The 45,433-nt window shown below is 45.0% G+C and carries 41 protein-coding genes and 1 tRNA gene (1 of these 42 cut by a window edge); 19 read left to right on the top strand and 23 right to left on the bottom strand.

Annotated elements, in window-relative coordinates; all coding sequences use genetic code 11:
* Window positions 1–158: 50S ribosome-binding protein YggL (locus tag R8N28_RS16300; protein WP_318080727.1), on the bottom strand; the 158-nt coding region annotated here is incomplete at its 3' end.
* Window positions 159–424: 266 nt separating this feature from the next.
* Between R8N28_RS16300 and R8N28_RS16295 the strand changes: the two genes are divergently transcribed.
* Entirely contained in the window at window positions 425–2,461 is a 2,037-nt protein-coding gene (locus R8N28_RS16295; RefSeq protein ID WP_065275100.1) for a PhoX family protein, read from the top strand.
* An 84-nt stretch (window positions 2,462–2,545) separates the two neighbouring features.
* Here R8N28_RS16295 and R8N28_RS16290 read toward each other — a convergent pair whose 3' ends face one another.
* Complete coding sequence (locus tag R8N28_RS16290) at window positions 2,546–3,937, bottom strand: glycoside hydrolase family 1 protein (RefSeq protein ID WP_065275101.1); 1,392 nt, start codon at window positions 3,935–3,937, stop codon at window positions 2,546–2,548.
* A gap of 147 nt (window positions 3,938–4,084) precedes the next feature.
* Window positions 4,085–6,145 (bottom strand): sensor histidine kinase, encoded by a 2,061-nt coding sequence (locus tag R8N28_RS16285; RefSeq protein WP_065275102.1) that lies wholly within the window; start codon window positions 6,143–6,145, stop codon window positions 4,085–4,087.
* A gap of 178 nt (window positions 6,146–6,323) precedes the next feature.
* Between R8N28_RS16285 and R8N28_RS16280 the strand changes: the two genes are divergently transcribed.
* Window positions 6,324–7,673 carry a sigma-54-dependent transcriptional regulator gene (locus R8N28_RS16280; protein ID WP_065275103.1) on the top strand — a complete coding sequence of 450 codons (1,350 nt, stop codon included), beginning with the start codon at window positions 6,324–6,326 and terminating at the stop codon, window positions 7,671–7,673.
* Window positions 7,674–7,716: 43 nt separating this feature from the next.
* On the opposite strand, the gene R8N28_RS16275 is transcribed toward R8N28_RS16280, so the two are convergent.
* Both R8N28_RS16275 and brnQ read right to left on the bottom strand, forming a co-directional pair.
* The gene (locus R8N28_RS16275) at window positions 7,717–8,925 is read right to left on the bottom strand and encodes a GGDEF domain-containing protein (protein ID WP_065275104.1); all 1,209 of its coding nucleotides are present in this window, start codon (window positions 8,923–8,925) and stop codon (window positions 7,717–7,719) included.
* Window positions 8,926–9,028: 103 nt separating this feature from the next.
* Window positions 9,029–10,339, bottom strand: a complete 1,311-nt coding sequence (brnQ, locus tag R8N28_RS16270; RefSeq protein WP_065275105.1) for a branched-chain amino acid transport system II carrier protein — start codon at window positions 10,337–10,339, stop codon at window positions 9,029–9,031.
* An 836-nt stretch (window positions 10,340–11,175) separates the two neighbouring features.
* Between brnQ and R8N28_RS16265 the strand changes: the two genes are divergently transcribed.
* The 5 genes from R8N28_RS16265 (at window position 11,176) to R8N28_RS16245 (ending at window position 17,002) form a co-directional block, all read left to right on the top strand.
* Window positions 11,176–12,186 (top strand): TAXI family TRAP transporter solute-binding subunit, encoded by a 1,011-nt coding sequence (locus R8N28_RS16265; RefSeq protein ID WP_017635521.1) that lies wholly within the window; start codon window positions 11,176–11,178, stop codon window positions 12,184–12,186.
* An 88-nt stretch (window positions 12,187–12,274) separates the two neighbouring features.
* Window positions 12,275–14,398 carry a TRAP transporter permease gene (locus R8N28_RS16260; RefSeq protein WP_009705104.1) on the top strand — a complete coding sequence of 708 codons (2,124 nt, stop codon included), beginning with the start codon at window positions 12,275–12,277 and terminating at the stop codon, window positions 14,396–14,398.
* An 8-nt stretch (window positions 14,399–14,406) separates the two neighbouring features.
* Entirely contained in the window at window positions 14,407–15,639 is a 1,233-nt protein-coding gene (gene lhgO, locus R8N28_RS16255; protein WP_053307131.1) for an L-2-hydroxyglutarate oxidase, read from the top strand.
* A gap of 195 nt (window positions 15,640–15,834) precedes the next feature.
* Window positions 15,835–16,530, top strand: coding sequence for a glycoside hydrolase family 19 protein (locus R8N28_RS16250; RefSeq protein WP_053307132.1), 696 nt, complete (start codon window positions 15,835–15,837; stop codon window positions 16,528–16,530).
* Window positions 16,475–17,002 (top strand): hypothetical protein, encoded by a 528-nt coding sequence (locus R8N28_RS16245; RefSeq protein ID WP_231970768.1) that lies wholly within the window; start codon window positions 16,475–16,477, stop codon window positions 17,000–17,002. Before R8N28_RS16250 ends, R8N28_RS16245 begins: the two co-directional genes overlap by 56 nt.
* 42 nt (window positions 17,003–17,044) lie before the next feature.
* Here the strand turns inward: R8N28_RS16245 and R8N28_RS16240 are convergent, their stop codons facing one another.
* The 3 genes from R8N28_RS16240 to R8N28_RS16230 form a co-directional block, all read right to left on the bottom strand.
* Window positions 17,045–17,437 (bottom strand): hypothetical protein, encoded by a 393-nt coding sequence (locus R8N28_RS16240; RefSeq protein WP_054728604.1) that lies wholly within the window; start codon window positions 17,435–17,437, stop codon window positions 17,045–17,047.
* Window positions 17,438–17,611: 174 nt separating this feature from the next.
* Entirely contained in the window at window positions 17,612–18,610 is a 999-nt protein-coding gene (cydB, locus tag R8N28_RS16235; protein WP_065275106.1) for a cytochrome d ubiquinol oxidase subunit II, read from the bottom strand.
* Window positions 18,611–18,620: 10 nt separating this feature from the next.
* Window positions 18,621–20,009 carry a cytochrome ubiquinol oxidase subunit I gene (locus R8N28_RS16230; RefSeq protein ID WP_017635517.1) on the bottom strand — a complete coding sequence of 463 codons (1,389 nt, stop codon included), beginning with the start codon at window positions 20,007–20,009 and terminating at the stop codon, window positions 18,621–18,623.
* A 159-nt stretch (window positions 20,010–20,168) separates the two neighbouring features.
* Here R8N28_RS16230 and R8N28_RS16225 point away from each other — a divergent pair, with 159 nt between their 5' ends.
* Both R8N28_RS16225 and R8N28_RS16220 read left to right on the top strand, forming a co-directional pair.
* Window positions 20,169–21,413: an NADH:ubiquinone reductase (Na(+)-transporting) subunit B gene (locus R8N28_RS16225; protein ID WP_065275107.1), complete on the top strand. Its 1,245-nt coding sequence runs from the start codon at window positions 20,169–20,171 to the stop codon at window positions 21,411–21,413.
* Window positions 21,414–21,711: 298 nt separating this feature from the next.
* Window positions 21,712–23,112: a tryptophanase gene (locus R8N28_RS16220; protein WP_005384172.1), complete on the top strand. Its 1,401-nt coding sequence runs from the start codon at window positions 21,712–21,714 to the stop codon at window positions 23,110–23,112.
* Between the two features lie 78 nt (window positions 23,113–23,190).
* Here the strand turns inward: R8N28_RS16220 and R8N28_RS16215 are convergent, their stop codons facing one another.
* Both R8N28_RS16215 and R8N28_RS16210 read right to left on the bottom strand, forming a co-directional pair.
* Window positions 23,191–23,802: a DUF2913 family protein gene (locus R8N28_RS16215; RefSeq protein ID WP_017819727.1), complete on the bottom strand. Its 612-nt coding sequence runs from the start codon at window positions 23,800–23,802 to the stop codon at window positions 23,191–23,193.
* A 32-nt stretch (window positions 23,803–23,834) separates the two neighbouring features.
* A tRNA-Leu gene (locus R8N28_RS16210) sits at window positions 23,835–23,918 on the bottom strand.
* 561 nt (window positions 23,919–24,479) lie between these two features.
* Here R8N28_RS16210 and R8N28_RS16205 point away from each other — a divergent pair.
* Window positions 24,480–25,688, top strand: coding sequence for a NupC/NupG family nucleoside CNT transporter (locus R8N28_RS16205; protein ID WP_017635515.1), 1,209 nt, complete (start codon window positions 24,480–24,482; stop codon window positions 25,686–25,688).
* A 54-nt stretch (window positions 25,689–25,742) separates the two neighbouring features.
* Here the strand turns inward: R8N28_RS16205 and R8N28_RS16200 are convergent, their stop codons facing one another.
* Both R8N28_RS16200 and R8N28_RS16195 read right to left on the bottom strand, forming a co-directional pair.
* Window positions 25,743–26,831, bottom strand: a complete 1,089-nt coding sequence (locus R8N28_RS16200) for a DUF3541 domain-containing protein (protein ID WP_005384167.1) — start codon at window positions 26,829–26,831, stop codon at window positions 25,743–25,745.
* Between the two features lie 69 nt (window positions 26,832–26,900).
* Complete coding sequence (locus R8N28_RS16195; protein ID WP_065275108.1) at window positions 26,901–27,506, bottom strand: alpha-ketoglutarate-dependent dioxygenase AlkB family protein; 606 nt, start codon at window positions 27,504–27,506, stop codon at window positions 26,901–26,903.
* A gap of 132 nt (window positions 27,507–27,638) precedes the next feature.
* On the opposite strand from R8N28_RS16195, the gene R8N28_RS16190 reads away from it, so the two are divergent.
* Window positions 27,639–28,994, top strand: a complete 1,356-nt coding sequence (locus R8N28_RS16190) for a diguanylate cyclase (protein ID WP_054865439.1) — start codon at window positions 27,639–27,641, stop codon at window positions 28,992–28,994.
* Between the two features lie 387 nt (window positions 28,995–29,381).
* Here R8N28_RS16190 and R8N28_RS16185 read toward each other — a convergent pair whose 3' ends face one another.
* Complete coding sequence (locus tag R8N28_RS16185; protein ID WP_082240177.1) at window positions 29,382–30,938, bottom strand: DUF3612 domain-containing protein; 1,557 nt, start codon at window positions 30,936–30,938, stop codon at window positions 29,382–29,384.
* A gap of 174 nt (window positions 30,939–31,112) precedes the next feature.
* Here R8N28_RS16185 and R8N28_RS16180 point away from each other — a divergent pair, with 174 nt between their 5' ends.
* Window positions 31,113–31,691, top strand: a complete 579-nt coding sequence (locus R8N28_RS16180; protein ID WP_064354490.1) for a malate synthase — start codon at window positions 31,113–31,115, stop codon at window positions 31,689–31,691.
* A gap of 90 nt (window positions 31,692–31,781) precedes the next feature.
* Here R8N28_RS16180 and R8N28_RS16175 read toward each other — a convergent pair whose 3' ends face one another.
* On the bottom strand, window positions 31,782–32,795 hold the full coding sequence (locus tag R8N28_RS16175; protein WP_047102820.1) for a GGDEF domain-containing protein: 1,014 nt from the start codon (window positions 32,793–32,795) through the stop codon (window positions 31,782–31,784).
* A gap of 349 nt (window positions 32,796–33,144) precedes the next feature.
* Between R8N28_RS16175 and R8N28_RS16170 the strand changes: the two genes are divergently transcribed.
* Genes R8N28_RS16170 through R8N28_RS16160 form a run of 3 tightly spaced genes read left to right on the top strand, consistent with a single transcriptional unit; the run spans window position 33,145 to window position 36,748 of the window.
* Entirely contained in the window at window positions 33,145–34,497 is a 1,353-nt protein-coding gene (locus R8N28_RS16170; protein ID WP_064376704.1) for a DASH family cryptochrome, read from the top strand.
* Complete coding sequence (locus tag R8N28_RS16165; RefSeq protein WP_065275109.1) at window positions 34,497–36,041, top strand: cryptochrome/photolyase family protein; 1,545 nt, start codon at window positions 34,497–34,499, stop codon at window positions 36,039–36,041. Before R8N28_RS16170 ends, R8N28_RS16165 begins: the two co-directional genes overlap by 1 nt.
* Entirely contained in the window at window positions 36,041–36,748 is a 708-nt protein-coding gene (locus R8N28_RS16160) for an SDR family oxidoreductase (RefSeq protein WP_017819732.1), read from the top strand. Before R8N28_RS16165 ends, R8N28_RS16160 begins: the two co-directional genes overlap by 1 nt.
* Window positions 36,749–36,809: 61 nt before the next feature.
* On the opposite strand, the gene R8N28_RS16155 is transcribed toward R8N28_RS16160, so the two are convergent.
* Together R8N28_RS16155 and msrB are read right to left on the bottom strand one after the other, a co-directional pair.
* Window positions 36,810–36,956 (bottom strand): DUF2256 domain-containing protein, encoded by a 147-nt coding sequence (locus R8N28_RS16155; protein ID WP_005374142.1) that lies wholly within the window; start codon window positions 36,954–36,956, stop codon window positions 36,810–36,812.
* 33 nt (window positions 36,957–36,989) lie between these two features.
* Window positions 36,990–38,132, bottom strand: a complete 1,143-nt coding sequence (msrB, locus tag R8N28_RS16150; RefSeq protein ID WP_005374134.1) for a peptide-methionine (R)-S-oxide reductase MsrB — start codon at window positions 38,130–38,132, stop codon at window positions 36,990–36,992.
* Window positions 38,133–38,334: 202 nt separating this feature from the next.
* On the opposite strand from msrB, the gene R8N28_RS16145 reads away from it, so the two are divergent.
* Both R8N28_RS16145 and R8N28_RS16140 read left to right on the top strand, forming a co-directional pair.
* Window positions 38,335–38,733, top strand: a complete 399-nt coding sequence (locus tag R8N28_RS16145; protein WP_005374132.1) for an OsmC family protein — start codon at window positions 38,335–38,337, stop codon at window positions 38,731–38,733.
* Window positions 38,734–38,862: 129 nt separating this feature from the next.
* Window positions 38,863–39,414, top strand: a complete 552-nt coding sequence (locus R8N28_RS16140) for a sugar O-acetyltransferase (protein WP_065275110.1) — start codon at window positions 38,863–38,865, stop codon at window positions 39,412–39,414.
* 90 nt (window positions 39,415–39,504) lie between these two features.
* Here the strand turns inward: R8N28_RS16140 and R8N28_RS16135 are convergent, their stop codons facing one another.
* From R8N28_RS16135 to R8N28_RS16110, 6 genes are all read right to left on the bottom strand, one after another.
* A complete protein-coding gene (locus R8N28_RS16135; protein WP_005374128.1) occupies window positions 39,505–39,885 on the bottom strand; it encodes a hypothetical protein in 381 nt (126 codons plus the stop codon).
* On the bottom strand, window positions 39,873–40,067 hold the full coding sequence (locus R8N28_RS16130; protein ID WP_225455344.1) for a hypothetical protein: 195 nt from the start codon (window positions 40,065–40,067) through the stop codon (window positions 39,873–39,875). Before R8N28_RS16130 ends, R8N28_RS16135 begins: the two co-directional genes overlap by 13 nt.
* Window positions 40,068–41,254: 1,187 nt before the next feature.
* A complete protein-coding gene (locus R8N28_RS16125) occupies window positions 41,255–41,437 on the bottom strand; it encodes a hypothetical protein (RefSeq protein WP_021035913.1) in 183 nt (60 codons plus the stop codon).
* A gap of 164 nt (window positions 41,438–41,601) precedes the next feature.
* A complete protein-coding gene (locus tag R8N28_RS16120) occupies window positions 41,602–42,288 on the bottom strand; it encodes a helix-turn-helix transcriptional regulator (protein WP_005497912.1) in 687 nt (228 codons plus the stop codon).
* Window positions 42,289–42,335: 47 nt separating this feature from the next.
* On the bottom strand, window positions 42,336–42,650 hold the full coding sequence (locus tag R8N28_RS16115; RefSeq protein ID WP_029795225.1) for a hypothetical protein: 315 nt from the start codon (window positions 42,648–42,650) through the stop codon (window positions 42,336–42,338).
* A 115-nt stretch (window positions 42,651–42,765) separates the two neighbouring features.
* On the bottom strand, window positions 42,766–43,689 hold the full coding sequence (locus R8N28_RS16110) for a LysR family transcriptional regulator (protein ID WP_005384329.1): 924 nt from the start codon (window positions 43,687–43,689) through the stop codon (window positions 42,766–42,768).
* A gap of 138 nt (window positions 43,690–43,827) precedes the next feature.
* Here R8N28_RS16110 and yjjG point away from each other — a divergent pair, with 138 nt between their 5' ends.
* A complete protein-coding gene (gene yjjG, locus R8N28_RS16105) occupies window positions 43,828–44,502 on the top strand; it encodes a pyrimidine 5'-nucleotidase (RefSeq protein WP_005374109.1) in 675 nt (224 codons plus the stop codon).
* A 51-nt stretch (window positions 44,503–44,553) separates the two neighbouring features.
* Window positions 44,554–45,093: an NUDIX domain-containing protein gene (locus R8N28_RS16100; protein WP_005374107.1), complete on the top strand. Its 540-nt coding sequence runs from the start codon at window positions 44,554–44,556 to the stop codon at window positions 45,091–45,093.
* Between the two features lie 79 nt (window positions 45,094–45,172).
* On the opposite strand, the gene R8N28_RS16095 is transcribed toward R8N28_RS16100, so the two are convergent.
* On the bottom strand, window positions 45,173–45,433 hold the 3' portion of the coding sequence (locus tag R8N28_RS16095; RefSeq protein WP_065275112.1) for a hypothetical protein. The gene runs 174 nt beyond the window's last position; 261 of the gene's 435 nt are visible here — the last part of the coding sequence; its start codon lies beyond the right edge, outside the window — the gene reads right to left on this strand; it ends in the stop codon at window positions 45,173–45,175.

Genomic DNA, 45,433 nt, shown 5'->3' with positions numbered 1-45,433 from the left:
TCAATGTAGTCGATAAAGTCATCAACGAATGCATCGTAACGGTCGAAGTCGTTAATGTCTGTTTCACAGCTGATCTCGAAACCTAGGATTGCGAACTCACCTAAGAACAGCTTTTTACGGATACGACGGCTCTTGTTATCGATCTTGTCTAATTTCATGATTATCTCTCGTAGATGATTTGATTTCGTACACCTTATACCTTCTATCATACTTTAGCCCAAGTAAAATCAGAATGAAGCGATACAGTTGGTGATTATGTGACCAGAATTTAATTGCTTCGTTAGCTGTGTTGGTTGGTTTGCAGTATTGTTGAAACACAAGTTTCATATGTTTTAAGCACTTTTGTCATTTTTCTTATCCAAACTTCTTGCCGTTCAACTAATCACTTATTTATTAATTAAACTATAAGATCGGGAAAGTAAAAATGAGCAAGGAAACCTTTGACGCGACGCGTTATAACCAAAGTGAAAACAAACCATTTGAAGAAGTATTAGAAGCGAGCCTATCTCGACGCAGCATTCTGAAAGGTGGTTTAGGTATCAGTGCGATGACAGCGTTTGGTGCTTTCGGATTGGCTGGTTGTAACTCGTCTGACTCAGGGAGTACAGTAAGCAGTGGTTCGGGCGCATCTAAAGCCGTTCTTAACTTTGAATCTATCCCTGGCTCACTCACTGACGCAGTTTCAATTCCACAAGGCTACACCGCACAAGTACTAGTACCTTGGGGAACACCACTTAATGCGCAAGGCAGCGCATGGCAAAATGATGGTACCAACACCAGTACCGATCAGTTAAATGCGCTAGGCATGCACCATGACGGCATGCATTTTTTCCCATTGAACGATAGCACTACAGATGGCTTGCTATGTATTAACCACGAGTACATCGACACATCAGCACTGCATCCAAATGGTCCGACGGTTGAAAATGGCGTACGTACCATTGTAGATGAAGTGCGCAAAGAGATTAACGCGCACGGTGTGTCAGTGGTTCGCATTCAACTGGAAGACAACATGTGGAAGTTGGTTGATACCGATCCACTAAACCGTCGTTATACTGGTGCGACAGTCATGGATTTGTCTGGCCCGGTGGCCCACACATCTTTAACTGTCACTCGTTTCTCGCCAGATGGCAGCCAAGCGCGTGGTACGTTAAACAACTGTGGCAACGGCTACACGCCGTGGGGCACGTACTTAACGTGTGAAGAGAACTGGCCAGGTTACTTTGTTAATGCCGGGACTCGTACAGAAGAGCAAGATCGCATTGGTGTCGATGATCAAAGTACACGCTACTTGTGGGAGACATTAGCAGGAAATTCAGAAGAGCGTCTTGATGAGTTCTCTCGCTTTAATGTGGCTCCAACAGGAGCAAGTGCGATGGATGATTACCGTAATGAAGCCAATGGTCACGGTTACATTGTCGAGATTGACCCTTACACGCAAAACTCACGTGCGAAGAAACGTACTGCGCTAGGTCGTTTCCGTCACGAGGGCTGTACTTTCGGTAAGCTTGAAGAAGGCAAACCAGTGGTATTTTATTCTGGCCACGATTCTCGCTTTGAATACCTATACAAATTTGAATCTGCGGCAGCGTGGGATCCAGCAGATGCTAACCCTGATAACCGCTTGGCGATGGGTGACAAGTACATGGACGAAGGCACACTGTATGTGGCGCGCTTCAATGAAGACAGCACAGGTACTTGGTTACCATTAACGCTTGATAGCGTAACAACCGCTGGTGGTACGTTAGCGGATCACTTTGATTCACTGGCTGAAATTATCATCAATACTGCGGGTGCGGCGGATTTAGTTGGGGCAACACCAATGGATCGACCAGAGTGGTGTACGGTTGATCCATTCACGGGTTCAGTATATTTAACATTGACGAACAATACGCGCCGTACAGATGAAACCAATCCTGCGAATCCACGTTTGAATAATAAGTTTGGTCATGTTATTCGTTGGGATGAAGGTGCTGCAGCAACTGACTTTACTTGGGATATCTTTGTCTTCGGTTCGCCAGCAAATGGTGATGCAGATACCAACCGTTCTGGCTTGAATGAGCTAAACCAGTTTGCGAGCCCAGACGGATTAGCGTTTGATGGCCGTGGTATTTTGTGGATTCAGACTGATAACGGCGCAGATGAAGTCACGTCTTACACCAATGATCAAATGTTGGCTGTTGTTCCATCTAAGCTAACAGATGAGAATGGTGATCAAGCTGTGATTGGTGCGGATAATCAAGCTGAATTGAAACGCTTCTTTGTCGGACCAAATGGTTGTGAAGTAACAGGCTTTACCATCAGCCCTGATTACAAATCATTGTTTGTGAATATTCAGCACCCAGGCAACTGGCCATACAGTGAAGATGCAGCCGAAGAAACGCCTGCTGGTGTTTCTGTGCGCCCACGAGCGGCGACAGTGGTTATTCGCCGTGAAGACGGTGGAGAGATTGCAGTTTAAACACCTTAAAATTCAAGCCCTGCAATTGCAGGGCTTGATGGTTTAGGCGAATGCCTAGTTGCACTTTGTACCTAGACAACAGGCTTAGCTTTTCAATGAACCGCCTGAAGTACGAATCACGTCTTGATACCAGAAAAAGCTTTTCTTACGTTTACGTTCTAGCGTTCCTTGCCCATCATCATAACGATCGACATAGATAAAGCCGTAACGTTTGCTCATCTCAGCGGTTGAGTTCGCGACCAAATCGATTGGCCCCCAGCTGGTAAAGCCCATCAACTCAACGCCATCCAGAATCGCTTCGTGTGCTTGCACAAGGTGGTCGTTCAAGTAAGCGATGCGGTAATCATCTTGAATCTCACCGTTTTCATCGATTTCATCACGTGCACCTAAGCCGTTTTCTACGACAAACAGTGGTTTTTGGTAGCGATCGTGAAGGAAGTTAAGCAGAATGCGCAGGCCTTTTGGATCGATCAACCAACCCCACTGGCTCTTTTCAAGGTATGGGTTTGGTACGCTATCGACAATGTTACCCACTTCTTTCTGTTTCGGATCCGCACTTGCACAGCCACTTGCGTAGTAGCTGAATGAGATGAAATCGACACTTGCCGATGCAATTTCTTCTAAGTCGCCTGCTTCCATCTGAATTTCGATACCGTTTTCACGGAAGTAACGCTTCATGTAGCCTGGGTACTGACCACGCGTTTGTACATCACCGAAGAACAACCACTTGTTGTTTTCATGCATTGCAGCAAGCACGTCATCAGGGTTACAGGTGTATGGGTAGTTGATTGCGCCAAGCAGCATGTTACCAATTTTGCCGTTTGATACGATTTGCTGACACAGTTTTACCGCTTTTGCGTTTGCGACTAGCTGGTGGTGAATCGCTTGGTAAATCTCTTGTTCATTGGCGTCTTCTTGCAAACCAACACCAGTAAATGGTGCGTGTAGAGACATGTTGATTTCGTTGAAGGTTAACCACAGCTTCACTTTGTCTTTGTAGCGTTCCAGCACGGTGCGAGCATAACGTTCGAAGAATTCGATGACGCGACGATCGCCCCAACCGCCATAGTTTTCAACCAGTGCGTAAGGCATTTCGTAGTGAGATAAGGTCACGAAAGGTTGGATGTTGTGCTCGGCAAGTTCGTCAAAAATTTTATCGTAGAACGCCAAACCTTCTTCGTTAGGCTCTAGTTCGTCCCCGTTCGGGAAGATGCGGCTCCATGCCAAAGAGAGACGCAGACAGTTAAAGCCCATCTCTTTGAACAGCGCGATGTCTTCTGGGTAGCGATTGTAGAAGTCGATCGCCACGTCTTTGATACCCGGTGTACGCTCTTCACGGGTTTGATGCGGACTCAAAATACCGTTTGGCAGCATGTCTGATGTCGATAACCCTTTACCCCCAAGGTTGTACGCCCCTTCTACTTGGTTTGCAGCAATGGCACCGCCCCAAAGAAAATGTTCAGGAAACTTAATCATGTTTCTCACTCTTTATCGTTCGGAAGTTATTCGTCTTATTTGCTTGAGAATAGTGTAGGTCAAGGAGGGATTCTTGTATCGAGATCGTGTTTTTCTCAAACAGCGGGGATGCCTAGTTCTAATGATGATTTTGTAATCAATATCAACTTAGGCTGATTTGAACAATAGAGTGAAAGTCAGCCCATTTTGTTCATTCTTATGCACGGTAATTTGTCCGTTCATATCACGCATATTGTTAGCCGTAATCGCTAAACCCAGCCCTAAGCCTTCACCAATTTTCTTTGAGGTTTGGAAGGGTTCAAACATGGATTCAAGCATCTCATCCGACACGCCGCAGCCATTGTCACTGACGATCAGTTCGACCTGATTACCGGTTGGGTTGACGATCAAGTTGAGCTGAGGATTAGTGGTGTTGCCCATCGCATCCAATGCGTTCGAGACAAGGTTGCCGAGCACCTGAAGCAGTCGCTGTTCTTCACCCATGATGTTAGGTAAATCGTGAGGAACTCGAACACGCACATCCACCTTGTCTAATTGGGATTGATAAACGCGCAAGGTCTCTTCGAGTGCGGAGGTAAGAGAAATCGCCTGTAGGCTTTCTGGTTTGTTGTAGGCGAACGTCTTTAACTGACTGGTCATGCTCGCCATGCGATCAATCAGCTTCTGCACCAATACGTTGTTGGCTTTCATCATCTCGGTTTCGCCACGTTCTGCTAACAGTTCGTTTGTTGTGAGCAGGGTACGCAAACCAGTCAGTGGCTGATTGAGTTCATGAGTGATCGCGCTCGACATGCGACCCAAGGCGGCCATTTTACTCGATTCAATTAACTGGCTTTGCGCTTCTTTTAGCGCTTGAGTTCGCTCTTCTACCCGTTGCGCCAGTTCTTGGTTGACCTGTTGCAGCGATTGCTCAGCTTTTTTCCGCTTGCTGATGTCGATGATCGTTGCAAGGAAATACTGCTCGCCATGCCAAGGGAAACTGGTCAGCGAGAAGAGGACAGGGAAGACGCTTCCGTCACTGCGTCTGGCAATGGTTTCGACGGTACTGATCTCTGCGAGCTCTTTATGTTTAGGTAAGTCCTTGAGCAACTTAAGTGTGGTGGAATTAGGATTGCCTGCATCGAATAACTCCCAAGCAAAAGCATGTCGATTGACGCTTTCTGGTAAACAGAACAAACGCTTCGCCATCGGGTTGAGATCGAACAGTTGCCCTTGTTCATCAATCAATAGCAAACCAACGTGGGTTTTATTGATCATCTGTTTCAAGCGGCGTTGAGACTCTTCCAACAGGGCTTGAATTCGCTGTTGATTGATGTGCTTTTGGCGACGTTGTAGACCAATGATGACGAGTAATACAACTAACAAGAGCAGCGCTGCTACGCTCCAACCAATTACGTTGATGGTTTGCTGAATCGGCTTAGAAGGGGTGAGGTAGCTTACGTACCAATTCAAATCATCCAATTTTACGGTGTGCGCAAAATAGCGTTGCTGATTGAGCGTCCACACACTGATATTGGTGTTGTCGTATAAGCGCTGCGTTTCTAACTGAACGGTGTTGCTCGGTTCGTTAAACCAGTCAGCGTTATAGAGCGAGCTGCTCGATAGGAAAAAGCGTTGCTGGCGATTTTGCAACGTAATGATGTCTTGGCTAGTAATAGTCTGTTCGGTCAATAAGCTGAGGTTGATTTGCACCACCACAATGCCTGCTATATCCAGACCGTCGTAGATAGGGGCTGCAAGATAATACAACGGACTCGAACCTTTGGTTTTGTTCACCAAGGAAACACCGCCGCCTTGATTGTGAATTTGTTCCACAATGGCTTTTCGGTCAGATAGGCTAAAGCGCTCTTCGATTAAACTCGAGACCAATACTTCGCCAGAGTTAGACAGGATTAGCCAACCTTCCGTATTGGCGGCTTTATCTAGCTGAGTCAGTTGGGTTTGCAATGGCTCGTAATAAGTCCGGTTTCCTTTTACAAACGCGATGGTTTCCGGATTATTGGTGACAAGGTAAGGCAAGTGATAGAAGCGTTTGAGTGCACGGCGAACTTCACCGATATAGTCGAGCAGTTTTTGTTGAGCTTCGGTTTGAGTTTGTACACTCAACCACTGACGGGCAACCTCTCTGCTGGCGCTATAGCAAGACAACATCAGCACTGCCGCAATTGCGACCACAAGCCATGTTTTGCCATTCCTTTTGCGCTGCATACCGACTCCATTCAGCTAGTGCGTTCTCACCAACAGTCATTAAAGAGTGCGCCTAACTGGTTGGATGTTAAAGACTTGTAAGCAAGAAGTGAGATCTAGCTCCTTTTCTCCTCAGTGGTTTTTGCTACCGTTAATAAAGATCGATTTCTTTCCTACCCCATAAAGCAGGCAGTAACTCATGGCTTTTGACGACATCCCTAAAATTGCACTTATCGAAGACGATGACATTGTTCGTCAGGCTACCAGTCAGTGGCTGCAACTGGCGGGGTTCGACGTGACCGCGTTTAGTTTGGGGGAGGAGGGCAAAGCCGCCATTCTTAGCCAAGAATTTGATGCGATTGTCAGTGATGTTCGCCTGCCGGACACCGACGGCTTGTCGATACTAGAAAGCCTGATTGCCAATCACATTCCAACGCCGGTTATCTTGATCACCGGACATGGTGATGTCGATATGGCAGTTGGGGCGTTGCAAAACGGTGCGTTTGATTTTATCGAGAAACCTTTCCAACCTGAGCGCCTATCCCAGCGAGTGACCGATGCGGTCGAGAGTTATCGCGCACAAACGTCTACTCAAGATCGCCAAGAGTATCTATCTAGCGTTAGCGGCTTAGAAGAAATGCTGATTGGCCGAAGCCGAGTGATGCAACAGCTTAGAGAACAAGTAGCCAAGTTAGCACGCATTGATACTAACGTGATCATTTACGGCGAAACAGGTTGTGGTAAAGAGCTGGTGGCGACCAGTTTGCATAATGAAAGCCAACGCAGATCCTATCATTTTGTGCCAATCAACTGTGGCGCTATTCCTGAGAACCTGTTTGAAAGTGAGCTGTTTGGGCATGAAGCAGGGGCATTTACCGGAGCGGGTAAAAAGCGCATTGGTAAGTTGGAATACGCGGATAAAGGCACTTTATTCTTTGATGAAATCGAGAGTATGCCGCTGTCCATGCAGGTGAAAGTGTTGCGTTCATTACAGGAACATACGGTTGAGCGCGTTGGGGGTAACCAACAGATCTCGGTTGATTTAAGAGTGATCGCCGCCGCGAAAGAAGATCTCAATGATCATGACGAGTTTCGTCAGGATTTGTACTATCGTCTTAATGTGGCGCAGATCTATTTGCCACCGCTACGTGAGCGAGAAGAAGACGCGTTGATCTTGTTCGAACACTTTGCTCTGAAAAGTAATCCTGAGAGTCGTCCGCTGAGTGAAGCCGATAGAAAGGCCATTCTTGCTTACTCTTGGCCCGGTAACGTACGTGAGCTTAGGAATGTAGCGATGCGTTTTGCATTGGATGAAACCGTCTCCGTGATGGAAATTCTCTCCAGTAGGCCATCCTCAACAACCGAAGAGACGCATGCGGGCGTGCCGTTGGCGATTCAGCTACATAACTTTGAACGTAAGGTGCTACATGATTCTTTAGTCAGGCATCATGGACGCATCAATGAGGTGATGCAGGAGTTGGATTTACCACGTCGAACCCTTAACCAAAAGATGCAGAAGTTTGGTTTGAATCGCTCCGACTATACTTAGTGCGATTTCTAGCTAATTCGAAATTACTGGCATAACAAACACGTTATGCGCTTTTGGCTGGAGCTGGGACAAACTTATAATTTAGGTCTTTCCCTTCTCCAAACAAGGTAACGAGGTTCCTTCCTGTATGTTTAGAGCTATATAGCGCTTCGTCTGCTTCAGCAAGTGCCTCTTGAAGTGATTGCCCCTCAGATAACTGACTGATACCAAAGCTCATGGTCACTTCAGTTTTAAATGATTGCAAAGCGGTTTCAGCTTCGACCGCAAGGCGAATTTGCTCTGCGAAAATTTTGGCTTGCTGTGCTTTTTCGAGCAAAACAATCATGAACTCGTCACCACCAAATCGCACAATGCAGGCTGACTCAGGAAGATGCTTTTTAAAAATAGTGGAGATCGTTGCCATGACGGAGTCGCCAACCGTGTGACCATAGTGATCATTAATCGCTTTGAACTTGTCGACATCAGTCATAATAATGCTGATTGCTTGGCTTTTTTTATACGCTTTACTAACCAAGTTTGGAACGATTTCTTCCATGGCTCGACGATTATATAGCCCTGTGAGTGCATCTAAATGAGAGAGATCATTAATGGATTGCACCAAGCGTCCGTTAATTAACCACAGCATACTAAAGCTCAAAGCAACGATCAGGCAGATGCTAAATAAGAAAGTCAGCTGATGGATAAGGCCTGCGACCATAAAACTTGGTAACTCACCTGAAAAAGTACTCCAAAGCGACCTAAATCCCATAAAAAAACTAAATCCAAAGAAAGAGTAAGACATTGCTTTAACAGGGAGCTTTAAGTCCTTTTGGGTACCTTTAAGCATGGCGACACCACTAAAGAAGGTGACGATACAAATATACATGCTCAGATAAATAATGCGGCTTTTGATAGAAGGGTCATGGAAGGTGAAATAGTAAAATGAACCACTGAAAACAGGTGTTAACAAGGTAAGACAGTGAGCCAATTTTAAAGGATATTGACGAAAAATGCTTACGCTATATAGCGTAAGCAAGAAGCCGACTAATATGAGAGTGTTGGCTATGACGATGGTCAGCCAGTCTGGCGCAGAGCCTCTAAAGCCAAGTAAAAAAGGGCCTAAACCAATAAACAGTAGTGATATCGAGAAGGTTTTTAAGCCTTTGACTCTACCCTGAGTGTATTGATAACAAAACAGACTAATAGAGTAAATGCAAGAGAACAGAATAACGATAAAGTTCAGTGTTCTGATGTCTAGATACTGATTATCCATAGGCGACCCATATCAATCTTTCATTCAGGCAACTCCTTTGCCTGATATCAATAAGCGAGCTACATAGTAACGCACTTATTGAGCGATGTCTTATGTTAAACGGCTATTCATTCACCAGCTCGAATTGTTCGGTTTGGTTGGTTTTCGTCGTAAACAGCAGACCAACAATCATCATAAATACGCTAGGCATAATCCAGCTAGCAAAGTCATTGTACAGAGGCATGTAATTACCCATCCACTCATCAGTGGAACTTGGCATGTAACCTAGGATGTGCAGCGCATCAACACAACCAAACGTTAGAGCAGTGAATGCGGTTGCGACGACCATGATTTGCGACATCTTGTTGCGCACTGGTGCCATGATCATCAACGCAATCGCGACTGGGTGAAGCGCCACAACCGCTGGTAATGTGATAGCCAATAGTTGCTCCAGACCTACGTTGGCGATTAAACCTGCCAATACCATGGTCGTGATAACGCAGCCTTTGTAGTTCACTTTGCTGAAGGTGTTGTCGTAAAACTCACTGCCTGCGGTGGTTACGCCGATAGCAGTAGTCAAACACGCTAATACCATCACGGCACCTAGTAATAGTGAACCAAATGCGCCGAAGTGGCTGAAGGTGAATGCCGTTAAAATGTCGCCACCATTGCTGAACTCAGAACCCAAGTATGAGCTTGTCGAGCCAATGTAAGCCAATGAGATGTAAACAAACGCCATGGCAACCGCGTACATCAAAGCTGCGATTAGCGTGTATTTTGCGGTGGCTTTCGGGCAATCAACACCCATGCTGCGAATCGCGCGGAAGATAATCCAACCAAAACCGATAGAACCTAGCGCATCCATGGTCATGTAGCCTTGGGTCAAGCCTTCAGCAAATGCGCCAGATAGGTATGGTCCCGTTGCGGCAGTTAGCTCACCTGCAGGAGAAACCAAAGCCGTCACAGACATGATGATCAAGATTGCCATCAAGGCAGGCGTTAAGCTCTTGCCTAGGTTGTCGACCAATTTACCCGGATATAGGGCAAATAGAATGGTGATAGCACAGAAGGCAATAGTGAAAGGCACCAAAGCTGCATCACCAAACATTGGCGCAAAGCTGAATTGGTAAGCCACGGTAATTGCACGTGGAATCACGAACGCAGGGCCAATCACGATAAACACCATCACCCAGAAACTGGTCGCCAAAGGTTTAGGTAGGGCAGCGGTTAATTTATCTGAACCGTTTACGATAGCCACCATCACTAGTGCCATCGCAGGCAGACCTACACCCGTCAAGAGGAAGCCAGACATCCCGCTCAGAAAGTTTTCACCTGCTTGGTAACCCAAAAATGGAGGGAAGATCAGGTTACCCGCGCCTAAGTACATGGCGAAAGTCATAAAGCCCAAAGCGGCGATATTGCGTGCGCTTAACATTGTTATTCCTCTTATGTTTCGCTTGGAAGAAACTGAAAGGAATGGGAGGAGTATGTGGTGTTCCCGTCAGCTTCTTCTCAAGCTGACAGAAAGTTTAGATATAGCCTGTCAGCTCTGAATCAGTTTCAGAGAGAGCAGGAGGATCGCAGCAGCAACGCCAGATGGGCGTTTTAAAGCGAATTGTAATTGCGCAGTTGCTGACATGGGTGATCCTTAAAGACGAAAAAATACCAAGGAATACGTTTGCCTTGGCGTGTTGTTACACTAACGAACATAGGGCCATTGGCACAACCCCGAAGTAGAAAATAAGTTGATACGGTCAGTGTTTATTTCTGAACTGGTGGATCGAGCTGCTTTTTAAATTAAAAATTAGAATAAATGACTTTTCATTTTTGTAACATGGCTTTCTTTGCTGTATTTTTGTGCTATTTGTAGTCGTTTAGGCTATAAACCTCAGCTGATAAATTGAGCAGTTTAGAATGATGCGCTTTTTCTTCTTATTGTTAAGACGCTCATTAGTTGCAATTCAATCCAAAATTGCATCGGCAAAATATTGCTTATTAGTGAATCGTGCATTTATTTTGTCTTGATCACATTTTATTAACCTTTTGCGATCTAGGCGTGCAACCTTCTCCTCTTCAATGAGCAAGATCTTGCTCATTACTTTGCTATCAAATCAGCATGATTTTGCTCATTTTTGATGTCTTTCAGCTCTTAGTTCAATAAATACAAAGGGTTAAAAGTTGGCATTTCAATTGCTCTAGGGAATGTGTTGTTAATAAAGGTTTAACATGATGTAAATCCCCAATCGTGAAACGACTACACGGAGAGTAATAATGAAAATGAATAAGCTGGTAAAAGCTTTGGCTGTCGCTGTGACTTCTTTTGGTATTGCTGCTAACGCTGCGGCAGAAGATCGTAGCTATATTCTTGCAACGGCATCGACAGGTGGTACTTACTACCCTGTGGGCGTAGCGTTGGCGACGTTAAGCAAAGTGAAGTTGGCACCAAAGCACCACTTCTCCCTTTCTGCAATCAGCTCTGCGGGCTCTGGTGAAAACGTTAAACTGCTGAATGAAAACGAAGCACAGTTCGCGATTCTACAAGGTCTTTACGGTGCGTGGGCTTGGTCTGGTGAAGGTCCTTATGAGAAGAGCGGTCGCCAAGAACAACTGCGCTCAGTCTCTATGCTGTGGCAAAACGTTGAGCACTTTATTGTTCGCTCTGACCTAGCAAAAACGGGCACAGTGACTGACCTGAACAACCTCGATGGCAAGAAGTTCTCTATCGGTAAGAAGAATTCTGGTACTGAGAACTCTGGTCGCCAAATCATGAAAGGTCTGAAGGTCGACCCTGATAAATTCAACCTTGCGTACATGGGCTACGGCGGCAGTGCGAGCGCACTTCAAAACGGCACCATTGACGGCATGAACACGCCTGCGGGTGTGCCAGTTGGTGCAGTAACCCAAGCTTTTGCTGCGCTGGGTAAAGACATTTCGATTCTCTCGTTTACTGACGAGCAAATCAAAGAGGCGAACGGCAACTACAACCTATGGACGAAGTACGAGATCCCAGCGAACACGTACCCGGGTCTAGATAAGCCGATCACCACCATTGCACAGCCTAACTTCTTGGCAGTTCGTGAAGATATCTCGGAAGAAGACGTTTACCAGCTAACCAAAGCGATCTACGAGAACCTGCCTTTCCTACAAGGCATTCATAAAGCAACCAAAGCAATGGCGATTGAGAAAGCGATCGCTGGCTTGCCAGTGCCTCTTCATCCAGGTGCGGTGCGTTACTACAAAGAAATGGGCATCGAAATCCCATCAGACCTAATGGCGAAATAACGCCAACTTCGCCCCGAGTTTCGGCTCGGGGCATTTTATCCCTACCGATTTCTAAGATGGAAAAAGCCGCCAGAGCTTGGAGTATGAGATGAGCGACTCAATAGAAAAGGAATTGCAGAAATTTGAGCTGCCCACGCGCACTGATTTTCCGTGGGTAACCACCACAATCACAGTGTTTGGCGTGGTGTTGTCTGCTTTGCACATTTGGTTTAATACCTTATCGACGTTACCAGAGTTATGGATTTCCGCGACCCACTTTGCTGGCTTTGCGGTGATTTGTGCGCTTTGGTATCCGGCTCATATCTCTCTCAAGCAGAGTAAGATTGCACTCGGCATCGATGTGTTGATTGCCATGGGCGCGGTCGCGTGTTTGCTCTACATTCCCTATGCCGAAGATGCGCTATATGAACGCGGTGTGAAGTTCGTGACCAGCGATTGGGTCTTCGCCATCATGGCAATTTTGATTGTTATCGAACTGATTCGACGCACCATGGGCTGGTTTATTCCAGTGTTGATTGTGGTGTGTTTAAGCTACGTTGTGCTTTGGGGTAAGTGGGCGACAGGTATTTTCCACTTCCCGGGTTTGAGCATGGAAACCTTGCTCTACCGCAGCTTCTATTCTTCTGAGGGCATGTTTGGCTCTATCTCACGCATCAGTTGGACTTTCGTATTCATGTTCATTCTGTTCGGTGCGTTTCTTGTTCGCTCTGGTGTCGGTGATTACATCATCAATGTGGCACGTGCTGCGGCTGGCAAAATCATTGGTGGCCCGGGTTTTATCGCAGTGATTGGCTCCGGTTTGATGGGCTCAGTATCGGGCTCTAGTGTGGCAAATACGGTTTCCACCGGTGTTATCAGTATTCCTTTGATGCAAAAAGCAGGTTTCCCTTCGCGCTTTGCAGCGGGGGTTGAAGCTGCGGCGTCAACAGGTGGTCAGTTGATGCCACCTGTGATGGGAGCGGGTGCTTTCATAATGGCGTCTTACACGCAAATTCCTTATGTTGATATTATTGCCGTTTCTTTCATTCCTGCTCTTATCTATTTCTTGTCTGTGGCGTTCTTTGTGCGTATCGAAGCCAAACGCAGCGGCGTTCAAAAAATCACGACCAGCGATGAATCTCTACTGAAAGTGCTGATCAGCGGTTGGCACAACCTTATCCCACTGGCGGTATTGGTCACTTTGTTGGTTCAAGGTTTTACGCCAACTTACGCTGCGGGCTTGTCGATCATTTCAGTGGTCGTGGCTTCTTGGTTCTCGAAAGATCATAAGATGGGACCAAAAGCGATCATCGAAGCACTTTCGCAAGGCGCGAAAAACATGGCGACAACCGCGGTATTGCTGGTGGGTATCGGTTTGGTGATCAACGTGATCAGTACAACAGGCATCGGCAACACGTTCTCACTGATGATCGACGGTTGGGCGAATGGTGACTTGTTCATCATGATCGTTCTGATTGCGCTCGCTTCTCTTGTTTTGGGTATGGGTTTACCTGTGACAGCGGCGTATATTGTATTGGGTACTCTGTCTGCCCCTGCGCTTTACAAGTTAATTGCCGAAAACCAATTGCTTGAATTGATGGTGTCGGGTCAATTGCCTGAACAAGCAAAAGCTATCTTCATGTTGGCGGCGCCAGAAAAGTTGGAACTGCTTAATGCACCAATGGCGTTGGAAACCGCGAAAGAAATGGTGGCGCTAGTACCTGCGGACTTTATGGAAACCCTACTAGAGCAAAGTTTGGGTATGGAAGCGGTAGGCTTGGCATTGCTGGCTGCTCACCTCATCATCTTCTGGTTATCGCAAGACAGTAACGTAACGCCTCCAGTGTGTTTGACCGCATTTGCAGCGGCAACCATCGCGAAAACACCTCCAATGCGTACCGGCCTGATGGCGTGGAAAATCGCTAAAGGTTTGTATCTTGTACCGCTACTTATTGCCTATACAGGCTTGGTCAGTTGGGATGTGACGTCGGTAATTACCGTAGGCTTCTTTGCCATCATCGGTACCTATGCATTGATTGGTGCGATTGAAGGCTACTTGGAAGGTCCTCTAAACATTCTGACGCGTCTCTTGTTGGTAGTGGTGGGTACATTGCTAGTTTGGCACGATATCCCAATGTTGGTTCGTGTGGCAAGCTGCGCGGTATTTGTCGCGGTGTTCATTTACAGTGGTCGCAAGTTCAAATTGCAACAATCTCAACTATCGGTTTTATAAGAGGTCGTATGAAATCAGTCTATGACTACATCATTGTTGGTGGCGGTATCGTTGGTGTGTCGACAGCATGGCAACTACAGCAACGTCATCCAGACAAATCCATTTTATTGGTTGAGAAAGAGTCCGGTTTTGCCCAGCACCAAACCGGACATAATAGCGGCGTGATTCATGCCGGGGTGTACTACGCACCGGGCAGCTTAAAAGCGGATTTTTGTAAGCGTGGGGTAGAGCGAACCATTTCGTTCTGCGCCGAGCACGATATTCCGGTGGAGAACTGTGGCAAGTTACTGGTTGCGACCAATGAGCAAGAAGTCGAACGCATGAATGCCCTCTATGAGCGCTGCCATGTCAACGGCATCGACGTAAAGCTACTCGATGAAGTTCAACTTAAACTGGCTGAACCAAACATCACGGGATTGGGCGCGATTTATGTCAAAACCACCAGTATTGTGGACTATCGTTTGGTCACTGAGCAGATGGCGGAAGAGTTCAAAAAGCTCGGCGGTCAAATCAGCTTGAGAACCAAAGTGGTGGCTGCCGAAGAGAAGGACGAAGAAGTTCAACTGACCTGTATTTCAGACGGTCAAACCATGCAGCTCAATGCTAAGTTCTTGGTTACTTGCAGCGGCTTGATGGCGGATCGCATGACGAAGATGATGTCTATTCCGACCGATTTCCAAATCATCCCTTATCGTGGTGAATACTACCGCTTAGATAGCAAACACGACCAAGTGGTGAATCATCTTATTTATCCAATTCCCGACCCTGACTTGCCATTCTTGGGCGTCCACCTGACTCGCATGATTGATGGCAGTGTGACCGTAGGTCCAAATGCGGTGCAAGGCTGGAAGCGAGAAGGGTACGACAAGGTTAACTTCAGCTTGCAAGATACCATGCAAATGCTGAGCTTCTCCGGTTTCTGGAAGGTGACACAAAAGCATCTAAAAACCGGATTGGATGAGTTTAAGAACTCGTGGTGGAAGCCGGGCTATCTCAAGCTGGTCAATAAATACTGCCCAAGCATCAAGGTAGACGATCTCAAACCATATCCTGCGGGTATTCGTGCGCAAGCGGTGTTATCCGACGGAACCTTGGTTCATGACTTCTTGTTTGCCGAAAGCGCCAGAAGCCTGCACGTTTGCAACGCCCCCTCTCCAGCAGCGACATCTGCAATGCCTATTGGAGAGTACATTTGCGATAAAGTAAATGAGAAGATAGAGGCGAAAACCGAGACGGTTTAACAGTAAAAAGCCATGTTAAAATATATGAGCGAAAAGAATGCTTTTCTAGAATATTGACTGGTATGTTATTTGCCGCACAATAATGTAATTAGTATGTAAGAAATGGTTTTAAAATGTCCTAATACAATGTCAACTTCAAATTTTATAGGTGATTTTTTGTTCTTTCAGTTTTAATCTTCATCAGATGGAGGGACTATGATTACAAAACAGCACCTTAGAAAAGTATGGAAGAATGAAACTAAAGTTTCAGAAGACTATTTAGTGATTATAAGCAAAGAACTTTCTATGAAGATCTCTGAATGTAAGTTAGACAGTGAACTGAGACTGTCACACTTTGTCGCTCAATTAGCAAAAGAGGTTGGTCCTGGAATGAGAATGGAGGAAAACCTGAATTATTCAGTTCAAGGATTGAAAAGCACTTTCAGAGTCTATCGGAATAGGCCGGCGTTAGCTGAAAAGCACGGGAGAAAAAATGCCATCAATCAAAAAGCAAACCAAGAAGCGATAGCAAATAATGCCTATGCCATGAAAATAGGCAATGGTGATGCAACTACCGGAGATGGATGGAAATATCGCGGTAGAGGAATGATACAGTTAACAGGGAAAGGAAACTATTTAGCGACAGAAAGCATACACGCAAATATTTGGAACGAAAATACGAGTTTCTCTTCTTCGCCTCAGTTAGTTGCTCAACCTAAATATGCCATCAGGACTGCTATGATTTTTTGGCTGAAGAATAAGCTATATTTAAAAGCCGATAAGGGAGCATCTAGAACGGTGACTGATAGTATTACTAGGGTTATTAATAAAAATACAGATTCATATGGACAACGACATGAGATATTTACCGAACTGTATAAAAAAGGCATTTTCAAAGAAATTTTTAAGTAGGGCTTTTGGAGCTTGTTTGATAGTACATTACCCTGCATTTTCCTTTCAGTTAACTAGTGTCGACGATGGTTATTTGCTGACTGATAATAAGTTTGAATCGGATTATATGGTATATACTCCGGGCGCGAAGGAAGCGGAAATTACTGATGCATATGACTTCACTTGTGTTGGTAGCAAAATCGAAGTGGTTAAAATTAGAAGTGAAATTAACAATGCCGTGACTCATGGAGAGCAGCTCCAATATTACTTTTTTCTTGTTACTGAGAATAAAGCTTACTGGCCACTTAGAATTGTTGAATCTTTCCAGACCGTGGACAAAGATTCCCAGGAATTAGTGTCAGAACATTTACCTTTCACAAAAAATGATGACCTTGGGTTAGCTTGTGATTTAGTTAGGCCTCAGGTTGAAAGCTATTACTTTTCCCAAGCTTTTGAAGCGATACCTAAACATACCAACAATAAAGGCGACTGAATCAGTCGACTTTATTGTGTCGTAAAGTTGTAGTGTCTATTGCTATTTAGGGCAGAGTTCCCCTTTCTTGGCGTGTCTTTCTATCATGTAATCGCCTCGGGCACTGTGCAATACAATTGCATTCCAGACCTGACCATCTTGCAACTCGAACTCAAACGCATAATGGGTGCCGCCGACCATTTTGGTTCTCACCTCATGAATTGCTTTCAATTTATCATCGGCATTCATTTGATAAAGCACCATGTTGAGTGAGCGTCTGGCGTCAGGAGTTGCCTCAGCAAGTTGCCAACGGCCCTGCTCGTTTGTTGCGGAGCAAATAGACCGCATTTTACTTTTCATGGCGGATGACATCTGCTTGTCTACGGCCAAAGCATTTGGTGAAAACAGTGGAACCGTCAAAGGAATCAAAGTTACCAGAAACCGCTTTAAGGTCATAAAAACACTCCGTTGTTTTACTCTTGCTTGAGTATAGACCTCAATGGCTTCAGATGTGGTGCAGTAGACTCTGGGCCTACAATATCGCAGTTCGTATCAACGAACTGATGATAAACAAGGCGACCACGCTTACCAGCCAAATGCCAATGAACCACAAAATGGGTTTTAGTTTCATCAGTGATATCCTTCTCCACGTTTAATCTTGCCGCGGAAAACCCAGTACGAATAAGCCGTGTAGGCTATGATCAGAGGAAGTAATACCACCGCACCGGCAAGTAAAAATGCCAAACTCTTATCTGGCGCGGCGACGTCTTGATAAGTGAGTGCGAATGGGACCAAGTAAGGGAATGTACTGACACCGAAACCCATCGCGGACAAAAGAAACAGGCCGATCGCAAGAACGTAGGCTCGGACGGCTTTGTGATCGAGTAAGGCTTTGAATAGCTGCCAAATAAGTGCCGCAGCAATAATTGGTAAAATGAAAAACAGTAGCGAGTTTGGTAATGAGAACCAACGTTCAAAGACGATATTTTGGCTCAATGGCAGCCACAAACTGGCGATGAATATACAGGCTACCATCGCTAGTCCCCATCGTCGCGCGACCACGTAATAGCGCCCCATCAGCTCTTCTGGAAGCTTGATTAATAACCAGCATGAACCGAGCAGAATATAAGCACAAACAAGCGCCAGGCCACAAAATACGCTAAATGGTGAAAGCCAATCAAACCATCCACCTGCGTATGCTCGTTCACTAACCTCTATACCTTGGAGCAGGGTTCCGAGCATAATGCCTTGCATCAATGCCGCGGTGAGTGAACCAATGAAAAAAGCGCTATCCCATAAAAACTTTCCGCGTTGTGTTCGGAAGCGATACTCAAAAGAAACCCCGCGCAGAATTAACCCGAGCAGCATTAAAATCAGGGGAGCATAGAGTGCTGGCATAATGACCGCGTAGGCGAGGGGGAACACGGCAAAAAGCCCACCTCCGCCAAGAACTAGCCAAGTTTCATTCCCATCCCAAACAGGAGCGATGCTGTTCATCATCATGTCGCGCTCTTCATCATCATTAGCGCTGAGGAATAGGATACCAATACCGAGATCAAAGCCATCTAACACGACATAAATCAGAACAGCGAGCCCAATCAAAGCGTACCAAATTAATGCGTAATCCATGAGTAAGCTCCTAGGTTAGATGGTTAGAATGTGTGATGGCATCGGTTTTCGTGCCATCAGGAAGTCGGCTATCTAGACCTTCTTCATATCGAGTTGGAGACTTGCGCATCAAACGTAGGAGATAGAAGAAGCCAGCTCCAAAAACCACAAAGTAAACCACGATGAACGCCGTCAGGGAGACGCTCACCGCGGCGGCATCAATAGGCGATGCCGAATTGGCTGTGGTTAAAAGACCGTATACGGTGTAAGGCTGTCGACCGACTTCGGTAGTTATCCAGCCTGCTAAAACTGCAATGAACCCCGCTGGGGCAAACAGCACACAAATACGTTGAAGTGCCCTCGAATCAAAAAGTTTGCGACGTTTTCTTAGCCAAAGGCTCCACAAACCAATAACAAGCATGCCAAAACCAAGCGCGACCATTACTCGGAAAGACCAGAAAACGATAGAGACAGGAGGGTGTTCCTCCTCTGGAAAAGCATCTAATCCCTTCACTTCACCGTTGAGGTCATGAGTTAAAATCAAACTACCGAGTTTGGGGATTTCCAGTGCGTATTCCATGCGTTTTTCTTCATCGTTAGGGATACCGAAGAGGATCAATGGCGCGCCTTGGTGAGACTCATAGTGCCCTTCCATCGCGGCAACTTTGGCGGGTTGATGTTCAAGGGTGTTTAATCCATGCATGTCTCCAGCAACGATTTGAATTGGTGTCACGATGGCAGCCATCCACATTGCCATCGAGAACATAATTCTGGCTAGAGGGTTATGGTTTGCTTTTAGCAAGTGATAAGCGGCAACGCCGGCTACAACAAAGGCAGTAGTAAGGTAAGCGGCGAGCAACATATGAACGAGCCGGTAAGGGAAGGAAGGGTTGAAGACAATCGCCCACCAGTCTTCTGGGATAAACTGTCCGGCTTCGTTGATACTATAGCCCGCTGGTGTTTGCATCCAACTATTAACCGAAAGTATCCAAAACGCAGACAAAAACGTCCCGAATGCAACAATACAAGTCGCGGCGAAGTGAAGCTTCTTACCCACCTTATCCATACCGAAAAGCATCACGCCTAAAAACCCAGCTTCGAGGAAAAACGCAGTAAAAACTTCATAACCCATTAGCGGGCCTAGGATTGGGCCTGTTTTGTCGGCAAACACGCTCCAGTTAGTACCGAATTGATAGCTCAACACGATGCCACTCACCACACCCATACCAAAACTGATGGCAAAGATTTTGAGCCAGTACTTATAGATTTGCATGTACTGTTTGTTGCCCGTTTTTAAGTACAAGCCCTCTAATACAGCGAGATAACTTGCCAAACCAATCGTAAACGCTGGAAAAATAATGTGGAAAGAGACAGTAAAGGCAAATTGGAATCTAGCTAGGTCAATGGCGAGTGTGTCCATGAGCGGTCCCTTTTTCGTTGGATAAACTGTTCGCCGGATTTAAAGAGGAGACAGAAGAGTGGCGAACAAGGTGAAATACGAAGAAGGAAGACGAAGAGATTAAAAAACGATCGCTTTTTACACATGTGCGTACCATCTTTTAGATAAAGGAGGAGCGTTATGAGCCTTAAACATTACTTTGAGAAAGCGACACCTAAGTTTGGTCCAGGTGGGAAGTATCACAAGTTCTACCCACTTTTCGAAGCTGTCGAAACCATTTTTTACACGCCTGGTAAGGTAAACCAGGGCATGACTCACGTTCGAGATAGCATCGATTTAAAACGTATTATGATCATGGTGTGGTTGGCGGTCTTCCCTGCCATGTTCTGGGGTATGTACAACATAGGCCAGCAAGCGAGTGATGCCTTGTTGTATGGAATGGATCAAGCCTCAGCTCAGCAAGCGCTTGTTTCTTCATGGCAACTGAGTTGGGTATGGGGCTCGTTAGATGCGGTTTCACAAGCGGGGTGGGGAAGTAAAATGTGGCTTGGTGCTACTTACTTTCTCCCGGTTTATGCGACGGTGTTTATCGTTGGTGGTTTCTGGGAAGTTCTGTTTGCTATTGTGCGAAAGCATGAGGTAAATGAAGGCTTTTTTGTCAGCTCTATACTCTTTGCGCTGATCCTTCCTCCGACAATTCCACTATGGCAAGCGGCTTTAGGTATCACTTTCGGTATTGTTGTGGCGAAGGAGATTTTCGGTGGTACTGGACGAAACTTCCTAAATCCAGCTTTAGCAGGGCGCGCGTTCTTATACTTTGCCTATCCTGCCAACATGTCCGGTGGTGCCGTGTGGGTCGCGGCTGATGGTTACTCTGGCGCTACTCCACTTAGCCAATGGTATGAAGGAGGGCAAAGTGCTTTGATAAATAATATGACGGGAGAGCCAATTTCATGGGGAGATGCTTTTGTTGGTAATTTACCAGGCTCGATGGGTGAAGTCTCCACGTTGTTGATCGCACTAACAGGCTTGGTTCTCATCTTTATGAAGATTGCATCGTGGAGAATTGTTGCGGGCGTGTTGGTCGGTTTAATCGGAGCTTCATTACTATTGAATGCGATCGGTTCAGACTCTAACCCCATGTTCTCCATGCCGTTCTACTGGCACTTCGTGATTGGTGGGCTTGCGTTTGGTACCTTCTTCATGGCGACAGACCCTGTCTCGGCAGCTTTTACCAATAACGGGAAATGGGCATACGGACTATTAATCGGCGTGATGACGATTTTTATCCGAGTGCTGAACCCGGCTTATCCAGAAGGCATTATGTTAGCGATTCTATTTGCTAACTTATTCGCGCCACTTTTCGATTACCTAGTCAAAGAAAGTAATATCAAACGCAGAATGAAAAGGGCGAGACCTTCTTAAAATGAGGGTGACCTCACTGAAAATTGATTGAAAACTGCACTATATTGAAAAGGTCAGAGACATGGGGTTTCTGACTTTTTATTTTTATCAGGAGGACGAAGACGATGAGAATAAAGGATATTCTCGATAGCCGTTTGGTGCTGTCGTTCTGGTATAACCTAGACTACTGCTTGTCTCTCCTTAGTAAAATCTCTTCTCGTTGATTTCCTCAATGCAATCGCATTGAAAAGCATTCTATCTATTTGTTTTTTAGTCTTACGTGAAACTGCGTAGGGCAATGCGTATAAGGAAATTAACAATGAAACGTATTCCAGAACCTTTCCGTATCAAAATGGTTGAGCCAATCAAAATGACGACTTTGGCAGACCGTGAAGTCGCGTTAAAAGAAGCGGGCTATAATCCATTTCTTCTTCGTAGTGATGATGTTTATATCGATTTGCTGACTGACTCAGGCACTGGTGCCATGAGTGATAATCAGTGGGCTGGCATCATGATGGGGGATGAATCCTATGCGGGGAGTCGAAATTACTACAACCTGTGTGATGCAGTGGAGCACTTCTTCGGTTATAAGCTCACCGTGCCTGCACACCAAGGGCGTGGTGCCGAGCAAATTTTGTTCCCCGCTTTGATTGAGCGTATGCGTCAGGTGCGTGGTGGCGAAACGCCAGTATTTATCTCGAACTACCATTTTGATACCACAGCGGGTCACATTGAACTCAATGGCGGTAAAGCGATTAACGTGGTAACGGAAGAAGCATTCGACACCACTACGCCTTATGATTGGAAGGGCAATTTTGATATCGATAAGCTGGTGGCAACAATTGAAGCGCACGGTTCGCATAACATCTGTGCAATTATCACCACGATTACTTGTAATAGCTCCGGTGGTCAGCCTGTGTCGATGGAAAACATGCGCAGTGTGTACGAGATTGCAACCAAGTACGATATTCCAGTGGTGATTGACTCGGCTCGTTACTGTGAGAACGCCTACTTTATCAAGCAGCGTGAAGCGGGTTACGAGAATAAATCGATTCTGGAAATCATCCGTGAGATGTACCAGTACGGTGATATGCTCACCATGTCAGCTAAGAAAGACCCGATGGTAAACATTGGTGGCATGTGTTGTATTCGTGATCATAAGGAGTTGTTCCAGGCGGTGCAGACGCGCTGCGTACCCATGGAAGGATTTGTAACATACGGCGGCATGGCTGGGCGTGATATGGAAGCGCTCGCTCGCGGTTTGTATGAAGCCGCGGATGAGGATTTTCTTCACTATAGAATTAGCCAAGTTCAATACTTAGGTGAGCGCTTACGTGAAGGCGGTATTCCGATTCAATACCCAACGGGTGGTCATGCGGTGTTTGTGGATGCCGCTAAGATTTTGCCACATATTCCAGCGGATCAGTTTCCTGCGCAGGTATTGTGTAATGCTTTGTACTTGGAAGCGGGTATTCGAGCAGTAGAGATAGGATCGTTGCTGCTTGGTCGAGATCCGGAAACGGGTAAACAAAAAGCGTCAGAGCTTGAGTTGATGCGTTTGACCATTCCACGTCGTGTCTACACAAACGATCATATGGATTACATTGCGGATGCGATTATCGAACTGAAAAATCGTGCACATGAGTTAAAAGGGCTCACTTTCGAGTACGAGCCACCAGTGCTGCGCCACTTTACTGCTCGATTTAAAGAGATCGATTAACTCAAGTTTAAATCTAGATAAGCAAAAGGCCGCGAGTTTCACGGCCTTTTTCGATTCGTTTATTTCTTAGCGTTACAGTTACGCTAACTCTAATGTGATGCGAACGAACTGGTCGTCTTGATACTGCACTTCATAATTGAAGGTACCACTGGCGTAAATGCTGCCAAGGAAAAGTGAGCGTTGACTCATTGGTCCGCGGAACAGCATCGAAATAGGAGCGATTAGGGCGTTATTATCATCGAAGTGCTGATTTAAGTTCTCAGAAAGCACACACAGCAAACAGCCGTGTTGGTCGTGAGATAAGTCGACGTCTTCCGGTCGCGATAATAACACGGTAGTCCCCAGTTTCTTCTCAATCTCGTTGATCAGCAGCAAGTAGCTATCTAGATCGGGTTGAGGGTTGCTGGGTTTGTCTGCACCGACGCAGCGCTCGAGTAATACTTCCAGATTTCCGTTCTCACCTTTTGCCTGCTGAGTCAAAGACTTTAACGGCTTTTTAATCAGCTTATAGCGATTACTCTTCAGTTTTGGTTTCAGCCATTTCTGAAGTAAGTCATTACGTTCTTTAAGGGAGAGGCCATGCGAGGACGCGTGAATTTTAAAGTGCAGGTGTAATAAAGCGTGAACCGCAAGCTCACTCAGAAGTTGATTAGCATCTGTAGACTGTCTTGCCTGCTTAGAACTTTGCATTACACTCGAACAAAATTAGGGAAGAAGGATAATGGTGCCGAGAGAGGGACTCGAACCCTCACACCAAAGGCACTAGCACCTCATGCTAGCGTGTCTACCAATTTCACCATCTCGGCATCATGATGCTCTGAATACTCAGAGGCCTCGAAAGAAGCAACGCGAATTGTATAACCAAAATCCACCTGTTGGCGAGAGCAAAATGACGAATTTTGGCTCTTTCGAGTTTGATTGCATATTTATTGGTCACTTTTATGTTTTTTACCATCAACGCCTATCCTTATGCCCTTACTTTTATTAATAGTATGACGACAAAAGAGTACTTTTGCCTAAATTTTGAACGCTTGAACGTTTGCGTAAATAAATGTGATGAATATCTCTTTTTGTTGGCTATACTTGCGTCCCGTTTAAGCGGGAATTAGGGTTTAGTTGTTCAGGACCCTTACCCATACAAGCCGTCACATGGAGCAGGCCAAGCAACATGCTCGCCAGCAGTGAATGACCCCACGGACCGGACCAGCTACGTTCAATTGCTTGTATAAGGTAAAAATAAGATGTCGAACTATTCGTTCTGTCTACATTCTGGATCTAAAAGTGAGTTATCACTCGCTGCGTTGTCCCTTTCTTCTGCCAATTCCTTTGGCTCTTTTTTCTTTTTCAACGTTTAGTAGGTCCAGCTCATGAGTGTTCTATTTAGTCTATTTGGTATTGTTGCACTGCTAGGTTGTGCTTTCCTACTTTCTGAGGGTCGTTCTTCCATTAATTGGAAAACTGTATCTCGCGCCTTGATGCTACAAATGGGGTTTGCTGCTTTGGTGCTCTATTTCCCGTTGGGTCAAGCGGCGCTGGCGAGTTTAAGTAATGGTGTCGCGGGGCTACTCAGCTTTGCTGATGAAGGGATTAAATTCCTCTTTGGTGACCTCGCTTCTTCTGGCTTTATCTTCGCTATCCGTGTCCTTCCTATCATCATCTTCTTCAGTGCTCTTATCTCCGCCCTTTACTATTTGGGCATTATGCAAAAAGTGATTCAATTTATTGGCGGCGCTATCCAGAAGTTCTTGGGTACGAGTAAAGCAGAGTCTTTGGTTGCAACAGGGAACATTTTCTTATCTCAAGGCGAGTCACCACTTCTTATTCGTCCATTTCTTTCTAACATGACTCGCTCTGAACTGTTTGCCGTGATGGCTGGTGGTATGGCTTCAGTGGCGGGCAGTGTGCTTGGTGGTTATGCTGGTTTAGGGGTCGACCTCAAATACTTGATCGCGGCAAGCTTTATGGCAGCACCAGGTAGTTTGATGATGGCAAAAATCATCGTTCCTGAGCGTCAAACGCCAAGCGATTACAACAATATTGAGCTAGATAAATCAGAAGAAAGCAACGTAATTGATGCGCTAGCAAGCGGTGCCATGGGCGGTATGAAAGTTGCCGTTGCTGTTGGTACCATGCTTATCGCTTTCGTGAGTGTTATCGCGATGGTGAACACGGGGCTAGAAAACTTGGGTGAGATACTTGGTTTCTCTGGCGTAACGCTACAAGCGATTTTTGGTTATTTGTTTGCACCTCTAGCGTGGTTGATTGGTGTGCCAAGCCACGAAATTCTAGCTGCGGGTTCATACATTGGTCAGAAAGTGGTGATGAATGAGTTTGTTGCGTTTATCGATTTTGTGCAGCACAAAGCGACACTGTCTGAGCATACTCAAATTATTATCACTTTTGCGTTGTGTGGTTTTGCGAACATTGGCTCAATTGCGATTCAGTTGGGCTCTATCGGCGTGATGGCACCTGAGCGCCGCAAAGATGTTGCAAGTCTAGGCCTAAAAGCGGTTGCTGCTGGTACACTCGCTAACCTGATGAGTGCTTGCTTAGCGGGCATTTTTATCTCTCTCTAATTTAGATTGAAGATACACACTAAAAACCCGCCTAAATGGCGGGTTTTGTTATTTCTAAGGCTTGGGCATTAAGCCGTAAGGTATCGATTTAAAAGCCTCTGGGTGCTCTTGATAAGTTGGCGCTTTATGTACCCCTTTCCAATCGAGCAGCATGATGGCTAGCACGTTACGGTGTTCGCCGTACTTGAGATCAAAGTTACCGTCGACCGACGGAATCATCCCTTTTTCTGCGTTGATTGCGTGACGAATGGCTTGGCGGGTTTTCTTTACGACCGGATCATGGTCCAAGCCTGCTAACAAAAACGAAATGCCGACTTCCGCAATCACGTCTTCTTTGGCGCGCAGTAGGATAGTGTCGATATTGTTGCGAAAGTAATCATAAATCCATTGGTGTTTCTTCTCGCTTACTCGCTCCTGATAATACTGTGAATCGGCAAAGATGATGTGCGTCATCCCATAGAGTTTGTTCCAATACTGCTGAGCTGAAAGCATCTTATCTTTATCGTCGGGGTAGGTGTCACGGAAGGTTTGAGTGAATTCCTCGACCACATCTTGCTCTCCTAACTGACGAAGCCAGTAGACTTGGTTTGCAAGCTGAGCTGCCCATGCTTCTATCATCTCTTTGTCCGTAACGTAACGCGAGAAATCGTAGCGCCTAATAATTTTTCTCAGCGTTTTGTCTTGTTTATGCTTTAGGCCATATTCGTTTGCTCTTGCCATTGCGCCAAGCAAATCCACACCAAGATAAAGGTACTCAGGATGGTGTTTAGTCACGGTATAGCGTCGCTGCCCTCGTTCGGTTTCTTTCTCTTGATACGTGGTCAGCCTTTGAGATGAATAGAGAATGATGTCTTCTGGTTCAACAACTTCATTAGCAAATTGGTTTAACCGGCTGGCTACTTGTGCCATGTCGGTCCAAATGGCAGCGTGATATTTCTCATCTAATGTTTGGCGGTACATGCGTAAGCCAAAATGGCCCTCTTTAAACGCCGGGAAAGTGAACAGTTCCTGTTCGTAGGTACTACGAATCAACTGCGCTGATTGAGTATTATCGAGAAGCGGTACCTCTTCCTGTGATGCCTGAGCTGCAAAGGTAAGTGAGCAAGAGAGTAAGACCGCTAAGCTAAGAGGTTTAATACGCATAAATCCATTCCCTATGAAGTCCTGAACCTAAACCTACCATCAATATTAATTGAGAATGTAAAAGCTGAGTCAATAGTTAAAAATTTGCCTAAAAGTCAGGTTGATACGTTCACCTTTGGTTTTCGCGGTTTTTGGTACGCAGTGCTTCCAGTGATGCTGTAGCTCGCCAGCCATAATCAGTAAGGAGCCGTGAGAAAGCTCATATTCAATCTCAGTTTTACAATGTAAATTTCTAAGCAAAAATCGACGTGTTTCACCTAAGTTCAAAGATGCGATAACAGGGTTTCTACCTAACTCTGGTTCATTATCTTGGTGCCAGCCCATTGAGTCTTGGCCGTGTCGATATAAGTTAGCGAGAACAGAATTAAAAGTGACATCAGCAACTGATTCACAACGCACTTTGAGCTGAGTTAACTCAGGAGTCCAAGGGTGAGGCTGCATGGTTAAGCCTGAGTAAGTATATGCTGCATCACCGTGCCACGCTTGTAAGCGAGGTTGAAGTACTGACTTGCCGAACATAGTAATGTGTTCTTGGTGCCATGGCAGTGTCTTTCGAAGTTGGTCAAAGTAATTATCCGCCTCAAGATGGTTAAGAAATTGAGGATCATAATAAAGTTTTCCTCTTTCTACTTCTTGCCATAGATCGCCGCCAAATAAATCGCCTTGTTGATGCATCATCTCACACCTAAAACATAAAAGTTGTCAATCACTGTTACCTTTCTGATTATGATTGGTTATTCTTGTGATAATAAGAATTTTAACAATAAATAAAAAATCTCGTAGTTGTATACGAGTTGTGGGGAGAAAATGCGTTATTTACCCAGAAAACGATGCTATTTTGCATTGTTCTTCCTCACCTTTTTCGCTTTGTGTATTGGGGTTATCGAGCTGTTAAATCGAAACCAGCAAGAGCTTCACAAAGAGCGAGTTCAAGTTGAGGCCAAAGAACAACTTTCCATTCTCCGTTCCAATTTGGAAGCGGTACTTATGGCGGATATCTACAAAGCCAGTACTTTAGCGACACTCATTACGTTACTTCCTAAAAACCAAGAAGAAGAATTGAGTATCGCCGCTCACCGAATCCTAAATAAAAGTAAACATATTACAATCATCGGTATCGCGAAAAATGATGTAATTAGTCATGTATTTCCACGCCAAGGTAATGAGCGCCTAATCGGCCTTGATTACCGCGCAGTGCCACAGCAGTGGGTACAGGTGCAAAAAGCCAAGGATGTACAAGAAATTTTCATCGCAGGGCCAGTGACTTTGATTCAAGGTGGCCGAGGTTTGATCGTGCGTGTGCCTGTTTTTCTTGATCCTCCAATGAATCAGGACTACTGGGGAGTGATCAGTGCGGTGATTGATTTCGATGCTCTGATGAGAGAAACCGGCGTAATTGATTTCTCGTATCGTTACCCTTTAATGATCCGTGGTTACGATAGCGGTGGCTCATTTGGTGATGCTTTCTTTGGCGCGCAAAGTGTAAATAGCATGGCATATGCAAAAGAGATGGTTCATTTTCCTTATGGTGGGTGGAGTATGGTGGTTTTCTCTGGAGGCAAAGCTGATCGCCAAATCTCTTGGCATCAGTTGCATTTAGCTAGAGTAATCGGCTATCCCATTATATTCGCACTTAGCCTCGCGCTGTTCGCCATTTATCGACTGTATACCATTGCAGATGACAGAGCTTTACACGATGAACTCACGAATTTACCAAACCGTCGCTATTTTATGAAGTTTTACAAGCAGCAGTTCGAAATAGCGAAACGTTATAAAAAGCGTTATAGCTTCGCCTTAATTAATATTGACCTAGATAGGTTTAAACACATTAACGACACCTATGGTCACGACGCAGGTGACAAAGTTTTAATCGCTACGGCTGAAAGGGTAAAAAGCTCTCTGCGTAAATCAGACATCGTGGCCAGAATGGGCGGTGATGAGTTCTTAGTTGTAGTTCATCACCCAGGAACGGAAGAAAATGTTCAGTCCCTTCTACAAAAACTTCGATTAGCGCTATGCTCGACGCCCGTCATTTACGATGAAACGCTTATCTATTTGAAAGCCAGTATTGGGTACGCGATATTTGACCCGAAAATGTCATCTCCTGAGCAAATGATGAAAATAGCCGATGAGAGAATGTATCAACAAAAGCATGGCGGATGAGCCTGAACCCAGTTTCAATAAGGGGTTAGAGGAATGGTAAAGTTGGGAGCCCGAAATCTCATCATCATTGAGGTGCAAGAATATGTGACTTCATATGTTCACAGACACTTTGCTGAGAGAGTCGTTATTAGCAGTGCATTCAGTGGCATATTTGAATAATGTTGCATTTTGCAAATGCAGTTTGCGAAATTAATGGTTAATAAAGCAACGATATGCATCTGGATCTACTAAAAAACGGCTTTTTTAAAGTTGGCACGCATCGTGCTTTACTTAGAGTGACCCTTATTAAGCCGAGGGTCACCTAGCCAACTGACGTTGTTAGTGAATACAAATTGTTCACAAGTATATACCGCCAATCACGTTTATTGTGATTGGCGTTTTTTCTTTCTAAAGCCCGATGATATTCACGTCGCTGCCCGTCTCATCAGCTTCTCCGCACTTGCTGTAACAACTAGGTTGTCTTGGACAAACCGCCCCTCTGGAGCAGATCAACCTTGCTTGGGTTTGAATCCCGCGCTCTATCCAGTTGATGTTTAATATCTTAGCGATAGTCGTTAAGTCTTTTTTGATGTGGGGAGGAATAACACCACTTCCGCCGGAAGCGACACAAAGGGACTTAAGTTCTTCCGCTATGGAAACGGCATCGCCACCTTGTGCAGAAATAGCAGGGTTAAGATCAATACCGGCACATAGCACGCGATTATTTCCCGCAGGGTCAAATACGTTGACCGATTCGCAGCAGTAGATACGTGGCTCGTCGCCAACATTTAAGATCGAGATTTGCGCTGAACTGGTATCCAAAGGCTGGGAAAGGCGTCGGAATACCGCCCAGTGCTGGCAAGGGTCGTTTACTTTGCGCATGTTGCCCCAAGGCAATGGAATACCATTTCCTCGATACACTGCTTTTAACTTGCCGGGGCCATAGGCATCAAAATAGTGCCAATGAGGGTAAGGCGAGACCACCGTCATGCGACGCATTGCAACGGAAGGAGAAACGCCGGCCTTTTTGTGAACATCAATTTCGTAACCGGAGCGGTCAAGCAACTGACGAAATGGTACTTTGGGGCAAAGCAAGGCACCAGCAAAAAAGCTGGACTCAAAATCACGCCAAGCTTGCAGGATATCTTGCGAATTGAGTTCAGAGTTCGACACAGGGCTGTCCATTTGCTCCCAATTGTTTTGATGCCCGATAGATAAAACGTTATTCATTGCATCGCTGCTATGGAGCACTCGATGGCCGATATATACCGCCAAGTCATACTTCAATCGGGTTGGATAGTCACGCATTCGTTTATTGAGATAAATAGTCCCAGGTGGCTCCATGAAAGACGTAATCAACTGTTTGGCGCTGACGCCCAGTTCATCAATCACATCTTGTGGCGCTCGATCTACCCAGCGGATATCCAATCCCATACTCTTTGCAATGTCTACGAGATCTTCTACAGATAGATTCAGCCGCTTCAAGCCGACCTCTTCGGCGGCGCGCTCTAAATCAGGAAAATGGTTTTGATGGTTTTCTTGGTGTGCGCGGATCAGTAAGTGGGCGAATTGACGCCCCGTGATACCTGTTTGGGAGAGCATTTCTGGTATCGCGATTTGAAGAATATCATTGGAAAACAGGAAGCTCGGCTCCAACGCCATGCCACTAATCCCGCCACGATTTCCTTTGTTGGGTGTGATGGCTTCTAATTCGGGTTCATCATCTAAAAACCACGCCGGATCTTTTTGAAAAACTTCCGCGATCACTTCGAGCATATCGATACTCGGTACGCGTTTTCCGCGCTCAATCATCGAAAGGTAAGAAACCGAAGGAGCGTACTCTGGATTAATTCTTACACAACGGGCAGACAAATCTTCCATCGTTAAATGGTTGTTTTTTCTTAGGTTACGAATTTTCGTACCAAGAAAATGAGACTGACGAATAAGGCTTTTTGACACAGACATTTTGTAAAATTCACATTGTAAAATTTTTGTTGTGAAATTGTAGTCAATATTTCGCTAGTCTACATAATGAGCAGGCAAGGAAATTAACCATCCACTTCACAGAATTGCCTGAAACTTAAATAAAGGATTTAAGTTTTTACTCTAGGACGAGTTTTTAAGTGCGAGGATATGACGATGAATATGCTGAACTTCGATAAAAAAGAGATGCAACAACAACAACGCCCATTTATCGCTGAAGCCGTATTTGCCGTCGAAGCGGTAAGTGCTGAGCAGCAGAGTGAGAAACAAGTAAAAGCGAAGCAACTCCTTGACCGCATGTTCCCATTGGAGAACGGGTCGCACCAAGATGTATCAAGTTACGTGATTGATTACCGCCATGTTTTGGCTTATTTCAAAGACGGTACACACAGCGGCCTGAAAAGCCCGAAACATTTTGTGGCGTACACTGGTGGAAAGGAAGATCCAAAGTCGATTTTGTTTAAAGATGATTCGGGCAATCATGTAGAAGTGCTGTTTGGCTGTCACAAAGGCACTGGTTGCGTGGAATTAGTGGACATTGACGATATTCAATTAGAAACTCGCACGACGTTTCATCCTGAACTAACTGGCAATGCACCAACCGCGATGCGCCATTGGATAAGTCTAATCAAAGGCGACAAAAAAGGTAAGCCGATGGCATGCAGTGAAGATAAAGAATATACCGCAAAAAATGGTGACGACTACATTCTAAGTTACTGTTACAGCGTCGATTAAGATACTCATGATTGGATACAAAACCCCCGCACTTTACAGCGCGGGGTTTTCTTTTTCATCATAAAAGTCGTTTTCGCTTAGCCAGTTTATTTAAATTGGCATCACGCGGTTACGACCGAGTTGTTTTGCTTCATAAAGCTGTTTATCGGCTTTATTGATTAAGGCTTCAGGCGTATCACCCGGCTCAAATTCTGCTACCCCAAAAGAAGCTGTAATGCTGTGAACTTGTGTGCCTGAGCGCTTATCTCTGATACGCAGTTTTTCTATCATCCGGCGTAGTGTGTCTGCATATTGGCGAGCAATTCGCAGAGATTTGTTAGGTACAATTAACGCGAATTCTTCACCACCAAAACGGTACGCACATATCCCATCTCGACAGCTTTGTTGTAGCCGGCGGGCAATGGCTTTTAATACTGTATCGCCAAAAAGGTGCCCGTAATTGTCGTTAAATGATTTGAAATGATCGATATCAAGCATGATCAAGGTCATTGCCTGATTTGATGCAATAAGTGAAGAGAGATCTTTGTCAAATGCTCGGCGGTTGTATAGGTTTGACAAACCATCGAACAACGCATCTTGCTGTACTTCAGCCAGTTGGTTTTTGAGGCGAGAAATTTCTTCACTCGCGTTAGTCAATTGGCTATTCAAAAACTTTGTTGAGTGACGAATTTCATGTGACTCTGCGACAAGTTGACGAATCACCACCATCACTTCTTCAATGCTTAGGCTATTGTCCTCAACTTTTTCCAGTTTATTAAAGCTTTTGTCTACCATCTCGGAAAAGGAGGAAGTATCTGAAATCGTATCGCTCATTGAACTGGATACTTCGTGTAGCAGAACTTCTACATTGGTTCTAAGATCTTCAAGGCTGGTTTCTGCTTTGCTGGCCACATAGTTGTTGTAAAGCTGTTTATTGGTTGCTGGCGGGCAAATACCGTAGTTTTCTAACACCATGTCTAACTCAAAGTTGAGTTCTGGAATGGTCTTGTCAACGTAGGTATACCAAAGCGCGTAGTTGGCTGGCGTGGCAGCAACATGGTTTTTGATCATCAGTGGGACCGCTTTTTTTAAATTAGCGGTTGATTTCTTAAACTCGTCGGTCATTTCTGCGATGGTACTAGCAAAATGGGATTGGGCTTAGATTAACGGATATTAACTAATGTCGCTTTAATTTTTATCACTTTTGCATGGTTTATATAGAAAATGAGTGATTAAGATCGTGATCAATACCGTTGGATTCAAATTTTATAAAATATCAGTATGAAACATGTACAGGAATTTGGTGGTATTGCGTGTTTTGAGATATCCAGCAAATGGATTCCGTGTGAACGTTAGTAACCTAATGATCGTCAAACTCTCGTTTTCGTATAAAAGCAAGTAAATCAAAAGGCTTAACGTCAGGGTCTCCGTGAAAAGAACTCGTAGACGAAGAATTAACATCTGAGGGTGCGAATTGAAAAAGAAAATAGGACTTTATTGGTTCACGAACGACTTGCGATTGCACGACAACCCACTGTTGAAAAGCGCCAGTGTAGAAATGGACGAGTTAATTTGCTTGTATTGCTACCCTTCAATGACGCCTTACTTGCATCACTTTGCGCAGGAAGCCTCTTTCGGGCGTGCGAAATTGCAGTTTCTCGACTTGTCGCTTAGTGAACTCAATCAATCTTTGAATCACCTTGGTCAGCGATTATGGGCGGTTGAACTGACGCCCGATCAAGCAATCAAGTATGCTGTTAATCGCTTCGGCGTCACACATATATATGCTGACGCCTTTCCCGGTTCGGATGAGCAACAAGCGTTAGATCGCGTAGCTGAAGGCGCTTCTCATGTAAAAACAAAACAGCAAACAATCCGGACCCTGTTAAGGGAAGAACAACTACCATTTGACTTGAGCAATCTGCCTACCACTTTCACGCAGTTTAGAAAGCAAGTTGAAGGTTCAGACATCTCTCGGCCCCACGAGAGTGTCCGTTCGTTACCTCCAATTCCCTTAGGTGTGAATCTTCCTTCCGTTACTGCATATTACTTTGACACAAAAGCTGCGTTTCATGGTGGAGAAAGCCGCGGGCTTGAACATTGTCGCCAGTATTTTGCTTCCACACTAGCCAGTGAATACAAACAAACACGCAATGGTTTAGATGGCATGAATTACTCCACCAAGTTCTCTCCTTGGCTAGCTCATGGGTGCGTTTCTCCGAAAACTATTTATGCCATGTTGAAACGTTATGAAGCGGAGAATGGCGCAAATGATTCAACCTACTGGATTTACTTCGAACTGCTTTGGCGTGAATACTTTTATTGGTATGCCCGTCGATACAAGCGACAGCTCTTCCGATTCGGTGGCATCCAAAATCGAGCACCACTCACCAGCTTTTACGCGCACCGTTTCCAACAATGGAAGAAAGGTGAAACGCCATTTCCTATCGTCAATGCGTGTATGCACCAACTTAATGAAACCGGTTATATGTCGAATCGTGGCAGACAGTTAGTCGCCAGTTGTTTGGTGCATGAACTTGGCCTCGATTGGCGTTATGGCGCGGCGTACTTTGAGTCACAACTGGTCGATTACGATGTGGCATCAAACTGGGGAAATTGGCAATACCTAGCGGGCGTTGGTGCTGATCCGCGTGGTTCACGACAATTCAACCTCGAAAAGCAAACCGAAATGTACGATCCGCACATGGAGTTCATCGATAGGTGGCAAGGTCGTTGTCCTGGCGCGCATTTGAATAGTGTAGACATGGTCGACTGGCCGATTGTGATGGGCAGCAGTGACAAAGCTTCGTCATCGGAGAAACCGTAATGCAATTTGAAACCGTACGATTGATCTTGGGCGATCAACTTAACAGTGAGCACTCTTGGTTTCAGCAACCGGATGAGCAAGTGCTTTACCTGATTGCGGAGCTCAAGCAAGAGAATACTTACGTCACGCATCATATTCAGAAAGTGTGTGCGTTCTTTTCTGCAATGGAACAGTTTGCGAAAGAGCGTCAGAGTGAAGGTCATCAAGTTCTGCATCTCACACTGGATGACACACAATCCTTCGACGATCTTGAGCAAGTCTTGCAACACTACGTGAGCGAAGTTGGTGCAAGTAAGTTTGAATATCAACGCCCGGATGAATACCGTCTGCTAGAGCAGTTAGCCAAATTAAAGCTTGATGGGGTCGTGACGCGTTGTGTCGATTCGGAACACTTTTTGTTACCGTTTGAGGAAATAGAATCGCAGTTTCCTCAAGGCAAACACATCATGATGGAGCACTTTTACCGCCGTATGCGCAAGCGCTTCGACATCTTGATGCAAGACGGAAAGCCTGTCGGCGGAAAATGGAATTACGATGCCAATAATCGTAACAAGCTCAAAGCCAAAGACATTGAACAACTTCCACAACCTTTGATGTTCAGTACCGACGTCCACGGCATTATTGAGCGGTTGGCAGAACATGACATCAAAACCATCGGAAACCTCGAAGGAGACTTGTTGTGGCCGATCAATCGCGCGCAAAGCCTGTCTTTACTCGCGCATTTCTGCCAAGTTTGTCTGCCGTTATTCGGACGTTTTCAAGATGCCATGACAGGCCAGCACGATGCTAAGTGGAGCTTGTATCACAGCCGAATTTCATTCTCGCTTAACAGCAAATTGCTGCACCCGAGAGAAGTCATTGATGCTTCACTCAAGGCATTTCATTCCAACGCAGACATCGACATTTCTCAAGTCGAAGGGTTTATTCGCCAAATCTTAGGATGGCGAGAATACATCCGAGGCGTCTATTGGACAAACATGCCTCATTACCCGAAAAAGAACGAGTTGGGCGCAGAAAGGAAGCTGCCAGACTTCTTTTGGAATGGCGAAACCAAAATGGCCTGTATGCGCAATGCGATTGGTCAATCCCTCGATTATGCCTACGCACACCATATCCAACGTTTGATGGTCACAGGTAACTTTTGTTTGCTAACCGAGATAGATCCAGACCAAGTGGATGAGTGGTATCTCGGTATCTATGTTGATGCGATTGAATGGGTCGAAATGCCGAACACTCGTGGCATGGCATTGTTTGCGGATGGCGGCATTGTTGGCACCAAACCTTACGCGGCGAGTGGTTCTTACATCAACAAAATGAGCGACTACTGTAAGGGTTGCCATTACGACAATAAGGCGAGGAGTGGGGAAGGATCGTGTCCGTTTAACAGCCTTTATTGGCGCTTTATGAACAAACACGACAAGCGCCTCGCAGCCAATCCACGAATCGGGATGATTTTCCGCTCTTGGGACAACATGGAAGAACAACAACGCCAAGCGATTCTTGATACCGCAGAGCACTACATAGAAAACGTGGAGAACTTGTGATGGAAATACTCATCGTCGGTGGCAATGGTGGAATTGGTTTGGCGATGGTGAGAGAAGCCGCAGCTCGGTTTCCTCAAGCTCGCGTGCATGCCACTTATCGTAAGCAGCAACCAGATTGGCAACACCCAAATGTCGTTTGGCATCAAGTGGATGTATCGCAAGACGAGCAGGTAAAAGCGTTCAGTGAGCAGATTGAACACGTCGATTGGTTGGTGAACTGTGTTGGTATGTTGCACACCCAAGAGAAAGGTCCTGAGAAGAATCTTAGCTCGCTCGACGCAGACTTCTTTCAGCAAACCATCACGGTTAATACTTTGCCAAGTTTGCTGTTGGCGAAATACTTCACGCCCAAGCTAAAGCGCAGTACTGCACCCAAGTTTGCGACCATTTCGGCCAAAGTTGGCAGCATTAGCGATAATCAGTTAGGTGGTTGGTACAGCTATCGAGCATCGAAAGCCGCATTAAACATGTTCCTAAAAACCATGTCGATCGAATGGCAAAGAGTGGTCAAACATGGCACGGTGCTTTCACTTCACCCTGGCACCACAGATACCGCTTTGTCGGCACCTTTTCAAACCAATGTCCCAGAGGGAAAGTTGTTCACGCCAGAGCGAGTTGCTAAGGATTTATTAGGCTTGATAGAAAAAGCAACCCCGCAAGATAGCGGGGCGTTTTGGGCTTATGATGGGACGTTATTACCTTGGTAAGAGAACGCGTACAAACGTTAATACAAATGAAATAACATACTCCAGAGAGGGTCGGAGTGACCTACGTTTTCGTTGATTTATTTCTTCGGCAACGCTCAGAACAATAAACGATTTCCTCCCAATTTCGCGCCCACTTCTTTCTCCAAGAAAATGGGCGCTGACAGACCGGACAGACTTTCATGGGAAGGTTGGATTTAAAACCTTTCATCGCGCTGAATGTTCACTCCTAATTTGGTTAAAACTACTTATCAAATAGGTACAGGTAATCGCCGTAGCCTAAACTCGCCATCTTGTTCACAGGTACAAATTTCATCGCAGCAGAGTTCATACAATAGCGTAATCCCGTCGGCTTCGGACCATCTTTAAACACATGACCTAGGTGTGAATCACCAAACTTACTGCGGATCTCCGTTCTAGGGTAGAGCAGTTTATAATCGGTTTTCTCCACGATGTAACCCGGGTTAATTGGTCGAGTAAAGCTTGGCCAACCTGTGCCAGATTTGTATTTATCAGTAGAAGAAAATAGCGGTTCACCGGTCACAATATCCACATAAATTCCCGCTTCTTTGTTGTCCCAGTATTCATTATCAAACGGACGCTCCGTGCCTTCTTCTTGCGTCACGTAATACTGTAGCTCTGTTAAGTTTGATTTGATTTCAGACTGAGCAGGTTTACTGTACGCTTTCACTTTCGAAAGCAGCTTTTTTTCTTCAATCAACTGTCGAAGTGTTTTAGGACTTTCTTTTCGATCTTCACCAAATACTTCGTCGAGATATTTATCGCGACCTGATGCGTAGCGGTAGTATTTGTACTTCAAGCTACTCTTCTTGTAGTAATCCTGATGGTACGACTCCGCAGGGTAAAACTTTTCAAACTCGATCAGCTCTGTTTTCAACGGTTTTGGATAGATCATCGCCTTGTCGATTTCCATCATAAACTGCTTAGCAATCTGCTTTTGCTCCGCATTATGGTAGAAGATCGCTGGACGGTATTGAGGACCACGGTCAACAAATGAACCTTTATCGTCGGTAGGGTCGATATGACGGAAGAAGTAGTCCAGCACTTGCTCGTAGTTCACGACAGCAGGATCGTACTTCACCTCAATCACTTCAATATGACCAGATTTACCAGAAGAGACTTGGCGGTAAGTCGGGTTTTCAATATGACCACCTGAATAACCTGATACAACATCGATTACGCCGGGCAGTTGCTCTAAATCCGATTCTGTACACCAGAAACAACCGCCAGCTAGCGTTGCGATTCTTGTATTCTCTGAAGCCTTCAGCTTATCCATCGTATCGGCGGTACCTGTTTTACTCAATAGTAGAAACAAGACTGGAAGTGCGAAGGAGAAACCGGCCAATAACTTAGACATATTCTTCATAGCTACCTCATCGTTATTTTTGTAGAAAGTGTTACTTAAATAAAAAGTGTTACGTATAGAGAAAGGTAACCGAGCGAAAAAATTACAGTAATGTTGAAAATTCCGTTGCCCTTTTATGCGATAGAGCTAAAGTATCGACAAGAAACACACCGCTAGTAAGGGCAACGATGCCTTGAATAAGCGATGCTAAATGAGGTAAATCATGCAAGCTGAAGTTAAATGGATAGAAGATTTTAAATTCCTTGGGCAATCTCAGTCGGGCCACTCCGTAGTGATGGATGGCAATGGTGGTGCAACCGCACCAAGCCCAATGGAAATGGTACTAATGGCTGCTGGTGGCTGTAGCTCTGTCGATGTTGTTGATGGTTTGAAAACAGCAGGCCAAAAGGTTTCGTCAGTTAATGCCAAGCTAACCACAGAGCGTCGTGAAACCGCGCCGCGTATCTTTACGCAAGTGAATATCCACTTTGAAGTGTCAGGTGACGAGCTTGACCCAGAAGTCGTAGCAAAAGTGGCGGCTGACTCGCTAGAAAAATACTGCTCGGTTTGCTTAATGCTAGGCGAAGGTGTTGAGATGACCCACAGTTGGGAAATTGTGTAAGTTGACAGACTCCACAAAATATAAAAACAGGAAAGAGAAAAGTCCGGGCTTTTCTCTTTTTTTATTTCGCAGTTCACGTACCTTGTGAAGAATCTGAAAGCAGTAATTGCAGGTTGTAGGAGTCTTCCAGTGACAGAACTAGAAAAAATGATGTCTGGCCAGGTCTTTGATGGCATGGACAAAGAAATTGACGCCATTAGAAGCCATGCTCTTCAAGCACTTAGAGCACTTAATAATAACACCGACGAAAGTCAGCGCGACGAATTGCAAAAGCAGCTATTTGGCAAGGTAGGCCGTTGTATTGTCCAGTCCCCTTTTCATTGTGAATTTGGTAAGACCATCGAAATAGGTGAAGAAACCTTTATCAACATGAACGTGGTCATGCTCGATGGTGCCAAAATTACCATCGGGAACCACGTGCTCATTGGACCGAGCGTGCAATTTTATACCGCTTCTCATTCTGTTGATTACCGCAGTCGCCGACGTTGGGAAACGTTTTGTAAACCCATCACGATTGAAGATGATGTGTGGATTGGCGGTAACTCCGTCATTAACCAAGGTGTAACAGTTGGCGCTCGTTCGGTTATTGCGGCGAACTCGGTAGTCAACCATGATGTGCCGCCAGATTGTCTATACGGAGGCACGCCAGCTAAGTTGATTCGCCGTCTCAACGAAGAATAGTAGAGGTTAGTATGCAATAACTCTGGCGATTAGAGAGTTCAGACTGAGCTCTCTTCGTCGAGTACATCGTTATATTTTAATGTTAATTCCTCACTCAATTGCTAAAAGAACGGCACCAATTGATAAAGTCAGGGCAACGACAACAGAGTTAACAATGATAATACCTAGTAATAGAATCGACAAATAACGATACCATTTTGGTACTTCTCTAGAAATATTAGGTAATTTTCGCTTTTCACCTGAGCTAGGTTGAACGATTAAACGAACAAACATCAATGTTCGGAAAAATGCGTAAGGCCACCCTGTGAATAAAGAAAGCTCAAATTCATTAAAATATGGTTTTTTAAAATAGTTTCCAACAATCTCCTTCGGCATCAGAAAGTGCATGACACCGATAAAAATGGTTTGTAAGAAAATAATAATCACACCAGTCATTAAAGTGTAAAAAAGAAATGTGATTACTTGCTGCATATAGACTCTATTCCAGTACTAGCGACTAAGTTTGGCTTGCTTTCAATTGAATTATAAAAGCTTTTTGCCACTTTACCGGATGCATAACCTACAGCCGTTGAACCGGCAGCGAGTACAATGGCAGTCCCCCAGCCAATAGGGTTTGATACTAAAAATAGACCGACTAACGCGCTGGTACCCATTCCTACAGCTGTGCTAGTTATTGACTCAACAAAAATTTCATTCTTCTCATGTTGGTCTTGTGTATTCGCAATCTGAATGCAGGAAGCCGTTAGACCAACACATACTAAAACATGTCCGCCAACTTTAGATGCTTGAGCTATTTTATTCAGTTTTTCAGCTTGTTTAACTATATGAGCATTCGCAGGTAACCCTCAACTTCGAGCTATGCGGATAGACTCGTAAGCTTTTTATTATCAAGTGATAAATTTAGCCTTTCATATGGAGTACCATACATGTTTAATATAATTGATGATAAGTTATCATGAGTTTTTATCTTATACTCAAATAATCCCGACACAGAGCACCTCTAGCTAATAATTTGTTTGTGCAGATACTAACAAAAAACTATATTTAAAAAGGTTTATTTTTTGCATTCTAGACTTTCATTTTAAAAAGTTACAAATTAGCTGATGTATTTATTATTTGCATGAAATTGTTAATGTGATTTTTTACATTTAAAGTGTGATATTAAACTTGGTTGGATAAGTGAAGGTCATACATGATTTGCTAGTGATAAAAAACCTGCGATAAAAAATACAAGTGCTAACATTGTAGAGTTTATGATAATTACCCATATTATTATGAAGGATAATAGGCGGTACCACCTAGGCACCTCTTGGGATACATCGGGTAACTTTCGTTTTTTACCTGAGTTAGGTTGAACGATTAAACGAACAAACATCAATGTTCGGAAAAATGCGTAAGGCCAACCTGTAAATAGAGCTAGTTCGAAAGTGTTAAAATAAGGTTCTTTAAAGTAGCTATTGACAATGTCTTTTGGCATTAAAAGGTGCATGATACCTATAAAGAATGCTTGAAAAAAAATAACTAATACACCAGAGAACATTAAGTATCCAATAATGTTCCAGATCAATTGCATATTGCACCTATCCTTATAATAAACCGATGCTTTTTCAAAGGTTTTATCCTAATTTTTATCATGAAGAAATAAAGAGACTAACAGATAACCTATATCTTAGCTATGAATGTAAGGCCGTTTTGAAGGAGTGTCGAGAACGAAAATAAGAACTATTTTATTGATTTTTATGTAAATATAGTTGGTCGTGTATAAAATTGATAACGTGAAATGGCGAGATGTAAGCCTTGCACAACTAACAAAGGTTGGTTAAACAAGGCTAATAATCGGTTATGGATGAATAACGATTTGTTGCTCCTCTGTCATCACAAGTGTCGCTTTGCTTTGTTCGATAAGTTGGGCAGCATAAGAAGGGGTAACTGCCTGCATATCACCTTTAGATCGAAGAGTTAAAGACTCCCACGCTTGATCTCGATATTTCCCTGCTTGGGTGTATTGAATCAGTACTTTCATAGCTTCACGCTCCGGTGTGGTTGACGTGCTACTTAAGTTAACGATCTTAGGTTGGTTGCGCATCCGTTAAAAATGAAACATTAGTTTAACCAAATGTGCCTTTCCAAATATCGCGCATTGAGCAGAGCAATTTGGAATCCTTGTGATGGAGGGATGAAAAATACTCAATCTTTCGATTCATACTGCGCAATATAATGTTTGAGAGATTTGGTTTCCGCACTCTGAAACTCTTCATCGTGCATACGCAGTGCTTGGATACGGTCGAGGCGGAACTGGCGATAGTCATCGCGCAATTCGCACCAGGCGACCAGCGTCCAGACTTTGCCCCAAAAGAACTGGCCTAACGGTTGGATTTTTCTCTCGGTCACCTGTCCGCTTTCATCTTGGTAATCCAAACTGACCTTAAACTGATGATCAATCGCGTGGCGCAGAAGCTGCCCTCGTTTGGCAGTCTCGGATTGGGTGTGATAATCGGGCACAATCAGCGGACAATCTTCCACTTGTTGTTTGAGCTTATCTGGCAATACCGAAAGTATTTTGGTGGACGCAGAGTGAGACGCTTCGGCGAGTTCGGCGTCCGACCAGGCTCGAACCATCCGCATACCCAGTTCAAGCGCCATCATCTCCTTTTCTGAGAACATCAAAGGTGGCAGATGAGAGCCTGCTTGCAACAGGTAGCCGACACCTGCTTCACCTTGAATCGGAACACCAGAACTGAGCAACGACTGAATATCGCGATAAATCGTACGTTCGCTGACTTCCATTCTTTCTGCGAGCTCTTTCGCTGTCACGGCGTAACGCTTTGCGCGCAAAAGCGTCAGTAGCTCAAACAGTCGTTCTGATTTGCTCATGATGTTCCTTATCTAGACCTACTGGTTGTTAGTAGTAGTGTGGCTGATTACTTCTCTAGCTCACTGCACATTTTTAAGTTGTGATGTATAAGCTCGAAGCTTTCGCAGTCAATCATTGATAACAGAGGCTGAAATTCAGCGGCTTGCTTGAGCTGTTTTCCTGCCTGTTTTGCATCGTCCATTGAACGCCAGTAAATGATGTCTGTCCACACATCGTCCGTCGCTTCGTGACTGAGTGAGCGATACAAAAAGCCCGGCAGATTCTTCACAAACGTTTGTGACTGTTTGGCAGCGGCGATCACGTCTTGCTCTGTTGTGCCTGCGGTTAGACGAAATTGCACAGTTTCGATAACGGTTTCCATATTGTGATTCCTTATTGGTTTTGGCGGATTGCCTGTTGAGTTCCAAATAAGGTTACGCGGATGGAATGTCAGAACATGTCAGTAGTGAAATCTCACTCACTTATCATCAATATGGTTATTTTTCTGGGCTGTTGTAACGATCCCAGTAAGGTAAATCTGTGCCGAGTTTTTCGCTGATAAAATCGATAAAGGCTCTTACTTTCAACGGCATGTGCTTGCGCTCAGGAAAAACCGCATAAATGGCGTGTTCTGGTAGAGAATACTCTTCCATCACCGGTTTTAGATTTCCTGCGGCAAAGTCTCTTCCTGCAATAAATGTTGGCAGTTGCGCAATGCCCGAACCTCTTAACAGCAACTGGCGAATGGCTTCGCTGTTATTGACGATAAAGTTTCCTTTTGGAAGCACCTTGTATTCGCTGCCGTTGTTGATGAACATCCATTCGACGCCGCCACGGAAATAGGAGTAGCGCAGGCAGTTGTGACTGACTAAATCACTTGGTTTTTGTGGTGTTCCAAACTCCGCTAAGTAATCTGGCGAGGCACAAAGCACACTTTTACAAGGGGCGAGGCGTTTTGCGATTAGATTGGAAGAGGTGAGTTCACCAATACGGATCCCCAAATCAAAACCGTCTTTAACCAAATCGACCATTTTGTCTTCGAGGTTTAAATCCACTTCAATTTTCGGGTAACGAGCGAGAAACTCGCTGATCAAAGGCGCGATATGCAGCACACCGAAAGACATCGGCACGGTAATTTTGAGCCGACCTTGTGGAGAGCCTTGCAGCTCAGATACCGCGTCTACGCCTTGCTGGGCCAGATTGAGCGCTTGAGAAGCGTACTCAAAATAGCGTTCTCCCGCTTCGGTCAGGCTCAGCTTACGCGTAGTTCGGTTAAGGAGACGAATGCCCAAATCGTCTTCTAGTTGGTTGATGCGTTTGCTGATCGCCGATTTCGTCAGATTCAGCTGTTTGGCCGCAAGGGAAAAGCTGCCGCATTCGACAACAGCAACAAAAACGGGCAGGGAGGCAATCGCGTTCACATCAATCTCCTATTATCGTGAAGCATTTATTGTTGAGCACAAGGATACAATTAATTTCCAATTATAGAGATTATCTTCAAGAAGAAAACAATCTAGACTATGCACCAGTATTACGACCTTGATTTTGGGAAGAAGAAAATGAAGTACGATTGGATCCTGTTTGACGCTGACGAAACCTTATTCCACTTTGATGCTTTCAAAGGTTTGCAGCTTATGTTTTCTCGCAAAGGCGTAGATTTTACTGAACAAGATTTTGCTCATTACCAAACCGTAAACAAACCGCTTTGGGTGGATTACCAAGACGGCAAAGTAACGGCAGATGAGCTAAAACATAAGCGTTTTACCGAGTGGGCTGAGAAGCTGAATACCACAACAGCAGATCTCAATAGCGCATTTTTAGAAGCAATGGCCGATATTTGCAGCTTGTTGCCAGGTGCAAAAGAGCTGATGGAAGCGCTGCAAGGCAAAGCCAAAATGGGCATCATCACCAACGGTTTTACAGAGTTGCAAGCAATTCGCCTTGAGCGCACAGGGATGACTGAGTACTTCGATAAAGTGGTGATCTCTGAACAAGTGGGCGTAGCAAAACCGGACTTAGGTATTTTTGAATACGCGATGCAGCAAATGGGCAACCCATGCAAAACGCGCGTACTGATGGTGGGTGACAACCTGCATTCCGATATTCTGGGTGGTAATAATTTTGGTATTGAAACTTGCTGGTTAAATACCACAGGCGCAAGCGTCGATGAGCGTATCGCACCAAATTACACCGTTGAGTCTTTGAGTGAACTAAAGAACATTTTGGTGGCGTAACCGAATCGGGTATTATTCCGTAGTAACCCTCAGAAAAATCAAGGAATAATCATGTCAGATATCAAACAGCTAGACAGCAAAGTCGTTTACCAGAATAAGTGGATGACGGTGCGTGAGGACAAAATTTTACGTCCGAGCGGCGCAGAGGGCATCTATGGTGTGGTCGACAAACCTGATTGTGCTGCGATTCTGGCTATCGATAACGGGATGATTCACTTGGTTCAGCAGTACCGTTACACCGTAGGTCAACGTTGTTGGGAGATCCCACAAGGGGCGTGGGAATCAAACCCAGATGCGGATCATCTTGAGCTTGCCAAAGGCGAACTGCGTGAAGAAACGGGTATGCAGGCGAGCACTATGGCGTATGTCGGCGCGCAGTTTATCGCATACGGCTTTTTGAATCAGACATGTCACGTCTACTTCGCCAGTGATTTAACGGACGTGGGCAATCAACTCGACAGTGAAGAAGAGGATTTGATCACTCGCGCTTTTTCTGTTGAGGAGTTCGAACAGATGATGATCGACGGCACGATCAAAGATTGTGTCACCATCGCCGCTTATGGTTTGGCGAAGCTGAAGAAATTCATTTAGTTATCCATGACGATTTTTTAATGAAAACAGCGGCCTAGTGCCGCTGTTTTTAGTTTGGGTGAGTTCGTTGAGCCATCGCTTACTCGTCGATTTTCTTACCTAAGATTTCCACTTGCGCTTTTTTGGTCACCCCCGCGACTTGCAGCGCAGTGCTGCCAACCGATTCATAGTTCAACTCGATTTTGTCTAACTTCGCGTTATCTTTTGTTGGTAGGCTTAAGCTTCTTGATGACATGCCTTTAGTCAGAACACCTAAACTGTCGAACGTCTTTTCCTGAGCATCTTTCATGATTACTTTAACGCTTTTCAGAACGACCGTACCTTGCGTACATTTGATTTT

Source organism: Vibrio sp. Vb1554 (assembly GCF_033344235.1).
Note: the sequence above shows the minus strand (reverse complement) of the source record. Positions and strands in the feature narration are given on the sequence as shown.

Bases quoted from the DNA above. Each gene is read 5' to 3' on its own strand.
- R8N28_RS16295 (WP_065275100.1), top strand. From the start codon at position 425: ATGAGCAAGGAAACCTTTGACGCGACGCGTTATAACCAAAGTGAAAAC.
- R8N28_RS16290 (WP_065275101.1), bottom strand. From the start codon at position 3,937: ATGATTAAGTTTCCTGAACATTTTCTTTGGGGCGGTGCCATTGCTGCA.
- R8N28_RS16285 (WP_065275102.1), bottom strand. From the start codon at position 6,145: ATGCAGCGCAAAAGGAATGGCAAAACATGGCTTGTGGTCGCAATTGCG.
- R8N28_RS16280 (WP_065275103.1), top strand. From the start codon at position 6,324: ATGGCTTTTGACGACATCCCTAAAATTGCACTTATCGAAGACGATGAC.
- R8N28_RS16275 (WP_065275104.1), bottom strand. From the start codon at position 8,925: ATGGATAATCAGTATCTAGACATCAGAACACTGAACTTTATCGTTATT.
- brnQ (WP_065275105.1), bottom strand. From the start codon at position 10,339: ATGTTAAGCGCACGCAATATCGCCGCTTTGGGCTTTATGACTTTCGCC.
- R8N28_RS16265 (WP_017635521.1), top strand. From the start codon at position 11,176: ATGAAAATGAATAAGCTGGTAAAAGCTTTGGCTGTCGCTGTGACTTCT.
- R8N28_RS16260 (WP_009705104.1), top strand. From the start codon at position 12,275: ATGAGCGACTCAATAGAAAAGGAATTGCAGAAATTTGAGCTGCCCACG.
- lhgO (WP_053307131.1), top strand. From the start codon at position 14,407: ATGAAATCAGTCTATGACTACATCATTGTTGGTGGCGGTATCGTTGGT.
- R8N28_RS16250 (WP_053307132.1), top strand. From the start codon at position 15,835: ATGATTACAAAACAGCACCTTAGAAAAGTATGGAAGAATGAAACTAAA.
- R8N28_RS16245 (WP_231970768.1), top strand. From the start codon at position 16,475: ATGAGATATTTACCGAACTGTATAAAAAAGGCATTTTCAAAGAAATTT.
- R8N28_RS16240 (WP_054728604.1), bottom strand. From the start codon at position 17,437: ATGACCTTAAAGCGGTTTCTGGTAACTTTGATTCCTTTGACGGTTCCA.
- cydB (WP_065275106.1), bottom strand. From the start codon at position 18,610: ATGGATTACGCATTAATTTGGTACGCTTTGATTGGGCTCGCTGTTCTG.
- R8N28_RS16230 (WP_017635517.1), bottom strand. From the start codon at position 20,009: ATGGACACACTCGCCATTGACCTAGCTAGATTCCAATTTGCCTTTACT.
- R8N28_RS16225 (WP_065275107.1), top strand. From the start codon at position 20,169: ATGAGCCTTAAACATTACTTTGAGAAAGCGACACCTAAGTTTGGTCCA.
- R8N28_RS16220 (WP_005384172.1), top strand. From the start codon at position 21,712: ATGAAACGTATTCCAGAACCTTTCCGTATCAAAATGGTTGAGCCAATC.
- R8N28_RS16215 (WP_017819727.1), bottom strand. From the start codon at position 23,802: ATGCAAAGTTCTAAGCAGGCAAGACAGTCTACAGATGCTAATCAACTT.
- R8N28_RS16205 (WP_017635515.1), top strand. From the start codon at position 24,480: ATGAGTGTTCTATTTAGTCTATTTGGTATTGTTGCACTGCTAGGTTGT.
- R8N28_RS16200 (WP_005384167.1), bottom strand. From the start codon at position 26,831: ATGCGTATTAAACCTCTTAGCTTAGCGGTCTTACTCTCTTGCTCACTT.
- R8N28_RS16195 (WP_065275108.1), bottom strand. From the start codon at position 27,506: ATGCATCAACAAGGCGATTTATTTGGCGGCGATCTATGGCAAGAAGTA.
- R8N28_RS16190 (WP_054865439.1), top strand. From the start codon at position 27,639: ATGCGTTATTTACCCAGAAAACGATGCTATTTTGCATTGTTCTTCCTC.
- R8N28_RS16185 (WP_082240177.1), bottom strand. From the start codon at position 30,938: ATGTCTGTGTCAAAAAGCCTTATTCGTCAGTCTCATTTTCTTGGTACG.
- R8N28_RS16180 (WP_064354490.1), top strand. From the start codon at position 31,113: ATGAATATGCTGAACTTCGATAAAAAAGAGATGCAACAACAACAACGC.
- R8N28_RS16175 (WP_047102820.1), bottom strand. From the start codon at position 32,795: ATGACCGACGAGTTTAAGAAATCAACCGCTAATTTAAAAAAAGCGGTC.
- R8N28_RS16165 (WP_065275109.1), top strand. From the start codon at position 34,497: ATGCAATTTGAAACCGTACGATTGATCTTGGGCGATCAACTTAACAGT.
- R8N28_RS16160 (WP_017819732.1), top strand. From the start codon at position 36,041: ATGGAAATACTCATCGTCGGTGGCAATGGTGGAATTGGTTTGGCGATG.
- R8N28_RS16155 (WP_005374142.1), bottom strand. From the start codon at position 36,956: ATGAAAGGTTTTAAATCCAACCTTCCCATGAAAGTCTGTCCGGTCTGT.
- msrB (WP_005374134.1), bottom strand. From the start codon at position 38,132: ATGAAGAATATGTCTAAGTTATTGGCCGGTTTCTCCTTCGCACTTCCA.
- R8N28_RS16145 (WP_005374132.1), top strand. From the start codon at position 38,335: ATGCAAGCTGAAGTTAAATGGATAGAAGATTTTAAATTCCTTGGGCAA.
- R8N28_RS16135 (WP_005374128.1), bottom strand. From the start codon at position 39,885: ATGCAGCAAGTAATCACATTTCTTTTTTACACTTTAATGACTGGTGTG.
- R8N28_RS16130 (WP_225455344.1), bottom strand. From the start codon at position 40,067: ATGGGTACCAGCGCGTTAGTCGGTCTATTTTTAGTATCAAACCCTATT.
- R8N28_RS16125 (WP_021035913.1), bottom strand. From the start codon at position 41,437: ATGAAAGTACTGATTCAATACACCCAAGCAGGGAAATATCGAGATCAA.
- R8N28_RS16120 (WP_005497912.1), bottom strand. From the start codon at position 42,288: ATGAGCAAATCAGAACGACTGTTTGAGCTACTGACGCTTTTGCGCGCA.
- R8N28_RS16115 (WP_029795225.1), bottom strand. From the start codon at position 42,650: ATGGAAACCGTTATCGAAACTGTGCAATTTCGTCTAACCGCAGGCACA.
- yjjG (WP_005374109.1), top strand. From the start codon at position 43,828: ATGAAGTACGATTGGATCCTGTTTGACGCTGACGAAACCTTATTCCAC.
- R8N28_RS16100 (WP_005374107.1), top strand. From the start codon at position 44,554: ATGTCAGATATCAAACAGCTAGACAGCAAAGTCGTTTACCAGAATAAG.